Genomic DNA, 46000 nt, shown 5'->3' on the forward strand with positions numbered 1-46000 from the left:
GCCGACACCCAGGAGCGCATCGACCAGACCCGCCGGGCGAACCCGCTGTTCGAGGGCAAGACCCACGTGACGGTCCGCACCGACTCGGCGGGCACCTACGCCGCCTACACCAAGCAGGACGCCCGCACCGCGCTGCTGGAGCAGCTCGGGCTGCGGTTGTCGCCGGCCATCGAGAACCTCGACAGCGGCGGCAAGTTCAACGTCAAGGTCAGCAAGGAGCAGGTGGGGCTGCTGGATGCGGACGTCGTGATCGTGACGACCGCCAAGGCCGCCGACGTGGACGCGGTCCGCAAGGACCCGCTGCTGAACAACCTGCCTGCGGCCAAGCGCGGATCCCTGGTGCTGCTGGACGACTACGACCTGACCATGGCGCTGGGTTCGGCCACCGTCTCCAGCATCCCGTTCGCCCTGGAGCGGCTGGCGCCGAAGCTGGTCGACGCGCTGAGCTGACGGACCCCGGGTTTGCACCCGGCCCGCGCGACGGCAACGATACGTCGCTGTGACACGCAAGCCCCACGAGCAGGACTCGCCGGACGCGAAATCGCCCGCCCACGTGGACGAGTTGTCCAAGCGGATCATCGAACAGCTGCAGCAGGACGGCCGGCGGTCCTACGCCGCGATCGGCAAGGCCGTCGGCCTGTCCGAGGCAGCGGTGCGCCAGCGCGTCCAGCGGCTGCTGGACTCGGGGATGGTGCAGATCGTCGCGGTCACCGATCCGCTGCAGCTCGGCTTCCTGCGGCAGGCGATGATCGGCGTGACCGTGTCCGGCGACGTGCAGGAGGTCGCGGACCGGCTCGCGGAGCTGCCGGAGATCGAGTACGTCGTGATCACGGCGGGCTCGTTCGACCTGCTCGTCGAGGTGGTGTGCCGGGACGACGAGCAGCTGCTGGACGTGATCAACCGCCGCATCCGAAGCCTGGAGGCCGTCACCGGCACCGAGACGTTCGTCTACCTCAAGCTCCGCAAGCAGACCTACGCCTGGGGCACCCGGTAGGGCCTCACCCCAGGCCGCTCATCACGCGCTCGATGCGGGTGCAGTCCGCCTTGCCGCCGAGCTCCAGGTGCACGCGCTTGAGGTCCAGCAGGCGCTTGACCACGAGATCAATTGTCGTAGATGACATTTGCGACGCTTTTCGTTGTTCATGACGGTCAGTACAATGGATTCCGCATACATCGAATAGCGTGAGGTTGATCATGAGCGCGACGGACAAGCCCGCCGCAACCGGCGCCCGCACCTTCGGCGACCGGGCCCGCGACCACCTGTGGCTGCACTTCGCCGACCACAGCGGCTACGCCGACACCGAGATCCCGGTGATCGTGCGCGGCGACGGCCCCTACGTCTACGACGAGCACGGCAAGCGCTACTTCGACGGCCTGGCCGGCCTGTTCGCGGTCCAGGTCGGGCACGGCCGCGACGAACTGGCCGAGGCCGCGGCGCGGCAGACCAAGCAGCTCGCGTACTTCCCGCTGTGGTCGCACGCGCACCCCAGCGCGGTGGAGCTCGCCGAGCGGATCGCCGCCCAGGCCCCCGGCGACCTCGACCGGGTGTTCTTCACCGGCGGCGGCGGCGAAGCCGTGGAGAGCGCCTGGAAGCTCGCCAAGCAGTACTTCAAGAAGACCGGAAAACCCAACAAGCACAAGGTGATCAGCCGCTCGCTGGCCTACCACGGCACCTCGCAGGGCGCGCTGTCCATCACCGGCATCCCGGGCGCCAAGCAGGACTTCGAGCCGCTGGTGCCCAGCGCGATCAAGGTGCCCAACACCAACTTCTACCGCGCGCCGGTGCACGCCGACGACTACGAGGCGTTCGGCGCCTGGGCGGCCGACGAGATCGCCCGCGCGATCGAGCGGGAAGGCCCGGAGACCGTCGCCGCGGTGTTCCTGGAGCCGCTGCAGAACACCGGCGGCTGCTTCCCGCCGCCGCCCGGCTACTGGCAGCGGGTGCGGGAGATCTGCACCGAGCACGACGTGCTGCTGGTCTCCGACGAGGTGATCTGCGCCTTCGGCCGGCTCGGGCACGACTTCGGCGCCAACCGCTACGGGTACCAGCCGGACATCATCACCGTCGCCAAGGGCCTGACCTCCGGGTACGCGCCGCTGGGCGCGATGATCGCCGACGAGCGGCTGATGGAGCCGTTCCTGGTCGACGGCAGCAGCTTCACGCACGGCTCGACCTACGGCGGGCACCCGGTGGCCTGCGCGGTCGCCATGGCCAACCTGGACCTCATCGAGTCGGAGGACCTCTACGGCCGGGTCCGGGCCAACGAGGCGAACTTCCGCGCCACCCTGGAGAAGCTGCTGGACCTGCCGATCGTCGGCGACGTCCGCGGGGCGGGGTACTTCTACGGCATCGAGCTGGTCAAGGACAAGGCGACCAAGGAGACCTTCACCGCGGAAGACGCGGAACGCGTCCTGCGCGGCTACGTCTCCCCCGCCCTGTTCGAGGCCGGCCTGTACTGCCGCGCGGACGACCGGGCGGAGCCGGTGATCCAGCTGGCCCCGCCGCTGATCTCCACCCAGGAGCACTTCGACGAGGTGGAGCAGATCCTCCGCGCGGTCCTCACCGAAGCCCAGGCCAAGCTCTGACCACCCGACACGCCGAAGCCTGTGGACAACTCAGGGTGGCTGTGGACAACTTCCGCAATTTCAATGGAAATCGGACCTCTGATTTCCATTGAAATTGCGGACCCACCCGCTTGGATGGTCCGATCAGGTGAAAACCGCAGGGGAGGACACCGCTCGGCGCGACGGGGCGGTGAATCCGGTCGGGGCGTGAAAAAGACCCCTTCCGCGAGAGACCGTGTCGTCGCGGAAGGGGCCCAAGTCGTTCGATCGTCAGGCGATGATGCGGATCGGGTCCTCCAGGAGCCCGGTCAGCAGCTGCAGGAACGCCGCGCCGACCGCGCCGTCCACCGCCCGGTGGTCCGCCGACAACGTCGCCCGCAGGATCTTGCGGGCCACGAACTCGCCGTCGCGCACCTGCACCTCGTCGCGGGCCGCGCCGACCGCCAGGATCGCCGCCTCCGGCGGGTTGATCACCGCGCTGAACTGCTCGATGCCGAACATGCCCAGGTTGGAGATCGAGAAGGTGCCGCCGGACATCTCGTCCAGCTTCAGCTTGCCCTCGCGGGCCCGCCCGGCCAGCTCCCGGCTCTCCGCGGCGATCTCCGAGACGCTCTTGCGGTCGGCGTCCTTGATCACCGGCACGACCAGGCCGTTGTCGATGGCCACCGCGACGCCGAGGTTGATGCGCTTGTGCTGCAGCATCTTGTCGCCGGCGAACGAGACGTTCACCGCCGGGTTGGCGCGCAGGGCCGTCGCCACCGCCTTGACGATCAGGTCGTTGACGCTGACCTTCGGGCCGCCCGCGGCCTGCAGGCGCTCGTTGAGGGTCGCCCGGAACGCCATCAGGTCGGTGACGTCGATGGCGCTGGTCAGGTAGAAGTGCGGGGCCTGCTGCTTGCTCTCCGTCAGGCGCTTCGCGGTCACCTTGCGGATGTTGCTGAGCGGGATCTCCTCGACGTCCTCATTGGACACCACCGGAGCGGCGGCCGGAGCCGCGGCCGGGGCCGGAGCAGCGGCGGCCGGGGCGGCCGAGGCGGCGGCCTCGATGTCGGCGCGGATGATCCGCCCGCCGGGGCCGGTGCCCTGCACCGTGGACAGGTCCACGCCCTTCTCCTTGGCGACCGCCTTCGCCAGCGGCGACGCCTTCGGCTTCGCACCCTGCTCGACGGGCGCGGCCGGGGCGGCGGGCTCGGCCGGGGCCGGAGCCTCAGCGGCCGGGGCCTCGGCGGCCGGCGCCGCAGCGGCGGGCGCGGGGGCCGGGGCGGCTTCCGCGGCGGCACCGGAGCCGTCGCCGAGGATCGCGATCGGCGTGCCGATCGGCACCGTCGCACCCGCGTCGACGAGGATCTTCTCCAGCACCCCGTCGTCGTAGGCCTCCAGCTCCATGATGGCCTTGTCGGTCTCGATCTCGGCCATCACTTCGCCGCGCTTGACCTGGTCACCAACGTTCTTGTGCCAGGTCGAGATCACGCCCTCCTCCATCGTGTCGGAGAGCCTCGGCATCTGAATCTCAGTCATGGTCTTCCTCGGGTGAGCACAGGCCTCAGCGGCGGCGGCGACCGACGGCGTCCAGCGTCTGGTGGACAGCGGTGGTCAAGGACTCGGCGGACGGCAGCGCGGCCCGCTCCAACGGCTTGGCGTAGGGCAGCGGGACCTCCGCTGCAGCGACGCGGCGCACCGGGGCGTCCAGGTAGTCGAACGCACCGTCCGAAATGGACGCGGCGACCTCCGCGCCGATGCCGTAGGTCAGCCAGTCGTCCTCGGCGATCACGGCGCAGCCGGTCTTGCGCACCGACTCCACGACGGTGTCGCGGTCCAGCGGCCGCAGGCTGCGCAGATCGACGACCTCGGCGTTGATGCCCTCTTCGGCCTGCAGCTTCTCGGCGACCTGCTGGGCGACCATGGCCATCCGCGAGTAGCCGATGATGGTGATGTCGGTGCCCTGCTTGGTCACCTTCGCCTTGCCGATCTCGGCGGGCTCGACGACGTCCGGGACCTCGCCCTTGGTGTTGTACAGCGCGAGGTTCTCCAGGAACAGCACCGGGTCGTTGTCCCGGATGGACGCCAGCAGCAGCGCCTTGGCGTCGGCCGGGGTGCTCGGCGCGACGACCTTCAGGCCCGGCACGAACGCGTAGTACAGCTCGATGTTCTGCGAGTGGGTGGCGCCCAGCTGCTGGCCGCCGCCGCCCGGCGTGCGCAGCACCATCGGCACGCTGGTCTGCCCGCCGAACATGCCGTAGATCTTGGCCGCGTGGTTGACGATCTGGTCCAGCGCGATCAACGAGAAGTTGATCGTCATCAGTTCGACGACCGGCCGCAGGCCGAGCATGGCGGCGCCGACCGCGGCGCCGACGAAGCCCTCTTCGGCGATCGGGGTGTCGCGCACGCGCTTCTCGCCGAATTCCTTCAGCAGCCCGGCGGTGATCTTGTAGGAGCCTTCGAAGACCCCGATTTCCTCGCCGATGAGGAAGACGTCCTCATCGCGCAGCATTTCTTCGCGAAGCGTGTCGTGCAACGCTTGGCGATAAGAGATGACGGCCAAGGGTTTTTCTCCTGCACAAAAGCATTGGTGAACCCCGTGGACCTCTCCATCGGCGTCGGAGAGATCCACGGGATCTGTGGCGGGGTGTCGCGAAATCGCGGGGCAGAAGCCTCAGAAGACCGGGTCGGCCGGCAGGCGCCGCGAGTCGTTGGCCACCGGGGTGGCGTAGGTGTAGTCGAACAGCGTCGAGGGGTCCGGGTGCGGGCTGTCGTCGGCGAACGCGACCGCCGCGTCTGCCTCGGCCTGCGCCTTGCGCTCGATCTCCACGGCGGCGTCCTCGTCGAGGATGCCCGCCTCGATCAGCTCGGCCCGGAAGTTCGCCACCGGGTCGGCCTGCTTGGCCTTCTCGATCGAGTCCTCGCTGCGGTACTTGGCCGGGTCGACCACCGAGTGGCCCTTCAGCCGCTCGCTGACGGCCTCCAGCAGCGCCGGGCGGCCGTTCTCGCGGGCCTCCTCGACCAGGCGGGTCGCCGCGTCCCGGACAGCCAGCACGTCGTTGCCGTCCACCCGCTCGCCGTGCATCCGGTAGGCGGCGGCGCGCTTGAACAGGTCCGGCTCGGCGGAGGACTTGTCGACCGTGGTGCCCATCCCGAGCTGGTTGTTGATCACCACGAACACCACCGGCAGGTTCCACAGCGCGGCGATGTTCAGCGCCTCGTGGAAGGCGCCGATGTTGGTGGTGCCGTCGCCCATCTGGCACATCACGACCTGGTCGCCGCCGCGGTAGTCGATGGCCATCGCCGCGCCGGTGGCCAGCGGGACCTGCCCACCGACGATGCCGTAGCCGCCCAGCAGCCCGGCCTCGACGTCGAACATGTGCATCGAGCCGCCCCAGCCCTTGGAGGTGCCGGTGGTGCGGCCGTACAGCTCGGCCATGACGCGGCCGGGCTCGATGCCCTTGGCGATCGCGTAGCCGTGCTCGCGGTAGTTGGTGAACAGCAGATCGCTCTTGCGCAGCGCCCGCATCAGGCCGACGACGGTGGCTTCCTCGCCGAGGTTGAGGTGGCAGTAGCCGCCGATCTTGGCCTGGGTGTAGCCCTGGGCCGCGCGCTCCTCGAAGCGGCGGATCAGGGTCATCTCGTAGAAGTAGTCCTTCAGGAGCTCCGGCGACTCACCGGCGAACCGTCCGCCGCCGGAGCCGCGTACCGAACCGGCGCGGCGCGACTTGGTGGCGCGAGTGGCAGGCTTGGTGCGGGTAGCAGTCTGTGCCATCACAGATCCCCTTCTCGTTCGCTCAGCGCTTCTTCGGCGGCGCGACGTGGACCGGCAGGCCGAGCGCGGACATCGCCGCCTCCATGCCGATCTCGCCCAGGGTCGGGTGCGCGTGGATGGTCTCGGCGAGTTCGTCGAGGGTGGCCTCCAGGGCCATGGCGAGGGCGCCCTCGGTGATCAGGTCGCTGGCGGAGTGCCCGATGATGTGCACGCCCAGCACCTCGCCGTACTTCTTGCCAGCGACGATCTTCATGAAGCCCTCGGTGTCGCCGTAGCTCTGCGCGCGACCGAGCGCGGCGAACGGGAACTTGGCGGCGACCACCTCGTGGCCGGCCTCGATCGCCTTGGCCTCGGTGAGCCCGACGCTGGCGATCTCCGGGTGGGTGAAGGTGGCGGCCGGGATGACGTTGTAGTCGATCGCGGCGTGGTGCCCGGCGATCGTCTCGGCGGCGACCACGCCCTGGTGCGACGCGACGTGCGCGAGCAGCGCCTTGCCGGTGACGTCACCGATCGCGTAGACGTGCTCGACGTTGGTGCGCAGCTTGTCGTCGACGGTGATGAAGCCGCGCTCGCTGGTGGCGACGCCGGTCTTAGCCAGGTCCAGGTTGGCGGTGTTGGGCTTGCGGCCGACGCCGACGAGCACCACGTCCGCGTCGATCTGCTGCGGCTTGGCGCCGTCCACGGTGACCTTCAGGCCGTCGGCGGCCTGGTCGACGCGGGACACGGTCGCCTCGGTGAGCACCTTGATGCCGCGCTTGGTGAACGAGCGGCCCAGCGCCTTGCCGACCTCGACGTCCTCGGCGGGCACCAGGGTCTTCTGCATCTCGATGATGCTGACCTCGCTGCCGAGGGTGGCGAACAGGGTCGCCCATTCGGCGCCGACCGCGCTGCCGCCGATGATCGCGATGCGCTTCGGCACCTCGGTGAGCCCGAAGGCGCCGTCGGAGGTGATCACGCCGGGCAGGTCCGCGCCGGGCAGCGGCAGCTGCACGGGGACCGAGCCGGTGGCGATGATGACGTCGCGGGCCCTGACCTGCTCGATGGGCTGCGCGCCGGCCGGTTCGGCGGCGTAGCGCGGGCCGTCGGCGCCCAGCGGCGACTCACCGGTGGCGTAGACGTCCACGGTGGTCGGGCCGGTGAACCGGGCGTGGCCGTTGATCACGGTGACGCCGTTGCTCTTGAGCAGGCCGGCGACGCCGTCGGTGAGGCCCTTGACGACGGCGCTCTTGCGACGCGTGATCGCGTCGTAGTCGACGGTGACGTTCTCGACGTTCACCCCGAAATCGGCCGCGTGCAGCACGGTTTCGTACACCTCGGCCGAACGCAGCATCGCCTTGGTGGGGATGCAGCCCCAGTTCAGGCAGACCCCGCCGGGCCGCTCCTTTTCCACCACGGCGACCGCGAGGCCGCGCTGCGCGGCCCGGATCGCGGCGACGTATCCGCCGGGGCCACCGCCCACCACGAGAAGGTCGAACTCCTGCACTTCGCTGTGCTCCTTTGACTGCACGCGCCGGTTACGGAAAGCCCGGATCGAGCGGGCAATTCTCACTGTGAGTGTCGTGAGCACGACCACTCCCGCGCTATGCCCGCTCGCCCAGACTTCTCACATAACGGATGTGCAGAACGCACATTCCCACGCGTGACACACACAACATGTAACGCGATCATCACCGACAGTATTCGAGACGCCGATCACGTGACCCGAGACACACCCAGGCACGAAAAAGCAAGCGGCGGCGCCGACTCGAAGTCGACGCCGCCGCCAGCAGCCCGAAATATGCGCTTTGACCGAATGTCACGCTTGCACAGTCAAGCGCCTGACCGCGTGAAGTGTGCACAGCCCCTGCGGCCCGACGACGTCGCGCCGGATCTCCAGACCCGCCACCCGGCACTGCTCGGTCAACCACGCCGGGGGCAGTCGCAGCTTGGGGTAGCTGCTCACCGCGAGCTCCCACCGATCTCCGGAGCGTACGTGCAGGAGGTCGTGGACGAGCACGGTGTTGTCGTCGGGGTATTCGAGGAAGCAGGTCAGGATCCGGTCCTCCGTGCTGCGGACCGGGAGGAAGCGGTCCGGGCCCGCCAGCTCCCGCGTCAGGTCGCGGTAGGTGGCGACGAAGTGGCCGCCTGGGCGGAGCGCGCGGGCGACGTCGCCTATCAGGCTGGAAACGTCCTCCCTCGCGGGCAGGTGCGGGAGCGTGTCGCCCATGCACACGACAGCGGTGGCCCCGCCGGGCTCGACGACCTCGGGAAGGGCGTCGCGGATGTCGCCGTGCACGGGCCGGATCGCTTGCCCCGCCTCGGAATCCGCCGCGTGCGCGCCGAGTTCGTCGAGCAGCCGGGAACTGGTGTCCACCGCGATCACCCGGGCGAAGCCGAGCCGGGCCAGCGCCAGCGATTGCACGCCGGGGCCGCACCCGAGGTCGACGGCGACGGCGTCGTCGGTGTGCGCCCGGACGCCGAGCTCGCGGAGGAGTTCCAGTTGCGCCGAAGCGGCCGCCTCGATGTCTCCGCCGAGCATCCAGGTGTAGTGCTCGGCGAGGAGGCGGTCGTAGTGGTCGGCGGCCGCGGTCACGCGGCTCCCTCCTGATCGGCGCTGCCCAGCAGCGGGAGCCGTTTGGTCAGGGCGGTCACCCGGTTCCGCGGACCGAAGATCGCCACCGCGGCCTGCGCGACCTCGTCGCCCGGCGTCCCGGACAGCGTGCGGAGGTAGTCGTCGTAGTCGCGGGCGCGGCGGGCGACCTCGTTGAACCCCACGACGGTCAGATCCTCCCGCTGCTGGGCGCGGTCGTGCAGGTCGCGCAGCCGGTCGGCGTCGGCCACCAGCACCGGGACCGGGTTCGGGTTCAGCCCGGCGTGCACGCCGCCGGAGGCGTCCGCGCCGTCGGCGGCGAGCAGGTGCGGCAGCCGGCCGCCCATGCTCAACCCGACGACCACGGCGGCGTTCACGGCCTCGCCCGCCTCCAGATCCGACCGGACGACGAGAACCAGCTTGGTCGGCAGTGCCACGACTTCCCCTTCGAACGTTCGAGTATTCCTGACGCGAAAAGGTAGTCATTTGAGCGACGTTGGGAACTGCATTCCGATCGTTTGTTTGATATTGGTGGCACAATGCCGACCATGGACGAACTTGATTCGGCGATCGTCGAGCAACTCCAGGCAGATGCGCGGCAGTCCAACCGGGAGCTCGCCCGGAAGCTCGGCATCGCCCCCTCGACCTGCCTGGAACGGGTCCGCTCCCTCACCCAGCGCGGCGTGATCCGCGGCTACCACGCCGACATCGACCTGAACGCGCTCAACCGCGGCGTGCAGGCGTTCATCGCCGTCCAGGTCCGCCCGCTCAGCCGGACCGTCATCGACGCCTTCAAGGACGCCGTGGGGAAGATGCCCGAGGTGCTGGCGGTGTTCGTGCTCGCCGGCGGCGACGACTTCCTGCTGCACGTCGCGGTCCAGGACCTCGACCGCCTGCACTCGTTCCTCGTCGACCGGCTGAGCAAGCGCCGCGAGATCGTCAGCTTCCGCAGCTCGGTGATCTACCAGCGCGAGCACAGCACCGTGCTCAGCGCCCTGCCCTGAGCAACGGCTGCCGCCGGACGGCCAACGCGGCGTACGCCGCCGCTCCGTCGCCGAGCACCGCGTCGTCGAACCGGGCTCGCGGCGAGTGGTTGTTCGGCGCCTTCTCCGGGTCGAGGTCTTCCGGGCAGGCGCCCAGGGAGATCATCGCTCCGGGGATCTCGTCGAGCACCCTGGAGAAGTCCTCCGAAGCGCCGAGCGGCTGGGGCGCCGGGGCGAAGCGGTTCTCGCCGTGCAGCTCCCGCAGGGCGTCCGCGACGAACTCCGCCTCCGCCTCGTCGTTGACCGTCACCGGGTACTGCTCGACGAACTCCGCTCGCACCTCCGCCCCGTGCGCCGCGGCGATGCCCTCGCAGACCTGGACCGAGCCGTCCTTGACCACCGACTGGGCCTGCCGGGAGAAGGACCGGACGGTCGCGGCGAAGGTCACCTCGTCGGGGATGACGTTGTCCTGGGTGCCGCCGTGGATCGTGCCGACCGTCAGCACCACCGGGTCGAAGATGTCGAACCGGCGGGTCACGAAGGCCTGCAGCGCCAGGACCATCTCGCACGCCACCGGCACCGGGTCCACCGCCCGGAACGGCGCCGAACCGTGCCCGCCCCTCCCCCGGACCGTCACCACCAGCCGGTTCGACGCCGAGAGCATCGGCCCGCCGCGAGTCGTGAAGAGACCGCGGCGCAGCGAGGAGATCACGTGCAGCGCGTAGGCCGCGTCGGGCTTGCGCCCGGACGCGGACAAGAGGCCTTCCTCCAGCATCCGCGCCGCGCCGTCGTAGCCCTCCTCCCCCGGCTGGAACATGAACACCACATCCCCGGCGAGCTGATCCCGGCGCGGCGCCAGCAGTTTCGCCGCACCCAACAACATCGTCGTGTGCAGATCATGACCGCAGGCGTGCATCCGCCCGTCGCCGGCGGCGAAGTCCAGCCCGGTCTCCTCCGCCACCGGCAACGCATCCATGTCCCCGCGCAGCAGCACCGTGGAACCCTGCCGGGCTCCGCGCAGCACCGCCGTGACCGAGCTGAGCCCGGCACCCGCCGACACCTCCAGACCCAGTCCGTCCAATTCGGACAGGACCCGCTCCTGGGTGCGCGGCAGCTGCAACCCCAGCTCCGGAGCGCGGTGCAGATCATGGCGAATCCGCACCAGATCCGGGTGCAGTGCACGGGCATCGTCCAACAACGTCGGCAGAGCGATCATGGGAGTCCGTTCTCGTCAGGATGTGCGCGCGACTGGTTTCCGCTTGCGGCAGCGGCAGATCAGCCGCGTCTGAGCACCGCGGTCCCCAGCAGCGTGATGACGGCGGTACCGGCGGCGAACCACGGAACCGCGGTCAGGTGCCCGAGCGCCGCGAGCCCCTCCGCCAGCAGCGGGAAGGTGCCGCCGAACAGCGCCACCGCGAGGGTGAACGGCACGCCCATCGCCACGACCCGCACCGCCACCGGGAAGACCTCGCTGTAGAGCACGTTCGCCACGGCCGTGGTCGGCGCGACGCCGAGCACGAGGTAGCTGGTCGCCACCGCCCACATCGGCAACCAGCCCTGGGCGAGCGCGATCATCAGCGGCACCGTGCTCAACGCCAGCAGCAGGGCCCCGATGCGGAACACCGCCATGCCTCCGAAACGATCGGCCAGCAGCCCCGAAACCACCATCGCGGCGATCAGCGCGAGCAGGCTCGGGATCATCTCCAGGTCGGACGCGGCGGAATGGACGACGCCGACCTGCGCGGCGTACTCGGGCAGGTAGACGGTGCCGAAGTAGACGCCGACCGTCGTGCCGGTGGTCATCAGGAACACCGCGAGCATGTTCCGGGCATGCTTCAGCAGCTTCGGCCGCGGCGCCGAGGTTGCCCTACCAGCCTCGAACTCCTCGCTCTCGGCGGCGGTGCTTCGCACCCAGAACGCCACGAGCCCGAAGAGCGCCGCCACGACGAATGCGATCCGCCAGCCACCGTCGGAGACCCCCTGCGTGCCCTGGAAGAGCAGCAGTCCGCCGACCACCGCGAAGCAGAGAATGTTGCCGATGAACGCCCCGGTGTAGGACAGGCCGCTGTAGAAGAACTTGCGGTGCGACGGCGCGGTTTCGGTGATGTAGGCCGCGACGCTCGGGTTCTCCCCGCCCATCGCGATCCCCTGCAAGGCGCGCAGCAGCACCAGCAGCACCGGAGCCGCGACCCCGATCGTCGCCGCGGTGGGCAGCGCCGCGATCAGCAGGCTGCCGAGGCAGATCGTGGCCATGCTGACGATCAATGCGAACCGCCGGCCCCGCGCGTCGGCGATCCGGCCGAGCAGGTAGCTGCCGAACGGCCGGACCACGAAGCCCACCGCGAATCCCGCGTACGCCGAGAGCAGCTTGGTCAGCTCGTCGTCCCCGGCGAACATCTGCGATGCGAAAAACGGCGCCAGAATCGCGTAGATCGTCCAGTCGAAGGACTCGACGATCCCGCCGACCGTTCCGGCGATCAGTTCGCGACGCCCCTTCGGGGAAACCGCCGCTCGCCCTGGCCGCGCTGCCAGGGCCCCATCCACCTGCGCCAACACTCACCTCCGAGGTGTGTTCGTGCCGAGCAGCGTGCGAGCCGGTGTAGCCCTCGGAAAGGAACCTGCGCGAGAATGCAGGAAAAAGCGCAAGGATTGGAGGGCGATGCAGGAAAAGGATCGAGAGTTGGACGAGCTGGACCGCTCGATCCTGCACGCGCTGCAGATCTCACCCCGCGCCTCGTGGACCGAGGTGGGCCGGGTGCTGGACGTGGACGCGGTCACCGCGGCGCGGCGCTGGGATCGGCTGCGCAGCACCGGCCGGGCCTGGACGACCTGCTATCCGGGGGTCCGGCTGATCGACGCGATCTTCACGGCTTACGTCGAGGTCGACGTGCAGTCCGGCCGGGCGATGGAGGTGGCCCGGACGCTGGCGACCTACCCGCAGGTGGCCACGGTCGAACACCTGGCGGGAGGCCGGGACCTGCTGATCATGGTGCTGGTCCAGGACCTCGGCGCGCTGTCGGAGCTGGTGTCCGAGCGCATCTCCGCGCTGCCCGGCGTCGCCCGCACCCGCGCCGCGCTGGGCACCCGGGTGTTCACCGAAGGCTCCCGGTGGCGGCTGCGCAGCCTCACCGCCGCCCAGCAGCGGCAGCTGGCCCGACCGGCCGCCGACCGGCCGCGCGCCGACCTCGACGAGCACGACCACCGGCTGATCACCGCCCTGTCCCGGGACGCCCGGGCGCCCGCGGTCGAGCTGGCCCGGGAGACCGGGCTGAGCGCGCCGAACGTCCGTCGCCGCATCGCCGGGCTGGCGCACCACGGCGACGCCGTGCTGCGGTGCGAGGTCGCCCGCGGCCTCACCGGCTGGCCGATCGCAGCGACCCTCTGGGCCAGCGTGCCGCCCGGCGAGCTCGACAAGGTCGTGCAGGGCCTGAGCGCCCTGCCCGAACTGCGGATGTGCTCATCGGTCACGGGCCCGCACAACCTGCTGTTCACGCTGTGGCTGAAGTCCGTGGCCGACCTGGCACGCCTGGAAGCGCTGCTGGCCGACCGCCTGCCCCAGCTGCACCTCGTGGACCGGGCGGTGACGCTGCGCATGGTGAAGCTGATGGGCAGGCTGCTCGACGAGGACGGCCACGAGTCCGGCTGCGTCCCGATCAACCCGTGGTCCCCGCCGAAGCAGCTGCCGGATCCCCGCAGGTAGGGGCGGCACCGAATCGGCACCGCCCCTGCGAGTCAGTCGCCCGACTGCTGGCGTTGCACCGCCAGCGCCGCGTATGCGACGGCTCCGTCGCCGAGGACTGCGTCGTCGAATCGCGCTCGGGGCGAGTGGTTGTTCGGCGCGTTCGCCACATCGAGGTCGTCCGGGCAGGCGCCGAGGGCGATCATCGCGCCCGGCACCTCGTCGAGCACCCGGGAGAAGTCCTCGGAACCGGCGACCGGGTTGGGTGCCGGGGCGAAGCGCTCCTCGCCGTGCAGCTCGCGCAGGGTGTCGGTCACGAACGACGTCTCGGCCACGTCGTTGACCGTCACCGGGTACAACTCGACGAACTCCGCGTCCAGCTCGGCTCCGTGCGCGGCCGCGATGCCTTCGCACACCCGGATCGAGCCGTCCTTGACCACCGCCTGCGCCTGCGGCGAGAACGACCGGACCGTCGCGGCGAAGGTGACCTCGTCGGGGATGACGTTCTCCTGGGTACCGCCGTGGATCATGCCCACCGTCAGCACCACCGGGTCGAAGATGTCGAACCGCCGGGTCACGAACGACTGGAGCGCGGTGACCATCTCGCACGCCACCGGCACCGGGTCCACCGCCCGGAACGGCGCCGAACCGTGGCCGCCGCGCCCGCGGACGGTCACCCGCAACCGGTTCGACGCCGAGAGCATCGGCCCGCCGCGAGTCGTGAACACACCGCGCTTGATCCACGACGACATCACGTGCAGGGCGTAGGCCGCGTCGGGCTTGCGGCCGCTGGCGTCGAGCAGCCCCTCTTCGATCATCCGCGCCGCGCCGTCGTAGCCCTCCTCCCCCGGCTGGAACATGAAGACCACATCGCCTGAGAGCTGATCCCGGCGCGGGGCGAGCAGTTTCGCCGCGCCGAGCAGCATCGTGGTGTGCAGGTCGTGCCCGCAGGCGTGCATCCGCCCGTCGCCGGCGGCGAAGTCCAGCCCGGTCTCCTCCGCCACGGGCAGCGCGTCCATGTCCCCGCGCAGCAGCACCGTCGGACCGGGCCGGGCTCCGCGCAGCACCGCCGTGACGGAGCTGACCGATTCCCCGGTGGACACCTCCAGCCCCAGACCATCCAATTCGGACAGAACCCGTTCCTGGGTGCGCGGCAGCTGCAACCCCAGCTCCGGAATCTGGTGCAGGCCGTGGCGGATCTGCACCAGATCCGGGTGCAGTGCACGGGCATCGTCGAGCAAGGTCGACAAGGAAGTCATGGCAATCCTTCTCCGAATTCAGTCCTGTTTGAACAGCGCGGTGCCCACCAGCGCGATGACGGCGACGGTGGCGGCCACCCAGGGCACCGCGGCGAGGTACCCGGCCGCGCCGAGGCCTTGGGCCAGCAGCGGGAAGGTGCCGCCGAACAACGCGATCGAGAGGGTGGGCGGGACGCCCATGCACACCACCCGCACCTCGACCGGGAATCCGCGCGCGGACAGCACGTTGGCCAGCGCGATGGTCGGCGCGACGCCGAGCACCAGGTAGAGGGTCGTCACCGCCCACACCGGCAACCAGCCCTGCGCGAGCGCCGTCATCAGCGGCACCGTGCACAACGCCAGCAGCACCAACCCGATCCGGAACACCCGCATGCCGCCGAAGCGGTCCCCCAGGATCCCGAACAACGCCATCGCGGCGATCAGCAGCAGCAGGCTGGGGATCATGCTCAGGTTCGAGCTCGCGGCCGGCGCCGCACCGACCTGCGTCGCGTACTCCGGCATGTAGGTCGTGCCCAGGTAGTAGCCGACCGTCACCCCGGTGGTCATCAGGAAGACCGCGACCATGTTCCGCATGTGCCCGGCCAGCTTCGGCCGCTGCGCTTCGCGCTTGCCGCTCTCGAACTCGCCGCTCTCCGCCGCGATGCTGCGCACCCAGAACGCCAGCACGCCGAACACCGCCGCGATGACGAACCCGATCCGCCAGCCGCCGTCCGCGACGCCGGGCTTGCCCATCACGAGCAGCAGCACGCCCACGACCGCGAAGCACAGGACGTTGCCGATGATCACGCCGCTGTAGGACAGGGCGCTGAACAAGAACTTGCGGTTCGACGGTGCCGTCTCGCTGATGTACGCGGCCACGCTGGGCGCTTCCCCGCCCATCGCGACGCCCTGCAGCGCCCGCAGCAGCACCAGCAGCACCGGAGCCGCGACCCCGATCGACGCCGCAGTGGGCAGCAGCGCGATCAGCAGGCTGCCGAGGCAGATGGCGATCATGCTGACCATCAGCGCGAACCGGCGACCTCGCGCGTCTGCGAGCCGCCCCAGCAGGTAGCTGCCGAAGGGCCGGACCACGAAGCTCACCGCGAAGCCCGCGTAGGCGGCCAGCAGCTTGATCAGCTCGTTGTTCCCGGCGAACATCTGCGACGCGAAGTACGGCGCCAGCACCGCGTAGATCGTCCAGTCGAAGGACTCGACGACGCCGCCCACCGTGCCGGCGAGCAGCTCCCGGCGCCCCTTCGCCGGGGCCGCCGATCTCCCTGGTCGCGCTGCCAGGGTTTCGTCCACCTGCGTCACGCTCACCTCCGAGGTGCTTTCGTTCGGAGCAGCGTGCGACCCGGCGGCAAAGATCGATAGAAACTCGCGCGAGAATGCATGGAAGAGCTCGAAGGGCAGGTCTGGATGCACGAAACGTCACTCGACGAGCTGGATCGCTCGATCCTGCACGCGCTCCAGATCTCGCCGCGCGCCACCTGGACCGAGATCGGTGGCGTGCTCGGCGTGGATTCGGCCACCGTCGGGCGGCGCTGGGAACGGCTGCACGCGGCGGGTCTCGCCTGGACGACCTGCTACCCCGGGATGCGGCTGGCCGGCTCGATCTGCATGGCCTTCATCGAGATCGACGTGCAGTCCGGGCAGCAGGTGGCGGTCGGCCGCCAGCTCGCGACCTACCCGCAGGTGATCACCGTCGAGCACATGGCAGGCGGCCGGGACCTGCTGATCACCGTGATGATCCGGGATCTCGGCGCGCTCTCCGAACTGCTGTCCGACCGCATCTCGCCGCTGCCGGGCGTCGTGCGCACCCGCGCCGCACTGGGCACCAAGGTCTTCACCGAGGGATCCAGCTGGCGGCTCCGCGCGCTGACGCCGTCCCAGCAGCGCCGACTGGCCCGCCCGACCGCGACGGACCTGCCGCCCGCGACCGACCTCGAAGAACGCGACCGGAGGCTGATCACCGCGCTGTCCCGCAACGGCCGGGCGACCGCGGTCGAGCTCGGCCAGGAGACCGGCCTGAACGCGCCCAGCGTGCGCCGGCGGCTGGCCGGGCTGACGCACAACGGCGGCCTGTCGCTGCGCTGCGAGATCGCGCGCGACCTGACCGACTGGCCGGTCTCGGCGAGCCTGTGGGCGAGCGTGCCGCCGGGACAGCTGGACAAGGTGGTGCAAGGCCTGCGGGCGCTGCCCGAACTCCGGCTGTGCGCATCCGTCACGGGCCCGCAGAACCTGCTGTTCACGGTGTGGCTGAAGTCGGTGGCCGACGTCGGACGCCTGGAAGCGCTGCTCGGCGAGCGCCTCCCCCAACTGCAGCTGGTCGACCGAGCGGTGGCGCTCCGGCAGGTCAAGCTGATGGGCAGACTCCTGGACGGCAACGGCCACGCCGGGGGCTGCGTCCCGATCGACCCCTGGCTACCCCCGAAGTCCCTACCGGCCGCCTAGTCCCGCAAGCCGTCGCGGAGGCGCAGCGCGGACAGCGCCAGCGACAGCGACACGTACGCCGAGCGGCCGTAGAGGGGCTGGCCGATCAGCGACGTGATGCGGTGCAGTCGGTTGAGGACCGTGTTGCGGTGGCAGTGGAGGCGGACCGCCGCGTTGGCCGTCGAGCAGTTCTCCTCCAGCCAAGCCGCCAGGGTGTCCAGCAGCATGTCGCGCTCCTTGACCGGCAACTCCAGGATCGGGCCCAGCTGGGACTCCAGCATCCGCTGCGCCAGGTCCGGCGACTGCACCAGCAGCGCCTCCGGATACCGCTCCTCCAGGGTCACCAGCTCCGCGGCGCCGTACGACGAGGTGCCCAGCGTGGTGAGCGCGAGCTGGTGGGCGAGCCCCACCTCCGCGAGACCGCGCACCGGCGGCGACACCGCGACCCGGCCGCGCGCCAGCGGTCGCAGCGCGTCCAGCGCGAGGTCCTTGCTCCGCTGCTCCAGCGCCACCAGGCCCACCAGCGAATCGGCGCGCACCTGCCAGACGGAGCGGAAGTGCAAGGCGCTCAAGGCGTCCTGGTGCCCGCGCAGCGCGAAGCCGCCGTCGCTGGTCAGGTCGGCGACGATCGCCAGGTACCGCCCGCCGGTGGGCAGGTCGAGCTCCTTCGCGGTGCGCTGCGCGAAGGCGATGTCGCGCGCGCGGCCCGCGAGCAGGTCCTCGACCATGGCGTGGCGCCGCTGGTCGTCGCGGCGCAGCCGCTCCAGCTCGGTGTTGCGGTAGGACGTCGACAGCGTCGAGGACAGGCCGTCGATGACCGTCCAGATCGACGTCGCGACGCCCAGCACCGAGTCGGGGTCGGCGCCGTCCTGGTGCGCCTGGTCGACCAGCGCCTCCCAGGCGATGCGGCCGCCCAGCCGGAACGTCCGCAGCATCACCTCCAGCGGCACGCCCTGCTCGGCGCGGCGGCGGCCGATCGCGGCCGCCACGTCGTCGCCGTCCGGCCCGGCGACCTCGCCGCTGAGGATCTGCAGGATGCGTTCGAGGTACTGCCGGCAGCCCTCCCAGAGGTCCTCCTTGGGAACGGGGCTGTAGTCGGTCCACTCCGGGTTGTCGGTGAAGATCGCGGCCATCAACCGCTCGGTGAGAGCGGGCACGTCGGCGAGGCGGGCCCGGGCCAGCGCGTGGGTGACTTCGGCGGCGGAGTCGGCAGGATCTGCTACCACACCCAGGAACGATACCGGCCACCCGTTGCCCGGCCTCATCGCTCGATCCGCAGCAATCCCTCCTGGGCGACCGTCGCCACGTGGCGGCCGGAACGGTCGAAGACGTTGCCGCGTCCAAGCACCCGACCGCCCGCCGCAACCGGGCAGTCCTGGTCGTAGAGCAGCCACTCGTCGGCGCGGAGGTCTTCGTGGAACCACATCGCGTGATCCAGACTGGCCAGCTGCAGCCCCTTGGCGTGCCGGTCGACGCCGTGCAGCAGGAACACCGGCTCCAGCAAGGTCATGTCCGAGGCGTAGGCCAGCGCGCAGGCGTGCAGCAGCGGATCGTCCGGCAGCTTCTCCGGGGCGCGCATCCACACCAGGTGCCGGGAGGCGTCGCTCGGCTCGACGGGTGGCGCATCAGTACTGCGGCGCGAAGCGCCTCCATGGGGGGTGGCGGTCGGGAGACGGGTGGGCGGGTCGTCGACGTGGCGGAGCTCGATCGCGCGGGGCTTGCGCCACCAGTCCGGGACCGGCACGTCGGAGTCGGCGAAGCGCTCGTGCAGCGGCAGGAGCTCCTCGGGCTCGGTGGCCCGCGGGAATTCCGCCTGGTGCCGCACGCCGTCGCGGCCGCGCTGGAAGGAGACCAGCGCGGTGAACACCTCGACCCCGCCCTGGCGGGCGATCACCCGCCGCGCCGAGGTGGCCCCGCCGTCCCGGATTCTGTCCACTGTGTACTCGACGAGGTCGGTCGGGTCCGCGGGCCGGACGAACAGCGCGTGCATCGAGTGCACCGGCCGGTCGTCGGCGACCGTGCGCCCCGCCGCGGCGATCGACTGGGCGAGCAGCAGCCCGCCGAACAGGCGGAGCTTCGGCATCGGCTGGGTGCGGCCGAGGAATCGGTCGGCGTCCGGCTCGGCCAGGTCGAGCAGGTCCTGCAAGCGGGGTACGTCCATGACCCGAATCAACTACGCACAACTGGTGGTATCAAGTTGCACGTGACAGGCGACACAACCGGCGGATCAGGGGCGGCCGAACGGTGATCGAGGCTGCGATGCGCGCACGCTCCCCCCGGCTTCCCGACGAGCTGGCCGGCCGGCTGCGGGAAGGGATCATGACGGGCCGGCTGCGGCAGGGCGATCACCTGCACCTGGAGCGGCTCGCCGAGCAGCTCGGCGTCAGCGTCACACCGGTCCGGGAGGCGCTGCTGGCCCTGCGCGGCGAGGGCTTCGTCGACCTCGAACCGCGCCGCGGGTTCACGGTGGCACCGCTGAGCCGGCAGGACTTCGAGGACGCGCACCGGCTGCAGGCCACCATCGCGGGCGAGCTCGCAGCCCGCGCCGCGCGCCAGATCGACGCCGAGCGGCTCGCCGAACTCGGTGCCCTGCTGGAGGAAATCCAGATGGCGAGCCAGTTCGCGCTGCTCGACATGGGCGAGCCGGTGGCCCGCTTCCACGCCGTGATCTGCCGGGCCGCCGAGTCGCCGAAGCTGGCCTGGTTCCTCGGCATCGCAGTGCGCTACACGCCGCGCAACACCACCGCAGACGTGCCGGGCTGGCGGGAGATCGCGGTGGCCGACCACCAGAACCTGCTCACCTCGCTGCGCCACCGGGACCCCGCCGGCGCCCGCGCCGCGATGCACCAGCACATCACCCATACCGGACAGTTACTGATCCATCACCTGCAGCAACTGGGCTTGTGGTCGGAGCCGCCCGAAAACCCACCCCCACCAGGGAGTTCCGCATCACACCTGGAACATGGCGAAGGTCGCTAACGTTGCACCCCCTCGTGGCGACACCCCAGGTGAGACGCCAAACGTGGCGTTCGCCGCATTCGCCTTTTCTGTTCCTACGCGAGAATCCGGGGGCCCCAGCCATGCAGAGCAACAGCCGCACCTTCGTGTCGGTTGTCGGAACGGTGATGATGGTCGTGACGACCGTTCTGCTCGCTACGTGGAGCCCCCCGCAATCGGAAACACAGGTAAATCCGGCGGCGAACCAGGCCACGATCGTCCTGGACCACTAGGTCTCCCGGACCACGTCCCGCGGGCGCTTGTCGTTGCGCAGCCCCGAAAAGCGCGGGTGCCGCAGCTTCCCGTCGCCGGTCCACTCGGTGAACCCGACCTGCGCGACCAGTTCCGGCGCCACCCAGTGCGCGCCGGGCTCGGTCACCGGGTCGGCGAACGGTGAGCGCTCGCGGGCCAGTTCGTCCAGCCTGCCGCGCAGGTCCCGCAGCGTCCGCTCGTCGTAGCCGGTGCCGACCTTGCCCGCGTAGCGCAGCCGGGATTCCTGGTAGTAACCGACCAGCAACGCTCCGAAGCCGAACCGGGATCCCCTGGGGTCGGTGTAGCCGCCGATGACGAATTCCTGGTCGGCGACGCACTTGAACTTCAGCCAGTCGCGGCTGCGCCCGCCGCGGTAGGGCCGGTCGGCGCGCTTGGCGATCAGGCCCTCCCAGCCGCGGCGGCACGCTTCGCGGAAGAACGCCTCGCCGTCGCCCGCGCGGTGCGCGCTGAACCGCAGCGGGTCGGTGAAGTCGAAGCACTCGCGCAGCAGGCGCTTCCGGGAGCGCAGCGACAGCCTCGTCAGGTCGACGTCGCCGAAGGCGATCAGGTCGAACACGTAGTAGTGGACCGCGACGCCGGTGCGGCGGGCCGCCCGCGGATCGGTGAGGTTGAGGCGCTTCTGCAGCCGCGCGAAGCTCGTCCGGTCGCCCTCGAAGGCGACCATCTCGCCGTCCAGCACGAACCGGTCGGCGCCCTGCGCGGCGAGCGCGTCGATGATCTCCGGGTAGGAGGCGTCGACGCGCTTGTGGTTGCGCGACCACAGCACCGGCCGGTCGCCGTCGCAGCCGGCGATCACCCGCGCACCGTCGAGCTTGCGCTCGAAGATCCAGTCCGGATCGGAGAACCGGTCGTGGGTCAGCGTCGCCAGGGCCGGCTCGTGCCAGGTCCCGCCGGGCCAGGACCTCAGCAGGCCGCGTTCGGCATCGTCCAGGAGGCGCAGCGGATCGTTCATCGTTCGCGGAATACCCGCCGAATTCGTCGGCGCAAACCGGTTCAGCTGAGAGCCAGCTGTGAACGGCCTGTGAGTTGGACCCCGCGAGAGTTCCCAATCGGGTTAATGCGCGAAACTGGACGCGCCGTCCTCACCCGCGATACCAGCGGGCCCGACCGCCGAAGGTGAAAAGCGCGCGATGTCGAAGAACAAGAATCCCGTGACCGCGAAGAGCGGGCTGTCCACGAACGTCATCCTCACCATCGTGGTGGTTGTCGTAGCCGTCGTGGTGATCGGAGGCGTGCTGCTGTTCAACCGCGGCGGTTCGGAGGACAACGCGTCCAGCACTCCCGCGGTGGCGGCGGAGATCCTGCGCAAGCCCGACAGCCACGTGCTGACCTCCGCGCCGGACAACAAGGTCACCGTGGTCGAGTTCCTCGACTACCAGTGCCCGGGCTGCCGCTCGTACTACTCGGGGCTGACCAAGCAGGTCGAGAAGGACTACGCGGGCAAGATCACCTTCATCACCCGCAACTTCCCGCTCGGCATGCACCCGCTGGCGAGGCCGGCCGCCCAGGCCGCCGAGGCCGCGGCGGTGCAGGGCAAGTACAAGGAGATGTACCACGCCCTCTACGACAACTACGACGCGTGGGCGGTCGCGCCCGACGGCCAGAACATCAGCACCGACGAGGCCAAGGCGCGCGGGCTGTTCGACCAGTACGCCCAGCAGCTCGGCCTCGACCTGGCCAAGTTCCACCAGGACATGAACTCGCCGCAGGTCAACGCCAAGATCGACGCCGACGTCGCCGACGGCGAGAAGGCCGGGGTGCAGGGCACGCCGACGATCTTCATCAACGGCAAGGAGTTCGACGCGGGCAACATCCAGACCTTCCAGCAGCTCAACGACGCCTTCCGCGGCGAGGTCGACAAGGAGCTCGCGAAGTGACCGCCGCCCACGCCGTCGAGCCGGCCCCCGCCGAGCGATCGCACCCTGGCGGCGCGCCGCGCGGCCTGGGCTGGCTGTACGTCGTGGGCGGCCTCGTCGGCTTCGTGGGATCGTTCGCGCTGATCCTGGAGAAGCTGCAGAAGCTGGCGAACCCCGGCTACGTGCCGACCTGCAGCATCAACCCGATCATCTCGTGCGGTTCGGTGATGGACAGCGCCCAGGCGGCGGTGCTCGGCTTCCCGAACCCGCTGATCGGGGTGGCGTCGTTCCCGGTGGTGGTCACCGCCGGGGTCGCGGTGCTGGCCGGGTTCCGGCCGCCGCGCTGGTTCTGGCTGGGCATGCAGCTCGGCACCACGCTGGCGGTCGGCTTCATCCACTGGCTGGTGGTGCAGAGCCTCTACGAGATCGGCGCGCTGTGCCCGTACTGCATGGTCGTGTGGGTCGTGACCATCCCGCTGTTCTGGTACACGACGCTGCACAACCTGGAGGCGGGCAACTTCGGCGGCGGCAAATCCATCGGCGTGGCGCTGCGCCGGTTCCACAGCGTGGTGCTCGCGGTGTGGTATCTGGTCATCGTGGTCCTGATCCTGCAGCGGTTCTGGGACTACTGGACCACCCTGGTGTAACCGGCGGGCCGTCCGTTTGTTCGGTCCGGGCCTCGGGTACCAGGTGACTGTGAGTGAGGTGTGCGCCGCACCGACCGAGACGAGGTGGCCCGGGATGAGCGTGGAACGCGAGCTCGCGCACGTCGAGCCGGAGACAGCCGCGGCGAATCTGGTCGAGGTCCGCATCGCGGCCGAGCCCGCCCAGCTGGCGGTCATGCGGGCCGTCGTCGGTGATCTCGCGATGCGCGCCGACTACGACGTCGACACCATCGCCGACCTGCGGCTGGCCGTGGACGAAGCGTGCTCGTCGCTGGTCCGGCTGGCGGCCCCGGCCGCGACGCTCGTCTGCCGGTTCCGCATCGCCGGCGACCGGCTGTCGGTCACCGCCGAGGTCATCAGCGACGATGCGTTCGGGCCCCGCAAGGACACCTTCAGCTGGCGCGTGCTGAGCGCGTTGGCCGACGTTGTGTCAACCTCGGTCGAGTCGGATCCGGCTGCCAACGGCAGCCACCTGGTGCGGATCGAGTTGACCAAGGGACGGACGGCCCACGTGTGAAACGAGCGGACTCCAAGCCGACGGCACACTCGCGCAACGAGCGCTACGACCGGCTGGCGCCGCTGTTTCGCGAGCTCGCGAAGCTGGGCAAGGAGGACCCGCGCCGCAGCGCGCTTCGCGAAACGCTGGTGACCGAGCACCTGCCGGTGGCCGAGCACATCGCCCGCCGCTTCAGCCATCGCGGCGAGTCGCAGGAGGACCTCACCCAGGTCGCCACCCTGGGGCTGATCAACGCGGTGGACCGCTTCGACCCGGAGCGCGGCGTGGACTTCCTGTCCTACGCGGTGCCGACGATCATGGGCGAGGTGCGCAGGCACTTCCGGGACACCGGCTGGGCGGTGCGGATGCCGCGCCGGCTGCAGGAGCTGCACCTGTCGGTGTCGGCGGCGATCGCCCGGCTGTCGCAGGAGCTGGGCCGCGCGCCGACGCCGAGCGAGCTGGCGAAGCACCTCGGGATCGGCACCGACGACGTCTACCGCGGCCTGGAGGCGGGCAACGCCTACCGCAGCGCCTCGCTCGACGAGCTGCTGACCGACACCGACGAGATCCCGCTCGGCGACGCCATCGGCTCCGACGACGCCGAACTGGCCGAGGTGGAGAACCGCGAGATGGTCCGGCCGCTCCTGCAGGACCTACCGGACCGGGAGCGCCGCATCCTGGTGATGCGCTTCTTCCGCGGCATGACCCAGACGCAGATCGCCGAGCAGATCGGCATCTCGCAGATGCACGTCTCCCGCCTGCTGGCGCGAACCCTCGGCTTCCTCCGGCAACGCCTGGAGGAAGACCAACCGGCCGAAACCGCCGCCGAGCAGTAGCCGGGCCCGGAAGTGGGGAAGCCGCCCGGGACCCGTCGGGGGTTTCGGGTCCCGGGCGGCTGCTCTGGGGGCACTACAGCGAGATGCCGCGCTCCTTCAGCCAGGGCAGCGGGTTGATCTTGGTGCCGCCCTCGTGGACCTCGAAGTGCAGGTGCGGGCCGGTGGACTGGCCGCGGTTGCCCATCGTGGCGATCTTGTCACCGGCATCGACCTGCTGGCCGACGCTGACGTCGATGGTGTTGATGTGCCCGTAGACGGTGATCGTGCCGTCGTTGTGCTGCACCCGGATCCACAGGCCGAAGCCGCTGGCCGGGCCGGCCTCGATGATCTTGCCCGCGGCCACCGAGCGGATCGGGGTGCCGATGCTGTTGGCGATGTCGACGCCCCGGTGGCTGGTGCCCCAGCGGGCGCCGAAGCCGGAGGTGAAGGTGCCTTCGGCGGGCTTGACGAAGCTGCGCGCCTTCCGCTGCCGCTCCTCCTCGGCTCGCTTGGCCTCGGCGGCGGCCCGCTCGGCCTCCGCGCGGGCGGCCTCGCGCTCGTGCTCGATCGCCTCGCTCTTGTCGATCTTCTCGCTCTCCTCGGCCGAGTCGATCGGGGACTCGGCGGCGAGCAGCCGGACCGCGGCGGGGCTCTCGGCGGTCCCGGTGACGGCGAGGCTCAGGTTCTTCGAACCGACGAGCCGCTTCACGGGCTGGTCGACCTCGGAGTCGGCGCTGGCGGCCATCGGCTGCCCCACCGCGGCGAAGGCGCCGCCGGCGACGACGGCCGCGACGACCTTGCTGCGAACCGGGAGGGCGGCCTTCGGGGGATGGCCGCCCTCCTTGCGGTGCTTGCCCATCTTCACCTTCCGTCTCGGGGGGATCCGGTCGCTGCCCCGCCGGGGGATTGCGGGGTGGCCGCCTCTTCGGGGGATGAGGCATGCCCTGTGACCGAACCGTGACGTACGGGCCGTGAACGTAGCTGAGGGTTATCAAGAGACGCAACCGTTGACCCGTTTGGCGGTAAGCATCGGCACTAACGCCACTCGATCAGTAACACTGAGTGGTTCATGAAGATGACCATTCGATAACGGCCGATCCGGAGATCGCCGATTCGGCCGAACCCACCGGGCGCCCCACTCGAAACGATCAAGGCGCCGATCGTTTCCGCTGGTCCAGAATGAAACGATCAGACCCGAATGCCGCGCACCGCCCGCAACGCCACCCCGGCACCCGCCCCGTCGAGTCCACAAAGGACACCGCGCCGCACCGACACCTGAACTGCCGCGATCACCCGAGCGACAAGATCAATCGACCCCGAAAGTGGCCTTCGGCACACGAAGCGCGAAACCTCGCCGCAACCTTCCCGCAGTTTGAGAGCTGTGCCGCTCGATCGCGGGATCTGTTTCACTGTCCCGCATGACGCCCGGTGATCAGTGGCGGCTGCTCGTGCAGCGCCTCCACGTCGACCTGCTCCGCGTCACCTCCGCAGGGTGTCGGTGCGCGCGGTAGACCCGCCCGCCTTCATCGCCCCACCCCGAACCGGATCTCGCCCGGCTGCGCAGCGCCGCATCGCGGCCCGTCGCGCGCCCGCCCCGGTACTCACGCACGCACCTACGGAGACATCGTGCAAGCATTCCTGATCTTCGCCATCGGCGGTTTCGTCGCGCAGCTGGTCGACGGCTCACTCGGCATGGCCTACGGGGTGACGTCCACGACGATCTTGCTCACCGCCGGCCTGACGCCGGCCCTGGCGTCGGCATCGGTGCACCTCGCCGAGCTCGGCACCTCGGTCGCCTCCGGCCTGTCGCACTGGAAGTTCGGCAACGTGGACTGGAAGGTGGTGCTCACCCTCGGCGTGCCGGGCGCCGTCGGCGCGTTCCTCGGTGCCACCGCGCTGAGCAACCTCTCCACCGAGGCCGCCGAGCCGTGGATGTCCACGATCCTGCTCGCGCTCGGCCTCTACGTGCTGCTGCGGTTCGCGATCCGCCCGATCCAGCGCCGCCAGCTCACCGGCGTCAGCCCGAAGCTGCTGGCCCCGCTCGGCCTGGTGGCCGGATTCGTGGACGCCACCGGTGGCGGCGGCTGGGGCCCGGTGGCGACGCCGACGCTGCTGAGCACCGGCAAGGTCGAGCCGCGCAAGGTGATCGGTTCCGTCGACACCAGCGAGTTCCTCATCGCCGCCGCGGCGAGCCTGGGCTTCCTGACCTCGCTGTCGCACCAGGAGCTGTCCTGGACCACGGTCGGCGCGCTGCTGCTGGGCGGCGTGCTCGCCGCGCCGCTGGCGGCCTACCTGGTGCGCATCGTGCCGATGCGGCTGATCGGGGTCGGCGCCGGCGGGCTGATCGTGCTGACCAACGCCCGGACGCTGATCAAGAACTTCGAGCTGCCCGCCCCCTCGCCGGCCATCATCTACGCGGTGATCGTCGTGGCCTGGGTCGCGGCGCTGGCCTACACGGTCCGCGTGATCCGGGTGGAGCGGCGGGCGACGACCGAGGTCGACGAGCAGGCGGCCGAGCCCGTCGGGCACTGACCCGAGCCGCCTTCGGACGGTGAAGGTTTACCCACGTGCCGTATCGCCGAGATCAACCGAAAGAGTTACTGTTCGGTAGACCGTGTGGAAGCCCCCCGACACACGGTAGGCGCCCCGGGTGCGAAGTCACGCTCCGCGCCCGGGGCACCGCTCCCCGTTACCGGCCGCGATCGACGGCGGCGACCGCGGCGTTAGTGCCCAAGTGTGCCCGGCCGCGTTGGTATATTCCAGCCGCCACGCGGCGCAGTCGTGGGCGCAGTTGCAGCACCCGTCGTTCAGCGATCCGCACGCAGCGGATTCGCGGCGTGGCGCCAGTTGACGGTCGGCCGCATGGCGGCGATGTCGACCCGCTCCTGGTACTTGTCCGCCACCCGGAACAGCGACTCGATGAGCGTGTTCGACAGCAGGTGCGGCTCCAGCCCCAGCTCGACCAGGCCGGTGTGCCGGACGTTGTAGTAGTGCTCGCCCTGCTCGACCCGCGGGTTGTCCAGGTACTCGATATCGACCGGCCCCTCGTAGCTATTGGCCACGATCTTGGCGATCTCCCCCACCGAGTACCTCTCGGTCATCTGGTTGAACACCCGGAACTCGCCGCGGTCGGCCGGGTTCTCCGCGGCCAGCCGGATGCATTCGACGGTGTCGCGGATGTCGATCAGGCCGCGGGTCTGGCCGCCGGTGCCGTACACCGTCAGCGGGTGGCCGAGCACGGCCTGGATGACGAACCGGTTGAGCACCGTGCCGAAGATCGCGTCGTAGTCGAACCTGGTCGCCAGCCGGGCGTCGCGCGCGGTCTGCGGCGTCTCCTGGCCGTAGACGACACCCTGGTTGAGGTCGGTGGCGCGCAGGCCCCAGACCCGGCACGCGAACTCGATGTTGTGGCTGTCGTGCACCTTGCTCAGGTGGTAGAACGAGCCGGGCTTCTTCGGGTACAGCATCCGGTCGGTCCGCCCGTTGTGGGTGACCTCCAGCCAGCCTTCCTCGATGTCGATGTTCGGCGTGCCGTACTCGCCCATCGTGCCCAGCTTGACCAGGTGGATGTCCGGGTCGACCTGCTGGATCGCGAACAGCACGTTGAGGTTGCCGATCACGTTGTTCTGCTGGGTGTAGACCGCGTGCCTGCGGTCGATCATCGAGTACGGCGCGGCCCGTTGTTCGGCGAAGTGCACGACGGCGTCCGGCCGGAAGTCCGCGATCATCGCCTCGGTGAACTCGCCGTCGACCAGGTCCCCGTAGTAGGACTTGATCGACTTCCCGGAGACCTCGCGCCAGGCATCGAGGCGGACCTGCATGGGCTCGATCGGCACGAGGCTGTCCACGCCCAGCTCGTGGTCGTAGCCCCGGCGGGCGTAGTTGTCCGCGACCGCGACCTCGTGACCGCGGTCGGACAAGTGCAGAGCGGTCGGCCAACCGAGGTAGCCGTCCCCTCCGAGGACGAGGATTCGCACGCCTTAACTCCTCCAGTTCACCCGTTGGATACAAACACCGCGCATGGTCTCATCTCGTGACCATTCCATGACCGACTCCCCTTTTCCTTGCCCGGCACTGAGAATTCGCTGAGACCGGACTCGGTATGGTGCGACCTGGCCCAATCGCACCGGAACGGAGACCGCATGGCGCAGCGGACCAGCACCAGGAGCCGGTACTGGCGGCTGCTCAGCCGCTTCGCGGCCGCGTCGGTGGTGGCCACCGGGATCAGCCAACTGGTCTTCCTGCTGTCCTACTCGCTCGGCGCCACGCCGGTGGTGTCGACCGTGCTGGCGTGGCTGTCCGGCGCGATCCCGAACTTCGTGCTCAACCGGCGCACCTGGGGCGGCGGCGGGCCGGCCGCGCTGCGCGGCGAGATCCTGCGCTACGGCGCGATCTCGGTGGGCACGGCGCTGCTGGCCGCCCTCGCCACGCACCACGCCGAGTCGCTGGCGAACGTGCTGTTCCCGGACACCCGGGCCGGGCAGGTCGCCGTCGTCTGGGGCGCGTTCGTCGCGACCTACGCGGTGATGTTCGTGGTCAAGTTCTTCCTGATCGACCGGCTGGTGTTCCGGCGTTCCCGCCACCAGGTGCCGAGCACGACCCGCGCGTAGCGGTAGCCGTAGCGGAAGCTGCCGCCCTTCTTGCTCGCCCCGGCCGTGCGCGGCAGCATCCGCATCGGCTGCTCCAGCACCCGGTAGCCGCGGCTGAGCACGCCGACCAGCAGCTCGGACGACTGGTACTGCGGCTGCTCCAGGGTCACCGAGTTGGGCACCTCGGCCCGCATGCCGCGGAACCCGAACGACGTGTCCGTGATGTGCTGCCCGGTCAGCGCGGTGACCAGCCAGGCGAACACGTAGGTGCCGACGCGGCGGACCAGCGCCGGCCGCTCGTTGCTGCCCAGCCTGCGGGATCCCGTGACGAAGTCGGCGCGGTCGTCGATCAGCGGGTGCAGCAGCTTGGGCAGCTCCGCGATGTCGTACTGGCCGTCGGCGTCGGTGGTGACGATGTAGCGCGCCCCGCGCTCGGCCGCCAGGTGGTAGCCGAGCCGCAGCGCGGCGCCCTGCCCGCGGTTGGTGGGGACGACGCAGGTCTGCGCGCCGTGCTTCAGCGCGATCTTGGCGGTGTCATCGGTCGCGCCGTCGACCACCACCAGCTTGTCCACGTCCAGGCCGCAGCTGTAGGCCGGGATCCCGTCGAGCACCTCGCCGAGCGACTCCTCCTCGTTGTAGGCGGCGATCAGCACGACCACCGGCGCTAACGGCTGGTCGCCGTAGCGCGCGGCGTAGTCCTCCAGCGCCGCCCGGTCCACCTCGCTCGGGAAGGTCGTGGGCATTCTTCAACTCTCCTTCGGGGATTCGGGGCGCGCGATCAGGGCGGTCACGCCGAGCGCACCCGCGAGCGGGATCAGGATCAAGCCGGGCAACTGGTAGCGCCAGGAGAACTCCATCGCCGCGGCGGTGCCCAGCACGGTGGTCGCCAATCCGGCGGGCAGCAGGCACACCGCCCGCAGCCCGGAGCCGCGGGCCCGGCCGACGCCGAGCACCGCGAGCGCCGAGATCACCAGCGCGCCGCCCAGGACGATGCCCGGCGTGTAACCGCCGCCGAGCTGGTAGGCGCGCAGGAATCCGGCCAGCGCCGGGTCGACCGAGTACGTGCCGTCGCCGTAGAGCTCCGCCCACTCCGCGACGTACCAGTCGGGGGCGAACATCGGGTAGACCGGCTGGAACTGCCAGCGGTCCAGCGGCACGTCGCCGGGGGTCTGGGTGCGGGTCGGGGCGAATCCCTTGAGGAAGTCGCCGGCCATCCCGCCGAGCACGTCCAGCGGCTGGTGCAGCAGGACCTTGCGGGTGAGCGAGCCCTGCGCGGCGGCGACGTCCATGTCCGCAGGCAGGAACTTCTCGACGTTCTCCTGGACGTTCCAGAAGTGGATGTAGAAGTCGATCCCGTTGGCGGCGCGGCGTTCCAGCGGCTCGTTCGGGCAGACGAGCTTCTCCTCGACCGTCAGGTCCAGGTCCTCGCACTCGGCGACCGCCGCGGCGCGGCCGTACAGCGCACCGCCCCCGGAGCCGCCGAGGCCCAGCGAACCCGTCCACGTCAGGTGGTACAGCGAGTAGCCGAACACACCGGCCGCGAACCCGCCGACGAGCGCGCCGGCGGCGATCAGCCGCCGCGGCCAGCCCTCCCGCGGCCGCCAACCGGTGGCCAGCAGCACGAACACCGCGGCGGGAACCACCAGCGTCACGCCCACGACGCGCACCATCACCGCCGCGGCGAGCACGATCCCGGCCAGCGCGGCGAGCCTCGGTCCGGGCGCGCCCCACCAGGTCAGCACGTAGATCGCGGCCAGCAGCAGCACCTGGAACAGCAGATCGGACATGATGTTCTGCTCGATCTGCAGCTGGTAGGCGTCCAGCAGCACGGGCGCGGCGGCCAGCGCCGCGAGCCACGTCCGGGCCCCGAAACGCCGCAGCAGCGCGTAAATCCCGATGCCGAGCCCGAGGCCGAGCAGGTGCTGCACCACGACCACGAAGGTCAGGCCGCCGATCGCCAGCAGCGGCCACAGGAACAGCTCGTAACCGATCGGGTTGATGCCGCCCGGGAAGAACGCCCCGACGTCGTCGAGGTAGCGGAACGAGTCGATGTAGAGCAGCGCGGGCCGGTAGGCCAGCTGCACGACGATGCGCAGGGCCAGCCCGGCGAGCAGGAACAGCGCCAGCAACCAGTGCCGGCGGAGGGCGCGCGCGAGCGCCGCGCTCATCGCGCCCCGCGGAAGTCCGCCCAGACCGTGCGCAGACCCTCGGTGAGCTCGACGCTCGGGCGGTAGCCGAGCTCCCGCTGCGCCTTGGACACGTCCACGATCACCGCGGGCATCTCGCCGTTCTTGGCCGGCACGTGGGTGACCGGCACGTCCTCGCCGGTGGCCGCGCGGACCGCGTCGATGAGCTCCAGCACCGAGATCGAGCGCCCCGAACCGATCACCACGGTGCCGGTGTACTGCTTGTCCCACGCCGCGAGCACGCCCTGCACGACGTCGTCGACGTGCACGAAGTCCCGCGACTGCGAGCCGTCGCCGTACACCTCGACGCCGCGGCCGGCCGCGGCCGCGCGCATCAGCCGCGGGATGAAGCTGTCCTTGTGCCCCATGCCGGGCCCGTAGATGTTGGTGAAGCGCAGCGCGCAGGTGGCCAGCCCGTACGCCCCGGCGTAGCCGGAGAGCAGCATCTCGCACGCCGCCTTGGTGGCGCCGTAAGGCGTGAGCGGGCGCAGCGGCAGCGCCTCGGAGATGGTGCCGCGGCCGATGTCGCCGACCACCGCGTTGGTGGAAGCGAGCAGGAACCGCCCGATGCCGCGGATCCGGGCCAGTTCCAGGAGTTCCTGGGTGACCGCGACGTTGCTGGCGTAGGTCTCGGCGGGCTGGTCCACCGAGCGGAGCACCGAGGTGATCGCGGCCAGGTGGACGATCCCCGCCGTGCCGGCCGGGACCGCCGCCTCCCGCACCGCCGGATCCCGCAGATCGCCGTCGACGTGGGTCAGCAGCTCGCTGCGCAACTCGGCGGGCGGGTCCTGCAGGCCGACGGTGGTGACCGGCGTGCCGCGCTCCAGGAAGGCACGAACCACGGCTCTGCCGACGAAACCGGTGCCACCGGTCACGACGACGCGATCGGCCTGGGCAGTGTCTGCTTCGGGAGTAGTGGCGCTGCTTGGCACGCGCCCGACTCTAACCGCCGCCGAATTCGCCCCGGTTCACACCCTTCCCACTACTGGGCCAGGAATTCCCGGAGCCCGTTCAGCCCGGTCCGGTAGACGCCGTGCGCGAAGGTCTTGTCCATCTTCTCCTCGTCGGCGGCGTCGGCGTCCCAGTACGAGTACCACTCGACGAAGCTGTGCCCGGTGCCGGTGATCGGCGCGACCCGGATCGTGGAGCGGTAGCTGCGCACCGGGAACGGGCTTTCCACGAAGTCGTAGGTGTAGCTGCGCTCGGCGTCGTCCAGCGACACCAGCCGTTCCCGGACCACGCCGCCGTCGGCGAGCGTCAGGTGCCGGACGCAGCCCACCGCGTCGGCGACGCCGCCGCCCTCGATCTCGCTGCCTTCGATCGCCGCGTGCCACCGCGGCAAGCCGTCGAAGTCGCGCACCACCTGCCACACCTGCTCGGCAGACGCCTCGATCACCGCGCTGGTATAGGACTTCGCCACCGTTCCTCCTCAGAACTTCAGTTGCGTGAAGGCTTTCGTCCGTTCGGTCAGTGCTTGCTCGGTCGGTAGCCGCTCCATGCTGCTCGCGCCGTAGAAGCCGTGGCAGCGCTTGGTGCGGGACAGCACGTACGCGGCATCTTCCGGCGTCGAGATCGGCCCGCCGTGGCAGAGCACCAGCACGTCGTCGCGCACTTCGGCCGCCGCCTGCGACCACTCGTCGATCAGGGCCACGCACTCGTCCAGCGGCTTGGCGGTCTCGGCGCCGATCGCGCCGCCGGTCGTCAGCCCCAGGTGGCACACGATGATGTCCGCGCCCGCCTCGGTCATCGCCCGCGCGTCGGCGCTGGAGAACACGTACGGCGTGGTCAGCAGGTCGGCCTCGCGCGCGGCGGCGACGAGCTCGACCTCCAGGCCGTAGCCCATGCCGGTCTCCTCCAGGTTCGCCCGGAAGGTGCCGTCGATGAGCCCGACGGTCGGGAAGTTCTGGATCCCGGCGAACCCGAGGTCGCGCAGCTCGCCGAGGAACCGGTCGCGCAGCATGAACGGGTCGGTGCCGTTGACGCCGGCCAGCACCGGGGTGTGCCGCACCACCGGCAGCACCTCGCGGGCCATCTCGACCACGATGTCGTTGGCGTTGCCGTAGGCCAGCAGGCCGGCCAGCGAGCCGCGCCCGGCCATCCGGTAGCGGCCGGAGTTGTAGATGACGATCAGGTCGATCCCGCCGGCCTCCTCGCACTTGGCGGACAGGCCGGTGCCCGCGCCGCCGCCGACGATCGGCTCGCCGCGCTCGACCTTGGCGCGGAACCGGCTCATCAGTTCGGCCCGGTCGAATCGGCTCATGCTCTCTCCTACCTGGTTCTCTCGGCAGATCCGGCGACTTCCCGGAACGCCGCGACCAGCGCGGCGGCGAACTCCGGATCGTTGACGTTGTGCGGCACCCGCTCGACCCGCCGGTCCCCGGTCTGCCGCACCTGGCCCTCCAGCGTCTCGAACAACGCCGCGTCCGCCTCGGGGTCGTGGAAGGGCTGTCCTGGTGAGTCCAACATGGACACTCCACCGACCGGGAGGAGGAAGCGCACCGGGCCGTCGCAGGCGTTGAGCTTGGCGGCGATGAACTCGGCGATGCGCCGGCATTCCGCCGCGGACGTGCGCATCAGCGTGACCTGCGGGTTGTGCACGTAGAGGTTGCGGTCCCGGTACTGCGCCGGAACCGTGTCCAGCGCGCCGAAGTTCACCATGTCCAGGGCGCCGCAGGAGCCGACGTAGGGCACCCCGGTGCGGGCGATGGCGTCCAGCCGCTGCTCCCCCGCGCTCATCACGCCGCCGGCGATCAGGTCGCACACCTCGGTGGTGGTGATGTCCGCGACGGCGCGGATCAGGCCGTCGTCGACGAGCTTCTCCATGGCGCGACCGCCGGTTCCGGTCGCGTGGAACACCAGCGGGTCGTAGTCGGCGGCCAGCTGCTCGGCCACCGCCGTCACGCACGGCGTGGTGACGCCGAACATGGACAGCCCGACGGCGGGCTTGTCCTCGACAGCGGGCACCGGGCGCGTCACGGCGCCCAGCAACGCGTGTGCGGCGTTCCCCAGCACCTGGCGGGAAATCCGGTTCAGCCCGGCGACATCGGTGACCGACGGGAACATCGCGATGTCGGTGGCGTCCACATAGGCCGAAACATCGCCGGAGGCCACTGTGGACACCATGACCTTGGGCACGCCGACCGGCAGCGCGCGCATCGCGGGCGTGATCAGCGCGGTGCCACCCGAGCCGCCGAGCCCGATGATCCCGGCGACGTCCCGCGCGACCAGGAACCGCTCGAACGCCACGGCCATCGCGGCGACGGCCGAGCCCCGATCGCCGGTGAACACCGCGTCGGGCCCGCCCGGGTGGTGCGCGGCGACCTCGGCGGCCGGCACGTCCGCGGCGGAATTCCCGCCGGTGGTGGACAGGTCCACGGTGACCACGGGATGCCCGCCTGCGACCAGCGCGGCGACGTAGTGCAGCTCGGCGCCCTTGGTGTCGAAGGTCCCGACGACGTACGCGCTGCCCATTGGCCCTCCGCGGCTCGGAATCGAGTCAACCCCGCGAAACTCTACTGGCGGCGCCGCCCTCGCACAGTCGGCAGATCAGGCGACTACTGCTCCAGCCGCTTCTGCGCCTCGGCCAGGTTCCTGGTGACCTTCTCGATCGCCCGCTCGAAGCCATCGCTGAGCTTGTCCAGCTCCGTCTCGAACGCCTGCATCGTGCGATCCGGCTTCCCGTTGACGTCGTCGAGAGCGGCGTTGACCGCCTCCCGAACGGCGGCCGCGATGGCCTCGACCCCGCTGCCCAGCAGCCGCGGCTCCAGGTGCAGCTCGTCGACCTTCCCGTCGGCACCGACGGTCACCCGCACGGCGCCCCCGGCAGCACTGCCCTCGCCACGGACGTCGTCCGCCATCACGTGCCCTCCCAAGTCCGAACCTTCCACGACCATCTCACAAGCCCCATGCACCGCAACACGTTTCGACTCGATCTACGAGAGGTCGACGACCCAGAAGCGGAGCACCTCGGCGAGGCGATCGGCATCGTGCTTCCCCGCTGCGACCTCGCGGATCAACGCATCGGCGGTCTGCGCATCCGAGGCCTTGAGATCTCGGCCGTTGTACGCGTAGAACAGCCTCGCGGCCAGCCAGGCGAGCCTCTTGTTGCCATCGAGCAACGGGTGGTTGCGCGCCAAGGCGTGCAGCAGTGCCGACGCTTTCTCATCGAGCGTCGGATAGGCATCCACCCCGAACACCGTGGAGCGCGGCCGGTGCAGCGCCGACTCCAGCGCACCCCAGTCGCGCACGATCGATTTCGGCTCCTGGTGCAGAGCTTCCGAGATCAGGTAGAGGAGATCTTCCAGCTCCAGGTAGTGGGTCACCGGGACAGCAGCTCCAGCAGCTCAGCGTCTTCCGCGAGGAACCGGCGCACCTGGTCAGCCCGGAACTCCTCGTGGCGGGCGAAGTACTCTCGCAGCGCCGTCACCGCGATCTCCTGCATCGAGCGTCCTTCTCGCTCGGCCACTTCGCGGAGCTTCGCGTTGTCGTCGTCATTGAGCCGGAGAGTCATGGCCATGCCCACATGGTATCGCGTGGTATCAGCTGATACCACCAGCCCTCCGAGCACGAGAACGGCCCCCGGCGGGATCGCCGGGGGCCGTTTCGCCGTTCGGTCAGTGGCTCTTGCCGTCCTTGCCGAAGAACTTGTTCTTGACCTGGTCGATCTTCTCCTTGTTCTTCGGGTCGGAGGCGTACTTCTTGGCCTGGTCGATCACCTTGCGGCCCTGCGGGCTGCTGGCGAAATCGGCGACCTTCTTGAACAGAGACATCGTCGCTCCCGGCGGTTCGACAGTTACGGCTACCACCAGGCTACCGACAAATCGGTCATGAATCAGCCGAGCACCCCGCTGATCGATGCGTGGCCCTTCAGCAGGTTCCGCGCCACGGTGCGGCGCTGGATCTCGTCGGTGCCCTCGAAGATGCGCAGCAGCCGCAGGTCGCGGTACCAGCGCTCGACCGGCAGCTCCTTGGTGTAGCCCATGCCGCCGTGCATCTGCAGGACGCGGTCCACGATCTCGTTGGCGCGGGTGGCGCCGAAGAGCTTGGCCACCGACTGCGCGTGGCGGGAGTCCATGCCCTGGTCGACCTGCCAGGCCGCCTGCAGCACGAGCCAGCGCAGCGCCTCGATCTCCACCGCGGAGTCGGCGATCATCCACTGGATGGCCTGGCGCTCGGCGATCGGCTTGCCGAAGGTCTCGCGGGTCTTGGCGTATTCCATGCCCATCTCGACGAGCCGCTCGCAGGCGCCGAGGGCGTGCGCGGGCAGCAGGTAGCGGCCGCGGCCGATCCACTGCATGGCGAGCTTGAAGCCCTGGCCGACCTCGCCGAGCACGTTGTGCTCCGGGACCCGCACGTTGTCGAACACCAGCGCGGCGGGCTGCCGCTCCCACGGGCCCATGATGTCGATCGGCTCGGACTTCCAGCCCGCGTCGCGGTCGGCCAGGAAGCAGGTGACGCCGCCGCCTGCGCCCTTCTCCCGGTCGGTGACGGCGAAGACCATCACGAAGTCGGCGTCGATGCCGCCGGTGATGAAGGTCTTCTCGCCGTTGATGACCCACTCGTCGCCGTCCTTGACGGCGGTGGTGCGCAGGTTCTTGGCGTCCGAGCCGGCGCCGGGCTCGGTGATCGCGAAGCACGACTTGCGGGTGCCCTCGATCGTCGGGAGCAGGTAGCGCTCCTTCTGGTCGTCGTTGGCGTAGTACAGGATGTTGTCGGCGTAGCCGCCGAAGCGGAACGGCACGAAGGTGCGGCCGAGCTCGACCTCGATGAGCGCCGTCATCACCGCCGACAGGCCCATGCCGCCGTACTCCTCGGGCGTCTGCACGCCCCAGAACCCGGCCTGCTTCGCCTTGTCCTGCAGTTCCCGCTGCTCGTCCTTGGTCAGGCCGCGTTCCCCGGCGCGCTCGCGGCGCAGCACCTCCTGTTCCAGCGGCACCAGTTCGCGCTGGACGAAGTTGCGCACCCAGTCGCGGATGTCGCGTTCTGTGTCGGACAGCGAGAAGTCGACCATCGCCGGATCCTTTCCTGCGGCCAGCTAACTAACGTCGTTAGTTTTGTGGCAGCCTAAGGCGGTCCCGGCGAGCGCCGCAAGGGATCCGACGAGGAGAAGACGTGCCCAGACCGACCACCCCCCGGCTGTCGCCGGAACGCATCCGGCGGATCGGCCTGGAGATCATCGACGCCGACGGCCTCGAAGCGCTGTCCATGCGGCGGCTGGCCGAACGGCTCGGCGTCCGCGCGGCGTCGCTGTACAACCACGTGTCGACCAAGGACGAGCTGCTGCACGAGATCGCCGACGACGTGATGGCCGCGGTCGACGTCTCCGGCTTCGACGCGGACTGGACGACCGGCCTGCGCACCTGGGCGCGCTCCTACCGGGCCGCCCTGATCGCCCACCCGAACCTGGTCCCGTTCCTGGCCTACGGCCCGGCCCGCCGGGAGAACGCGCTGCGCCGGGCAGACGCGGTGCACGGCGGCCTGACCAGGGCGGGCTGGCCGCAGCGCTACGCCACGATGATCGGCGCCTCGACGAAGTACCTGGTGGTGGGCTCGGCGATGGGCTCCTTCAGCGGCGGCTTCCCGGACGACGCGGCGCTCTACGGCGACCGCTTCCCGCACCTGAACAAGGCCCACCTGCTCCGCGAGCACGCGGCGGAGATCGACGCCGACAGCTTCGAGCTGGCCCTGGCCGCCCTGGTCGACGGCCTGGAGAAGCAGTACGGCGAGCTCCCCGCCTGAGATCACTCACCCGCCCGGTTGACGTGGGTCACGCCGGTTCGTAGCGTCGGCGTTCACACAACCGAATACCGCGCCCACGACGTCGTGCGGGAGAGACTCCGGCCCGTTCCGGGACCGGAGCGCCGAAGGAGCAATTCTCCCCAGCAAACTCTCAGGCACCGGCACCGCACGGCACCAGGCGAACACGGAGAAAAGCAGAAGCGCCCGCTTCTCGCCCACGGTGCAAGCCGCCCCCTCGCGGGCGGCGAAACTCTCAGGCCAATGACTCCGGGGAGACCGCCCGACCAGCGCAAGCCCGCGCAGGTCGAGGTCGAGGCATCCCCGATAAGGTTGGGCTCAGTGAGCTGACCGGCCCTCGACTGCCGACCGGCGCCCACCAGGAGGAGTCTCACCATGTCGTCGCCACGACAGACGCCCTTGCACCACGTGCACGAAGCCCTCGGGGCGACGTTCACCGAATTCGCCGGCTGGCGGATGCCGCTGCGCTACTCGGGCGACACCGCCGAGCACAACGCGGTGCGCACCGGCGCCGGCCTGTTCGACCTGACCCACATGGGTGAGATCCGGATCAGCGGGCCGCAGGCCGCCGAGGCGCTGGACTACGCGCTGGTCGCCAACGCGTCCGCGATCAAGCCCGGCCGCGCCCGCTACACGATGATCTGCAACGCCGCCGGCGGCGTGCTCGACGACCTGATCGTCTACCGGCTCGGCGACGAGGAGTTCCTGGTGGTGGCCAACGCGGCGAACGCCGCCGTGGTCTCCGCCGAGCTGGCCGAGCGCATCGGCGGCTTCGACGCCGAGCACCAGGACGTCTCCGATGACTACGCGCTGATCGCGGTGCAGGGCCCGAACGCGGTCGCGATCCTCGCGCCGCTGACCGACACCGACCTCGCCGAGGTCAAGTACTACGCGGGCTACCGCAGCCGGGTCGCGGGCAAGGACGTGCTGCTGGCGCGCACCGGTTACACCGGCGAGGACGGCTTCGAGCTGTTCACCGAGCCCGGCGACGCCGAGGCGGTCTGGCAGGCGCTGACCTCCTCCGGCGCCGAGCACGGCCTGCAGCCCGCCGGGTTGTCCTGCCGCGACACGCTGCGGCTGGAGGCCGGCATGCCGCTGTACGGCAACGAGCTGTCCGCCGAGCTCACGCCCTTCCACGCCAACCTCGGCCGGGTGGTCAAGCTGGACAAGGCCGGCGACTTCGTCGGCAAGGACGCGCTGGCCGCCGCGGCCGAGAAGCCCACCGAGCGCACGCTGGTCGGCTTGAGCACCGAGCAGCGCCGGGCGCCCCGGCACGGCTACCGCGTGCTGGACGCCGACGGCGCCGAGATCGGCGTCGTGACCAGCGGCGCCCCCTCCCCGACGCTCGGCCACCCGATCGGGATGGCCTACGTGGACCGCGACCACAGCGAACCCGGCACGCAGCTGCAGGTCGACATCCGCGGCAAGGCCGTCGCGGTGCAGGTCGTCGAGCTGCCGTTCTACCGCCGCAATGCCTGAAGAGAAATACACAGGAGGCAACACCATGTCGACACCGGACCTGTTCAACGACCAGCTGGCCGCGGTGGACCCCGAGGTGGCGGCGGCGGTCGGCGCCGAACTCAACCGCCAGCAGAGCACGCTGGAGATGATCGCCTCGGAGAACTTCGCACCGCAGGCCGTCCTCGAGGCGCAGGGCTCGGTGCTGACGAACAAGTACGCCGAGGGCTACCCGGGCCGGCGCTACTACGGCGGCTGCGAGCACGTCGACGTCATCGAGCAGCTGGCCATCGACCGGGTCAAGGAGCTCTTCGGCGCGTCCTTCGCCAACGTGCAGCCGCACTCGGGCGCGCAGGCCAACGCGGCTGCGATGTTCGCGCTGCTCAAGCCGGGTGACACGATCATGGGCCTGGACCTGGCGCACGGCGGTCACCTGACCCACGGCATGCGGATCAACTTCTCCGGCAAGCTCTACAACGTGGTGCCGTACCACGTGCGCGAGGACGACCACCGCGTCGACATGGACGAGGTCGCCAAGCTGGCGCGGGAGAACAAGCCGCAGCTGATCATCGCCGGCTGGTCGGCGTACCCGCGGCAGCTGGACTTCAAGCGGTTCCGGGAGATCGCCGACGAGGTCGGTGCCTACCTGATGGTCGACATGGCGCACTTCGCCGGCCTGGTGGCCGCCGGGCTGCACCCGAGCCCGGTGCCGCACGCGCACGTCGTCACCACCACCACGCACAAGACCCTCGGCGGTCCGCGCGGTGGTGTGATCCTGTCGGCGGACCAGGAGTTCGCGAAGAAGTTCAACTCGGCGGTGTTCCCGGGCCAGCAGGGCGGGCCGCTGGAGCACGTGATCGCCGGCAAGGCGGTGTCGTTCAAGGTCGCCGCGTCGCCGGAGTTCGCCGACCGGCAGCGCCGCACCGTGGAGGGCGCGCAGGTCCTGGCCGAGCGGCTGCTCGCCGACGACGCCGTCAAGGCCGGCGTGCAGCTGGTCTCCGGCGGCACCGACGTGCACCTGGTGCTGGTGGACCTGCGGGACTCCGAGCTGGACGGCAAGCAGGCCGAGGACCGGCTGCACGAGATCGGCATCACCGTCAACCGCAACGCGGTGCCCAACGACCCGCGGCCGCCGATGGTGACCTCCGGGCTGCGCATCGGCACCCCGGCGCTGGCCACCCGCGGCTTCGGCAAGGAGGACTTCGCGGAGGTCGCCGACATCATCGCCGAGGCGCTCAAGCCGGGCTTCGACGAGTCGGCGAGCGCGAAGCTCCGGGAGCGGGTGGAGGCCCTGGCCGCCAAGCACCCGCTGTACCCGAACCTCTGACAGGTGATCGGCGAGTAGCCCCCGAACGCCGCATTTCGGTCCGCAATGACCGAAATGCGGCGTTTCACGTTTGTGTGTCCTAAGTGGACTATGTTGGAACTGGGAAAAGGCTCGATTTCAACTGTGCCCAATCGCTTGCCAGCACTGCCCGAATGCCGGATTATCTGCGCAGTTTCAGCGAAACACGCTGGCGATTAAGGAGTCACGCTTCGATGAGCCAACCAGAGGCCGAGGAGTACCGGAAGGATCTGAGTACCCGGCACATCAACATGATCGCGATCGGCGGGGCGATCGGGGTCGGGCTGTTCCTCGGCTCCGGCAAGGCGCTGCACCAGGTCGGGCCCGGCCTGATCCTGATCTACGCGATCGCCGGATTGATGATCTTCTTCGTGATGCGGGCGCTCGGCGAGCTGCTGATGTACCGCCCGGTGAGCGGATCGTTCGCGGAGTACGCGGGCGAGTTCGTGGGCCCGTGGGCCAAGTTCGCGGTGGGCTGGGGTTACTGGCTGGTGTGGATCGTCACCGGCATGGCCGAGATCACGGCGGTCGGCAAGTACTTCCAGTTCTGGTTCCCGACGGTTCCGCAGTGGATCCCTGCTTTGGGAGCGCTGATCGTGCTCAGCGGGGTGAACCTGATCGCGGTGAAGCTGTTCGGTGAGTTCGAGTTCTGGTTCGCGCTCATCAAGGTGCTGGCCATCATCGGGCTGATCGTGCTGGCTGCGGCGATCCTGGTGTTCGGCTTCAGCGACCTCGGCGACACCGCGTCGCTGAGCAACATCTGGTCCCACGGTGGGCTGTTCCCCAACGGCATCGCCTCGTCGCTGCTGGCGTTCCAGATCGTCATGTTCGCCTTCGTCGGCGTGGAGATGGTCGGTCAGACCGCCAGCGAGAGCAAGAACCCGCAGAAGGTGCTGCCGCGGGCGATCAACTCGGTGATGTGGCGGATCCTGATCTTCTACGTGGGCGCGCTGATCGCGCTGACCGCGCTGGTCCCGTGGTTCCAGTTCCCGGCCAGCGGTAGCCCGTTCGTGCACGCCTTCACCCTGATCGGCATCCCGGCCGCCGCCGGCGTGATCAACTTCGTGGTGACCACCGCCGCGCTGTCGTCCTGCAACAGCGGCATCTACTCCACCGCTCGGATGCTGCGCACCCTGTCGGAGGACCGCCAGGCACCGCGCTCGGTGGGACGCCTCAGCGGCCGTGCGGTGCCCGCGCGGGCCATCGGGATCACGTTCTGCGCGATGCTGATCGGCGTGGTGCTCAACTACTTCGTGCCGGAGCAGGCGTTCACCTACATCACCAGCGCCAGCACCGCCGGCGCCATCTTCACCTGGGGCATGATCGTGATCGCGCACCTGGTCTACCGGCGCAAGGTCGCCCGCGGCGAACTCCCGGCCGGGCCGTTCCGGATGCCGCTCGCCCCGTACTCCAACTACGTCGTGCTGGCCTTCCTCGCGTTCGTCGTGGTGCTGCTGGCCTTCGACGCCGAAACCCGGATCGCGCTGTACATCACCCCGGTGCTCGCGATCGCGATGCTGATCGGCTACCTCGCGGTGCGCAACAAGCAGCCGCAGCAGGAGTCCGCGAACAGGTGAACGCCTGATCAGGATTCCAGGTAGTGCAGGACGGCGAGGACCCGGCGGCTGTAGCCGGTGGTGCGGGCGAGGTCGAGCTTGTCGAAGATCGCGTTCGCGTGCTTCTCCACCGCGCTCTGCGAGATGTGCAGGTGGGTGGCGATGCCGGCGTTGGTGCGGCCCTGCGCCATCTGTTCGAGGACGTCCCGTTCGCGGGGCGTCAGCAGCGACTGCGGATCGCGGTCGCTGCCGGACAGCAGGCGCCGCACCACCTCCGGGTCGAACGCCACTCCCCCGTCGGCCACCCGCTGGAGGGCGTCGAGGAACTCGTCGACCTGCACCACCCGGTCCTTGAGCAGGTAGCCGACCCGCGCGGTGTCGCCGGTGAGCAGCTCGACCGCGTAGCGCTTCTCCACGTACTGCGAGAGCACCAGCACGCCGACGGCGGGGAACCGGCGCCGGATCTCCAGCGCGGCGCGCAGGCCGTCGTCGGTGTGCGTGGGCGGCATCCGGACGTCGACGACGGCCACGTCCGGCTGCCACGCCGCCACCTCCGAGAGGAGGCTCGGCGCGTCCCCGACGGCGGCCACCACGTCGTGCCCCTCCTCCGCCAGCAGGCGCACCAGTCCTTCGCGCAGCAGGGTGGAATCGTCGGCCAGGATCACCCGCACGGCAGCTCCGCGACGATCGTCGTCGGGCCACCGACGGGACTGTCCACTGTGAACTTCCCGTCCAGCGCCGCGACGCGCCGGGCCAGGCCGGAAAGCCCCGCGCCGCGCACCGATGCGCCGCCGGCGCCGTCGTCGTCGACCCGAACCACGAGCCACCCCTCTTCCCGTTCGACCCGGACGGTGACGATACCCGCGCCCGAGTGCTTGGCCGCGTTCGTCACGGCCTCCGAAACCACGAAGTACGCCACGGCCTCGACCTCCACGGCCGCCCGCTGCGCCACCTCGTACCGAAGCTCGACCGGCATCCCGGCGCGCTCCACCAGCGCCGCCAGGGCCGGGTGCAGGCCCCCGGCGTCCAGCGCGGCCGGGTAGACCCGCCACGCGACATCGCGGAAATCCCGGAGTATTTCCTGGGATTCCTCGTGCGCCTGGCGCAGCAGCTCGGCGGCCCGGTCGCCGTCGCCGGCGCGCCGGGCCCGGCCGATCAGCATGCCCAGCGCCACCAGCCGCTGCTGCACGCCGTCGTGCAGGTCGCGTTCGATGCGGCGGCGTTCCTCGTGGATCGCGGCGACCACATCGGAGCGCGTGGTGGAGAGCTGTTCGACCCGTTGCCGGAGCTGCTCGGCCCGGTCCGGTTCCAGGAACCGCTCGCCGAGCGCGCGGTCCATGACCGCGATGCCCGCGAGCCCGGTCAACGCCAGGAAACCGAGCACCGCGCAGAAAACGATCAGGTAGACCGTGAGCCAGAACTTCTCGATGCCGGAACGGCCTTCCAGCGGATCCCCGGCGGTGGTCCAGAGCTCGACGAGCTCGACCAGCATGCCGACCGCGCCGTAGGCGATCAGGAAGAGCACGATCGCACCGAGCAGCCCGACCGCGCAGCGGACCGCGAGATACCGCAGCGCGCGAGCGCCGTCGGGCCGCCCGGCATGGCTGCTGTCCAGGTACTTCGCCAGGCGCCGCCGTTCGAGTCCGGTCAGCGCCTGCGCCCCGGCGAACGACAGCGAGGCGACCCGGGCTCTCAGCCTGGGCAAGATCAGCAGCCCGGTCAGCGCCAGACCGGCCGACAGCACGAAGACGAGTTCGGCCAGCGCCGTGCCCGCACCGAGCACGACGCCGAGGAGCACCCGCAGCCATCGACGCATGATCCGAGCCTAGCCACGGCGGCAACCTGCGGTTTTCCACAGGTGAGTCGCCGGGAAACCGCATTCCGCGCGGTGCCGCGGATTCCTAGCGTTCGGATCATGAACTTACTCGCGCAGCCCGGCACCGCCCAGACCGATGGACTGGTCGGCTGGATCACCGGGCTCATGGACACCATCGGCGGCCCCGGCGCGGGGCTGGCGGTGGCACTGGAGAACCTGTTCCCGCCCATTCCCAGCGAGGTGATCCTGCCGCTGGCCGGATTCGCCGCGAGCCGGGGCACGATGAGCCTGCTCGGCGCGATCCTGTGGACCACGCTCGGCTCGCTGGTCGGGGCGGTCGTGCTGTACTACCTCGGCGCGTGGCTGGGCCGCGACCGCACCCGCGCGATCGCGGCGAAGCTGCCGCTGGTCAAGGTGTCCGATGTGGACCGGACCGAGGCGTGGTTCGCCCGGCACGGCACGAAAGCGGTGTTCCTGGGCCGGATGGTGCCGATCTTCCGCAGCTTCATCTCGCTGCCCGCCGGGGTGGAGCGGATGCCGATGCCGGCCTTCCTGGTGCTGACCGCGCTCGGCAGCCTGATCTGGAACACCGCGCTGGTGCTGGCCGGCTACCTGCTGGGGCAGAGCTGGTGGATCGTCGAGTCCTACGTGGGGATCTTCCAGAAGGTCGTCATCGTCGCGGTGGTCGTCGCGGTCGTCTGGTTCGTGGCCACGCGGGTCGTCCGGATGCGCAAGGCCCGGGCGTGACTCACGGTTCGAGCTCGGCGCGCAGCCACTCGTGGAACTCGCCGATGTGGTGTTCCGAGGGCACCAGCACGCCACCGCCGGCATAGGCGCGGGAGCTCATCGCCGGCTGGCAGCGCTCGCAGGCGTCGAAGTCCTGCTGGTTGACCCGGTGGAACAGCTCCACCGAGCGCGACACGTCGTGGCCCTGCTCGACCACCTCCGGCGCGTACAGCCAGTCGCACTCGACGAGCGTGCGATCGGCCGCGAGCGGGAACATCCGGTGCACGATCACGTGGTCCGGCACCAGGTTCAGGAAGACCTGGGGCCGGACCGTGATCGCGTAGTACCGCCGGTCGTGCTCGTCGCCGACGCCGTCCAGCCGCCCGAACCCGCCGCTGCCGTCCACCGTGAACCCCTCGACGTCCGAGCCGAACTCGGCGCCGTGGCCGACGTAGTACTGGGCGGCGTAGCCGTCGGCGAACTCCGGCAGGACCTCGGTGAGCTCCGGATGGATCGTCGCGCAGTGGTAGCACTCCATGAAGTTCTCGATGATCAGCTTCCAGTTGGCCCGCACGTCGTAGCTGATCCGGCGGCCGAGCGCGAGCCCGTCGACGCCGTAGCCGCCGATCACGTCGTCGCCGCCGAGCCGCCCGGAGACGGCCTCGATCACGGTGTCCTCGAACGACGGTGGTTCATCAGCCAGGCAAACCCATGCGTAGCCGAGCCATTCGCGCAACGCGACCGGGATCAGCCCGTACCGCGTCCGGTCGACGTCCGGCATCGAGGTGAGGTTCGGCGCCGCGATCAGCTTGCCGTCGGTGCCGTAAGTCCAGGCGTGGTAAGGACATTGGAAGGATCGCTTCACCTGCCCGGCGTCCTCGACGCACAGCTGCGCGCCGCGGTGGCGGCAGATGTTCAGGAACGCCCGCAGGACGCCGTCGCGACCCCTGGCGATCAGCACGCTCTCCCGTCCCACCTGGACGGTCTGGAACTGCCCGGCCGCGGCGAGGTCGGCGACGCGCACGGCGCAGAACCACATCGCGCCGAAGATCCGGTCCTGCTCCAGCGCGAACAGCTCGGGGTCGGTGTAGTAGTGGCCGGGCAGCGTGGAGATGAGGCTGGACTCCTGGTCCGTGGTCGTCATGGTGTCCCTAATCAGTTCTGGGAGTGAGCCATCCGGCAAACTCCTGGTTGGTAGCCGGCCGGCAGGTGAGCACTGTGTTGTCCTGGACGTGTGAGTCCTGA

The 46000-nt window shown here is 70.1% G+C and carries 47 protein-coding genes and 2 riboswitches (1 of these 49 running past the window's edge); of the genes, 18 read left to right on the forward strand and 29 right to left on the reverse strand.

Annotated elements, in window-relative coordinates:
• The 3 genes from ACWEV3_RS31115 to ACWEV3_RS31125 all read left to right on the forward strand — a co-directional run.
• Positions 1-450: the 3' end of an iron-siderophore ABC transporter substrate-binding protein gene (locus ACWEV3_RS31115; RefSeq protein ID WP_452617285.1), read on the forward strand. It extends 579 nt beyond the left edge of the window; only the last 450 of its 1029 coding nucleotides appear in the window; its start codon lies beyond the left edge, outside the window; its stop codon occupies positions 448-450.
• Between the two features lie 49 nt (positions 451-499).
• Complete coding sequence (locus tag ACWEV3_RS31120) at positions 500-994, forward strand: Lrp/AsnC family transcriptional regulator (protein WP_452617286.1); 495 nt, start codon at positions 500-502, stop codon at positions 992-994.
• 200 nt (positions 995-1194) lie between these two features.
• The gene (locus ACWEV3_RS31125) at positions 1195-2586 is read left to right on the forward strand and encodes an aspartate aminotransferase family protein (RefSeq protein WP_452617287.1); all 1392 of its coding nucleotides are present in this window, start codon (positions 1195-1197) and stop codon (positions 2584-2586) included.
• 249 nt (positions 2587-2835) lie between these two features.
• Here the strand turns inward: ACWEV3_RS31125 and ACWEV3_RS31130 are convergent, their stop codons facing one another.
• The 6 genes from ACWEV3_RS31130 to ACWEV3_RS31155 all read right to left on the reverse strand — a co-directional run bounded on the left by ACWEV3_RS31130 (position 2836) and on the right by ACWEV3_RS31155 (position 9325).
• Complete coding sequence (locus ACWEV3_RS31130) at positions 2836-4083, reverse strand: pyruvate dehydrogenase complex dihydrolipoamide acetyltransferase (protein WP_452617288.1); 1248 nt, start codon at positions 4081-4083, stop codon at positions 2836-2838.
• A gap of 25 nt (positions 4084-4108) precedes the next feature.
• The gene (locus ACWEV3_RS31135) at positions 4109-5107 is read right to left on the reverse strand and encodes an alpha-ketoacid dehydrogenase subunit beta (RefSeq protein WP_358302905.1); all 999 of its coding nucleotides are present in this window, start codon (positions 5105-5107) and stop codon (positions 4109-4111) included.
• A gap of 111 nt (positions 5108-5218) precedes the next feature.
• On the reverse strand, positions 5219-6319 hold the full coding sequence (pdhA, locus tag ACWEV3_RS31140; RefSeq protein ID WP_452617289.1) for a pyruvate dehydrogenase (acetyl-transferring) E1 component subunit alpha: 1101 nt from the start codon (positions 6317-6319) through the stop codon (positions 5219-5221).
• Positions 6320-6341: 22 nt separating this feature from the next.
• The gene (gene lpdA / locus ACWEV3_RS31145; RefSeq protein ID WP_452617290.1) at positions 6342-7802 is read right to left on the reverse strand and encodes a dihydrolipoyl dehydrogenase; all 1461 of its coding nucleotides are present in this window, start codon (positions 7800-7802) and stop codon (positions 6342-6344) included.
• Positions 7803-8114: 312 nt separating this feature from the next.
• Positions 8115-8891, reverse strand: a complete 777-nt coding sequence (locus ACWEV3_RS31150; RefSeq protein ID WP_452617291.1) for a class I SAM-dependent methyltransferase — start codon at positions 8889-8891, stop codon at positions 8115-8117.
• A complete protein-coding gene (locus tag ACWEV3_RS31155; RefSeq protein WP_452617292.1) occupies positions 8888-9325 on the reverse strand; it encodes a DUF2000 domain-containing protein in 438 nt (145 codons plus the stop codon). The genes ACWEV3_RS31150 and ACWEV3_RS31155 overlap by 4 nt, the downstream gene beginning before the upstream one ends.
• Positions 9326-9436: 111 nt before the next feature.
• Between ACWEV3_RS31155 and ACWEV3_RS31160 the strand changes: the two genes are divergently transcribed.
• The gene (locus ACWEV3_RS31160) at positions 9437-9892 is read left to right on the forward strand and encodes an Lrp/AsnC family transcriptional regulator (RefSeq protein WP_452617293.1); all 456 of its coding nucleotides are present in this window, start codon (positions 9437-9439) and stop codon (positions 9890-9892) included.
• Here ACWEV3_RS31160 and ACWEV3_RS31165 read toward each other — a convergent pair.
• Positions 9876-11087 carry a M20 metallopeptidase family protein gene (locus ACWEV3_RS31165; RefSeq protein WP_452617294.1) on the reverse strand — a complete coding sequence of 404 codons (1212 nt, stop codon included), beginning with the start codon at positions 11085-11087 and terminating at the stop codon, positions 9876-9878. The genes ACWEV3_RS31160 and ACWEV3_RS31165 overlap by 17 nt on opposite strands.
• 59 nt (positions 11088-11146) lie before the next feature.
• Entirely contained in the window at positions 11147-12415 is a 1269-nt protein-coding gene (locus ACWEV3_RS31170) for an MFS transporter (RefSeq protein WP_452617327.1), read from the reverse strand.
• A gap of 136 nt (positions 12416-12551) precedes the next feature.
• Here ACWEV3_RS31170 and ACWEV3_RS31175 point away from each other — a divergent pair, with 136 nt between their 5' ends.
• Positions 12552-13571 (forward strand): Lrp/AsnC family transcriptional regulator, encoded by a 1020-nt coding sequence (locus ACWEV3_RS31175; protein WP_452617295.1) that lies wholly within the window; start codon positions 12552-12554, stop codon positions 13569-13571.
• A 32-nt stretch (positions 13572-13603) separates the two neighbouring features.
• On the opposite strand, the gene ACWEV3_RS31180 is transcribed toward ACWEV3_RS31175, so the two are convergent.
• Both ACWEV3_RS31180 and ACWEV3_RS31185 read right to left on the reverse strand, forming a co-directional pair.
• Positions 13604-14809 (reverse strand): M20 metallopeptidase family protein, encoded by a 1206-nt coding sequence (locus tag ACWEV3_RS31180; protein WP_452617296.1) that lies wholly within the window; start codon positions 14807-14809, stop codon positions 13604-13606.
• A gap of 18 nt (positions 14810-14827) precedes the next feature.
• Complete coding sequence (locus ACWEV3_RS31185; RefSeq protein WP_452617297.1) at positions 14828-16102, reverse strand: MFS transporter; 1275 nt, start codon at positions 16100-16102, stop codon at positions 14828-14830.
• Between the two features lie 78 nt (positions 16103-16180).
• Between ACWEV3_RS31185 and ACWEV3_RS31190 the strand changes: the two genes are divergently transcribed.
• Positions 16181-17242 carry an Lrp/AsnC family transcriptional regulator gene (locus tag ACWEV3_RS31190; protein ID WP_452617298.1) on the forward strand — a complete coding sequence of 354 codons (1062 nt, stop codon included), beginning with the start codon at positions 16181-16183 and terminating at the stop codon, positions 17240-17242.
• On the opposite strand, the gene ACWEV3_RS31195 is transcribed toward ACWEV3_RS31190, so the two are convergent.
• Positions 17239-18447: a PucR family transcriptional regulator gene (locus ACWEV3_RS31195; RefSeq protein WP_452617299.1), complete on the reverse strand. Its 1209-nt coding sequence runs from the start codon at positions 18445-18447 to the stop codon at positions 17239-17241. The two genes, ACWEV3_RS31190 and ACWEV3_RS31195, sit on opposite strands and share 4 nt — an antisense overlap.
• 35 nt (positions 18448-18482) lie before the next feature.
• Positions 18483-19382, reverse strand: coding sequence for an acyl-CoA thioesterase (locus tag ACWEV3_RS31200; RefSeq protein WP_452617300.1), 900 nt, complete (start codon positions 19380-19382; stop codon positions 18483-18485).
• A gap of 98 nt (positions 19383-19480) precedes the next feature.
• Here ACWEV3_RS31200 and ACWEV3_RS31205 point away from each other — a divergent pair, with 98 nt between their 5' ends.
• On the forward strand, positions 19481-20200 hold the full coding sequence (locus ACWEV3_RS31205) for a GntR family transcriptional regulator (RefSeq protein WP_452617301.1): 720 nt from the start codon (positions 19481-19483) through the stop codon (positions 20198-20200).
• Positions 20201-20447: 247 nt separating this feature from the next.
• On the opposite strand, the gene ligD is transcribed toward ACWEV3_RS31205, so the two are convergent.
• Positions 20448-21443 (reverse strand): non-homologous end-joining DNA ligase, encoded by a 996-nt coding sequence (gene ligD / locus ACWEV3_RS31210; protein WP_452617302.1) that lies wholly within the window; start codon positions 21441-21443, stop codon positions 20448-20450.
• Between the two features lie 178 nt (positions 21444-21621).
• Here ligD and ACWEV3_RS31215 point away from each other — a divergent pair, with 178 nt between their 5' ends.
• The 4 genes from ACWEV3_RS31215 (at position 21622) to ACWEV3_RS31230 (ending at position 24344) form a co-directional block, all read left to right on the forward strand.
• Positions 21622-22368 (forward strand): DsbA family protein, encoded by a 747-nt coding sequence (locus ACWEV3_RS31215; protein WP_452617303.1) that lies wholly within the window; start codon positions 21622-21624, stop codon positions 22366-22368.
• Complete coding sequence (locus ACWEV3_RS31220; protein ID WP_452617304.1) at positions 22365-22994, forward strand: vitamin K epoxide reductase family protein; 630 nt, start codon at positions 22365-22367, stop codon at positions 22992-22994. Before ACWEV3_RS31215 ends, ACWEV3_RS31220 begins: the two co-directional genes overlap by 4 nt.
• Before the next feature lie 94 nt (positions 22995-23088).
• Positions 23089-23529, forward strand: a complete 441-nt coding sequence (locus tag ACWEV3_RS31225; protein WP_452617305.1) for an ATP-binding protein — start codon at positions 23089-23091, stop codon at positions 23527-23529.
• The gene (locus tag ACWEV3_RS31230; RefSeq protein ID WP_358575585.1) at positions 23526-24344 is read left to right on the forward strand and encodes a SigB/SigF/SigG family RNA polymerase sigma factor; all 819 of its coding nucleotides are present in this window, start codon (positions 23526-23528) and stop codon (positions 24342-24344) included. Before ACWEV3_RS31225 ends, ACWEV3_RS31230 begins: the two co-directional genes overlap by 4 nt.
• Positions 24345-24417: 73 nt before the next feature.
• On the opposite strand, the gene ACWEV3_RS31235 is transcribed toward ACWEV3_RS31230, so the two are convergent.
• Positions 24418-25182 (reverse strand): M23 family metallopeptidase, encoded by a 765-nt coding sequence (locus tag ACWEV3_RS31235; protein ID WP_452617306.1) that lies wholly within the window; start codon positions 25180-25182, stop codon positions 24418-24420.
• A 767-nt stretch (positions 25183-25949) separates the two neighbouring features.
• Between ACWEV3_RS31235 and ACWEV3_RS31240 the strand changes: the two genes are divergently transcribed.
• A complete protein-coding gene (locus ACWEV3_RS31240; RefSeq protein ID WP_452617307.1) occupies positions 25950-26855 on the forward strand; it encodes a sulfite exporter TauE/SafE family protein in 906 nt (301 codons plus the stop codon).
• A 275-nt stretch (positions 26856-27130) separates the two neighbouring features.
• Here the strand turns inward: ACWEV3_RS31240 and ACWEV3_RS31245 are convergent, their stop codons facing one another.
• A complete protein-coding gene (locus ACWEV3_RS31245) occupies positions 27131-28300 on the reverse strand; it encodes an NAD-dependent epimerase/dehydratase family protein (protein WP_452617308.1) in 1170 nt (389 codons plus the stop codon).
• A 165-nt stretch (positions 28301-28465) separates the two neighbouring features.
• On the opposite strand from ACWEV3_RS31245, the gene ACWEV3_RS31250 reads away from it, so the two are divergent.
• Positions 28466-28933 (forward strand): GtrA family protein, encoded by a 468-nt coding sequence (locus ACWEV3_RS31250; RefSeq protein ID WP_452617309.1) that lies wholly within the window; start codon positions 28466-28468, stop codon positions 28931-28933.
• Here ACWEV3_RS31250 and ACWEV3_RS31255 read toward each other — a convergent pair.
• From ACWEV3_RS31255 to ACWEV3_RS31305, 11 genes are all read right to left on the reverse strand, one after another.
• On the reverse strand, positions 28840-29655 hold the full coding sequence (locus ACWEV3_RS31255) for a glycosyltransferase family 2 protein (RefSeq protein WP_452617310.1): 816 nt from the start codon (positions 29653-29655) through the stop codon (positions 28840-28842). The two genes, ACWEV3_RS31250 and ACWEV3_RS31255, sit on opposite strands and share 94 nt — an antisense overlap.
• Positions 29656-29658: 3 nt before the next feature.
• Complete coding sequence (locus tag ACWEV3_RS31260; RefSeq protein WP_452617311.1) at positions 29659-31080, reverse strand: phospholipid carrier-dependent glycosyltransferase; 1422 nt, start codon at positions 31078-31080, stop codon at positions 29659-29661.
• Positions 31077-32030, reverse strand: a complete 954-nt coding sequence (locus ACWEV3_RS31265) for an NAD-dependent epimerase/dehydratase family protein (protein WP_452617312.1) — start codon at positions 32028-32030, stop codon at positions 31077-31079. The genes ACWEV3_RS31260 and ACWEV3_RS31265 overlap by 4 nt, the downstream gene beginning before the upstream one ends.
• A gap of 50 nt (positions 32031-32080) precedes the next feature.
• Positions 32081-32518, reverse strand: coding sequence for an SRPBCC family protein (locus ACWEV3_RS31270; protein WP_452617313.1), 438 nt, complete (start codon positions 32516-32518; stop codon positions 32081-32083).
• A 9-nt stretch (positions 32519-32527) separates the two neighbouring features.
• The gene (locus tag ACWEV3_RS31275) at positions 32528-33358 is read right to left on the reverse strand and encodes a phosphoenolpyruvate hydrolase family protein (protein ID WP_452617314.1); all 831 of its coding nucleotides are present in this window, start codon (positions 33356-33358) and stop codon (positions 32528-32530) included.
• An 8-nt stretch (positions 33359-33366) separates the two neighbouring features.
• Complete coding sequence (locus ACWEV3_RS31280) at positions 33367-34569, reverse strand: Tm-1-like ATP-binding domain-containing protein (protein WP_452617315.1); 1203 nt, start codon at positions 34567-34569, stop codon at positions 33367-33369.
• 83 nt (positions 34570-34652) lie between these two features.
• Positions 34653-34955: a YbaB/EbfC family nucleoid-associated protein gene (locus ACWEV3_RS31285; RefSeq protein WP_452617316.1), complete on the reverse strand. Its 303-nt coding sequence runs from the start codon at positions 34953-34955 to the stop codon at positions 34653-34655.
• 75 nt (positions 34956-35030) lie between these two features.
• Positions 35031-35420, reverse strand: a complete 390-nt coding sequence (locus ACWEV3_RS31290) for a type II toxin-antitoxin system death-on-curing family toxin (protein WP_358494326.1) — start codon at positions 35418-35420, stop codon at positions 35031-35033.
• Complete coding sequence (locus ACWEV3_RS31295) at positions 35417-35614, reverse strand: ribbon-helix-helix domain-containing protein (protein ID WP_358494323.1); 198 nt, start codon at positions 35612-35614, stop codon at positions 35417-35419. Before ACWEV3_RS31295 ends, ACWEV3_RS31290 begins: the two co-directional genes overlap by 4 nt.
• 97 nt (positions 35615-35711) lie before the next feature.
• Positions 35712-35867, reverse strand: a complete 156-nt coding sequence (locus ACWEV3_RS31300; RefSeq protein WP_010306908.1) for a hypothetical protein — start codon at positions 35865-35867, stop codon at positions 35712-35714.
• Between the two features lie 62 nt (positions 35868-35929).
• Entirely contained in the window at positions 35930-37108 is a 1179-nt protein-coding gene (locus ACWEV3_RS31305) for an acyl-CoA dehydrogenase family protein (protein ID WP_452617317.1), read from the reverse strand.
• A 101-nt stretch (positions 37109-37209) separates the two neighbouring features.
• On the opposite strand from ACWEV3_RS31305, the gene ACWEV3_RS31310 reads away from it, so the two are divergent.
• The 4 genes from ACWEV3_RS31310 to ACWEV3_RS31325 all read left to right on the forward strand — a co-directional run bounded on the left by ACWEV3_RS31310 (position 37210) and on the right by ACWEV3_RS31325 (position 42234).
• A complete protein-coding gene (locus ACWEV3_RS31310) occupies positions 37210-37836 on the forward strand; it encodes a TetR/AcrR family transcriptional regulator (RefSeq protein WP_452617318.1) in 627 nt (208 codons plus the stop codon).
• 77 nt (positions 37837-37913) lie between these two features.
• A riboswitch (glycine riboswitch) is annotated at positions 37914-38013 on the forward strand.
• Positions 38014-38114: riboswitch (glycine riboswitch) on the forward strand. It begins immediately after the preceding riboswitch.
• 115 nt (positions 38115-38229) lie between these two features.
• A complete protein-coding gene (gcvT, locus tag ACWEV3_RS31315; RefSeq protein WP_452617319.1) occupies positions 38230-39333 on the forward strand; it encodes a glycine cleavage system aminomethyltransferase GcvT in 1104 nt (367 codons plus the stop codon).
• Between the two features lie 25 nt (positions 39334-39358).
• Positions 39359-40639: a serine hydroxymethyltransferase gene (gene glyA, locus ACWEV3_RS31320; RefSeq protein ID WP_452617320.1), complete on the forward strand. Its 1281-nt coding sequence runs from the start codon at positions 39359-39361 to the stop codon at positions 40637-40639.
• A 212-nt stretch (positions 40640-40851) separates the two neighbouring features.
• Positions 40852-42234, forward strand: coding sequence for an amino acid permease (locus ACWEV3_RS31325; protein WP_452617321.1), 1383 nt, complete (start codon positions 40852-40854; stop codon positions 42232-42234).
• A gap of 8 nt (positions 42235-42242) precedes the next feature.
• Here the strand turns inward: ACWEV3_RS31325 and ACWEV3_RS31330 are convergent, their stop codons facing one another.
• Both ACWEV3_RS31330 and ACWEV3_RS31335 read right to left on the reverse strand, forming a co-directional pair.
• On the reverse strand, positions 42243-42884 hold the full coding sequence (locus ACWEV3_RS31330; protein ID WP_452617322.1) for a response regulator: 642 nt from the start codon (positions 42882-42884) through the stop codon (positions 42243-42245).
• Positions 42875-44029, reverse strand: a complete 1155-nt coding sequence (locus tag ACWEV3_RS31335; RefSeq protein WP_452617323.1) for a sensor histidine kinase — start codon at positions 44027-44029, stop codon at positions 42875-42877. The genes ACWEV3_RS31330 and ACWEV3_RS31335 overlap by 10 nt, the downstream gene beginning before the upstream one ends.
• Before the next feature lie 99 nt (positions 44030-44128).
• Here ACWEV3_RS31335 and ACWEV3_RS31340 point away from each other — a divergent pair, with 99 nt between their 5' ends.
• Positions 44129-44776, forward strand: a complete 648-nt coding sequence (locus ACWEV3_RS31340; RefSeq protein ID WP_452617324.1) for a DedA family protein — start codon at positions 44129-44131, stop codon at positions 44774-44776.
• 1 nt (position 44777) lies between these two features.
• Here ACWEV3_RS31340 and ACWEV3_RS31345 read toward each other — a convergent pair whose 3' ends face one another.
• Complete coding sequence (locus ACWEV3_RS31345) at positions 44778-45899, reverse strand: aromatic ring-hydroxylating oxygenase subunit alpha (protein ID WP_452617325.1); 1122 nt, start codon at positions 45897-45899, stop codon at positions 44778-44780.
• Between the last annotated feature and the right edge of the window lie 101 nt (positions 45900-46000).

The organism is Saccharopolyspora sp. NPDC003752, assembly GCF_053605825.1.

Coding starts and splice junctions, on each gene's coding strand:
- ACWEV3_RS31125 (WP_452617287.1), top strand. CDS start 1,195: ATGAGCGCGACGGACAAGCCCGCCGCAACCGGCGCCCGCACCTTCGGC.
- ACWEV3_RS31130 (WP_452617288.1), bottom strand. CDS start 4,083: ATGACTGAGATTCAGATGCCGAGGCTCTCCGACACGATGGAGGAGGGC.
- pdhA (WP_452617289.1), bottom strand. CDS start 6,319: ATGGCACAGACTGCTACCCGCACCAAGCCTGCCACTCGCGCCACCAAG.
- ACWEV3_RS31160 (WP_452617293.1), top strand. CDS start 9,437: ATGGACGAACTTGATTCGGCGATCGTCGAGCAACTCCAGGCAGATGCG.
- ACWEV3_RS31165 (WP_452617294.1), bottom strand. CDS start 11,087: ATGATCGCTCTGCCGACGTTGTTGGACGATGCCCGTGCACTGCACCCG.
- ACWEV3_RS31180 (WP_452617296.1), bottom strand. CDS start 14,809: ATGACTTCCTTGTCGACCTTGCTCGACGATGCCCGTGCACTGCACCCG.
- ACWEV3_RS31190 (WP_452617298.1), top strand. CDS start 16,181: ATGGAAGAGCTCGAAGGGCAGGTCTGGATGCACGAAACGTCACTCGAC.
- ACWEV3_RS31200 (WP_452617300.1), bottom strand. CDS start 19,382: ATGGACGTACCCCGCTTGCAGGACCTGCTCGACCTGGCCGAGCCGGAC.
- ACWEV3_RS31205 (WP_452617301.1), top strand. CDS start 19,481: ATGCGCGCACGCTCCCCCCGGCTTCCCGACGAGCTGGCCGGCCGGCTG.
- ligD (WP_452617302.1), bottom strand. CDS start 21,443: ATGAACGATCCGCTGCGCCTCCTGGACGATGCCGAACGCGGCCTGCTG.
- ACWEV3_RS31215 (WP_452617303.1), top strand. CDS start 21,622: ATGTCGAAGAACAAGAATCCCGTGACCGCGAAGAGCGGGCTGTCCACG.
- ACWEV3_RS31225 (WP_452617305.1), top strand. CDS start 23,089: ATGAGCGTGGAACGCGAGCTCGCGCACGTCGAGCCGGAGACAGCCGCG.
- ACWEV3_RS31235 (WP_452617306.1), bottom strand. CDS start 25,182: ATGGGCAAGCACCGCAAGGAGGGCGGCCATCCCCCGAAGGCCGCCCTC.
- ACWEV3_RS31250 (WP_452617309.1), top strand. CDS start 28,466: ATGGCGCAGCGGACCAGCACCAGGAGCCGGTACTGGCGGCTGCTCAGC.
- ACWEV3_RS31255 (WP_452617310.1), bottom strand. CDS start 29,655: ATGCCCACGACCTTCCCGAGCGAGGTGGACCGGGCGGCGCTGGAGGAC.
- ACWEV3_RS31260 (WP_452617311.1), bottom strand. CDS start 31,080: ATGAGCGCGGCGCTCGCGCGCGCCCTCCGCCGGCACTGGTTGCTGGCG.
- ACWEV3_RS31275 (WP_452617314.1), bottom strand. CDS start 33,358: ATGAGCCGATTCGACCGGGCCGAACTGATGAGCCGGTTCCGCGCCAAG.
- ACWEV3_RS31280 (WP_452617315.1), bottom strand. CDS start 34,569: ATGGGCAGCGCGTACGTCGTCGGGACCTTCGACACCAAGGGCGCCGAG.
- ACWEV3_RS31285 (WP_452617316.1), bottom strand. CDS start 34,955: ATGGCGGACGACGTCCGTGGCGAGGGCAGTGCTGCCGGGGGCGCCGTG.
- ACWEV3_RS31295 (WP_358494323.1), bottom strand. CDS start 35,614: ATGGCCATGACTCTCCGGCTCAATGACGACGACAACGCGAAGCTCCGC.
- ACWEV3_RS31300 (WP_010306908.1), bottom strand. CDS start 35,867: ATGTCTCTGTTCAAGAAGGTCGCCGATTTCGCCAGCAGCCCGCAGGGC.
- ACWEV3_RS31305 (WP_452617317.1), bottom strand. CDS start 37,108: ATGGTCGACTTCTCGCTGTCCGACACAGAACGCGACATCCGCGACTGG.
- gcvT (WP_452617319.1), top strand. CDS start 38,230: ATGTCGTCGCCACGACAGACGCCCTTGCACCACGTGCACGAAGCCCTC.
- glyA (WP_452617320.1), top strand. CDS start 39,359: ATGTCGACACCGGACCTGTTCAACGACCAGCTGGCCGCGGTGGACCCC.
- ACWEV3_RS31325 (WP_452617321.1), top strand. CDS start 40,852: ATGAGCCAACCAGAGGCCGAGGAGTACCGGAAGGATCTGAGTACCCGG.
- ACWEV3_RS31335 (WP_452617323.1), bottom strand. CDS start 44,029: ATGCGTCGATGGCTGCGGGTGCTCCTCGGCGTCGTGCTCGGTGCGGGC.
- ACWEV3_RS31340 (WP_452617324.1), top strand. CDS start 44,129: ATGAACTTACTCGCGCAGCCCGGCACCGCCCAGACCGATGGACTGGTC.
- ACWEV3_RS31345 (WP_452617325.1), bottom strand. CDS start 45,899: ATGACGACCACGGACCAGGAGTCCAGCCTCATCTCCACGCTGCCCGGC.